This window comes from Sorangium sp. So ce1014 (assembly GCF_051521505.1).
GTDB lineage: Bacteria > Myxococcota_A > Polyangia > Polyangiales > Polyangiaceae > Sorangium.
This window is the reverse complement of the sequence record NZ_CP150356.1, coordinates 6,901,814-6,959,484: the sequence shown is the minus strand read 5'-3', so window position 1 is coordinate 6,959,484 and position 57,671 is coordinate 6,901,814. Positions and strand designations below refer to the sequence as shown.

Annotated in this window: 40 protein-coding genes and 1 pseudogene (2 of these 41 running past the window's edge); 19 read left to right on the top strand and 22 right to left on the bottom strand. The window is 70.6% G+C overall.

From position 1 onward, the window contains the following. Window positions 1-385, bottom strand: the 5' portion of a protein-coding gene (locus WME75_RS26170; protein ID WP_437476277.1) for a YciI family protein. 44 nt of this gene lie to the left of the window's left edge; the window shows 385 of its 429 coding nt (coding positions 1-385); its start codon is at window positions 383-385; the stop codon falls past the left edge of the window. A gap of 158 nt (window positions 386-543) precedes the next feature. Further along, window positions 544-1,512 (bottom strand): LysR family transcriptional regulator, encoded by a 969-nt coding sequence (locus tag WME75_RS26165; RefSeq protein ID WP_437476274.1) that lies wholly within the window; start codon window positions 1,510-1,512, stop codon window positions 544-546. 76 nt (window positions 1,513-1,588) lie between these two features. Between WME75_RS26165 and WME75_RS26160 the strand changes: the two genes are divergently transcribed. After that, the gene (locus WME75_RS26160) at window positions 1,589-2,254 is read left to right on the top strand and encodes a glutathione binding-like protein (RefSeq protein WP_437476271.1); all 666 of its coding nucleotides are present in this window, start codon (window positions 1,589-1,591) and stop codon (window positions 2,252-2,254) included. Window positions 2,255-2,485: 231 nt separating this feature from the next. Beyond that, a complete protein-coding gene (locus WME75_RS26155; protein ID WP_437476269.1) occupies window positions 2,486-4,153 on the top strand; it encodes a hypothetical protein in 1,668 nt (555 codons plus the stop codon). Between the two features lie 19 nt (window positions 4,154-4,172). On the opposite strand, the gene WME75_RS26150 is transcribed toward WME75_RS26155, so the two are convergent. From WME75_RS26150 to WME75_RS26140, 3 genes are all read right to left on the bottom strand, one after another. Beyond that, window positions 4,173-5,333: an STAS domain-containing protein gene (locus tag WME75_RS26150; RefSeq protein ID WP_437476266.1), complete on the bottom strand. Its 1,161-nt coding sequence runs from the start codon at window positions 5,331-5,333 to the stop codon at window positions 4,173-4,175. A 213-nt stretch (window positions 5,334-5,546) separates the two neighbouring features. Beyond that, window positions 5,547-6,350, bottom strand: a complete 804-nt coding sequence (locus WME75_RS26145) for a hypothetical protein (RefSeq protein WP_437476263.1) — start codon at window positions 6,348-6,350, stop codon at window positions 5,547-5,549. A gap of 164 nt (window positions 6,351-6,514) precedes the next feature. After that, entirely contained in the window at window positions 6,515-7,234 is a 720-nt protein-coding gene (locus WME75_RS26140; RefSeq protein WP_437476260.1) for a transcriptional regulator, read from the bottom strand. 306 nt (window positions 7,235-7,540) lie between these two features. Between WME75_RS26140 and WME75_RS26135 the strand changes: the two genes are divergently transcribed. Genes WME75_RS26135 through WME75_RS26125 form a run of 3 tightly spaced genes read left to right on the top strand, consistent with a single transcriptional unit; the run spans window position 7,541 to window position 10,046 of the window. Beyond that, the gene (locus WME75_RS26135) at window positions 7,541-7,993 is read left to right on the top strand and encodes a hypothetical protein (protein WP_437476257.1); all 453 of its coding nucleotides are present in this window, start codon (window positions 7,541-7,543) and stop codon (window positions 7,991-7,993) included. Continuing rightward, complete coding sequence (locus WME75_RS26130) at window positions 7,993-8,712, top strand: hypothetical protein (RefSeq protein WP_437476254.1); 720 nt, start codon at window positions 7,993-7,995, stop codon at window positions 8,710-8,712. Before WME75_RS26135 ends, WME75_RS26130 begins: the two co-directional genes overlap by 1 nt. Further along, complete coding sequence (locus WME75_RS26125; protein ID WP_437476252.1) at window positions 8,709-10,046, top strand: SLC13 family permease; 1,338 nt, start codon at window positions 8,709-8,711, stop codon at window positions 10,044-10,046. The genes WME75_RS26130 and WME75_RS26125 overlap by 4 nt, the downstream gene beginning before the upstream one ends. 13 nt (window positions 10,047-10,059) lie before the next feature. On the opposite strand, the gene WME75_RS26120 is transcribed toward WME75_RS26125, so the two are convergent. The 3 genes from WME75_RS26120 to WME75_RS26110 all read right to left on the bottom strand — a co-directional run bounded on the left by WME75_RS26120 (window position 10,060) and on the right by WME75_RS26110 (window position 14,518). Beyond that, window positions 10,060-12,441 carry a PAS domain S-box protein gene (locus tag WME75_RS26120; protein ID WP_437476249.1) on the bottom strand — a complete coding sequence of 794 codons (2,382 nt, stop codon included), beginning with the start codon at window positions 12,439-12,441 and terminating at the stop codon, window positions 10,060-10,062. After that, window positions 12,431-13,561 (bottom strand): hybrid sensor histidine kinase/response regulator, encoded by a 1,131-nt coding sequence (locus WME75_RS26115; protein ID WP_437476246.1) that lies wholly within the window; start codon window positions 13,559-13,561, stop codon window positions 12,431-12,433. Before WME75_RS26115 ends, WME75_RS26120 begins: the two co-directional genes overlap by 11 nt. A 171-nt stretch (window positions 13,562-13,732) precedes the next feature. Next, window positions 13,733-14,518 (bottom strand): phosphotransferase enzyme family protein, encoded by a 786-nt coding sequence (locus WME75_RS26110; protein WP_437476243.1) that lies wholly within the window; start codon window positions 14,516-14,518, stop codon window positions 13,733-13,735. A 116-nt stretch (window positions 14,519-14,634) separates the two neighbouring features. On the opposite strand from WME75_RS26110, the gene WME75_RS26105 reads away from it, so the two are divergent. Beyond that, on the top strand, window positions 14,635-14,829 hold the full coding sequence (locus WME75_RS26105; RefSeq protein WP_437476241.1) for a hypothetical protein: 195 nt from the start codon (window positions 14,635-14,637) through the stop codon (window positions 14,827-14,829). Here the strand turns inward: WME75_RS26105 and WME75_RS26100 are convergent. The 3 genes from WME75_RS26100 to WME75_RS26090 all read right to left on the bottom strand — a co-directional run bounded on the left by WME75_RS26100 (window position 14,826) and on the right by WME75_RS26090 (window position 21,314). After that, the gene (locus WME75_RS26100; protein ID WP_437476238.1) at window positions 14,826-20,342 is read right to left on the bottom strand and encodes a DUF4215 domain-containing protein; all 5,517 of its coding nucleotides are present in this window, start codon (window positions 20,340-20,342) and stop codon (window positions 14,826-14,828) included. The genes WME75_RS26105 and WME75_RS26100 overlap by 4 nt on opposite strands. 129 nt (window positions 20,343-20,471) lie before the next feature. After that, window positions 20,472-20,750: a hypothetical protein gene (locus WME75_RS26095; protein WP_437476235.1), complete on the bottom strand. Its 279-nt coding sequence runs from the start codon at window positions 20,748-20,750 to the stop codon at window positions 20,472-20,474. A gap of 45 nt (window positions 20,751-20,795) precedes the next feature. Then, window positions 20,796-21,314 (bottom strand): VOC family protein, encoded by a 519-nt coding sequence (locus WME75_RS26090; protein WP_437476232.1) that lies wholly within the window; start codon window positions 21,312-21,314, stop codon window positions 20,796-20,798. A gap of 468 nt (window positions 21,315-21,782) precedes the next feature. Between WME75_RS26090 and WME75_RS26085 the strand changes: the two genes are divergently transcribed. Beyond that, complete coding sequence (locus WME75_RS26085) at window positions 21,783-24,218, top strand: alpha-glucuronidase family glycosyl hydrolase (protein ID WP_437476229.1); 2,436 nt, start codon at window positions 21,783-21,785, stop codon at window positions 24,216-24,218. Between the two features lie 284 nt (window positions 24,219-24,502). Here WME75_RS26085 and WME75_RS26080 read toward each other — a convergent pair whose 3' ends face one another. The 4 genes from WME75_RS26080 to WME75_RS26065 form a co-directional block, all read right to left on the bottom strand. Then, entirely contained in the window at window positions 24,503-25,498 is a 996-nt protein-coding gene (locus tag WME75_RS26080) for a hypothetical protein (RefSeq protein ID WP_437476226.1), read from the bottom strand. Window positions 25,499-25,899: 401 nt separating this feature from the next. After that, the gene (locus WME75_RS26075; protein WP_437476224.1) at window positions 25,900-26,202 is read right to left on the bottom strand and encodes a hypothetical protein; all 303 of its coding nucleotides are present in this window, start codon (window positions 26,200-26,202) and stop codon (window positions 25,900-25,902) included. A 177-nt stretch (window positions 26,203-26,379) separates the two neighbouring features. Then, window positions 26,380-26,538 (bottom strand): hypothetical protein, encoded by a 159-nt coding sequence (locus WME75_RS26070; RefSeq protein ID WP_437311936.1) that lies wholly within the window; start codon window positions 26,536-26,538, stop codon window positions 26,380-26,382. Between the two features lie 209 nt (window positions 26,539-26,747). Continuing rightward, window positions 26,748-27,029, bottom strand: coding sequence for a hypothetical protein (locus tag WME75_RS26065; RefSeq protein WP_437476221.1), 282 nt, complete (start codon window positions 27,027-27,029; stop codon window positions 26,748-26,750). A 719-nt stretch (window positions 27,030-27,748) separates the two neighbouring features. Between WME75_RS26065 and WME75_RS26060 the strand changes: the two genes are divergently transcribed. After that, window positions 27,749-28,915 carry a fatty acid desaturase family protein gene (locus WME75_RS26060; protein WP_437476218.1) on the top strand — a complete coding sequence of 389 codons (1,167 nt, stop codon included), beginning with the start codon at window positions 27,749-27,751 and terminating at the stop codon, window positions 28,913-28,915. A 120-nt stretch (window positions 28,916-29,035) separates the two neighbouring features. Here the strand turns inward: WME75_RS26060 and WME75_RS26055 are convergent, their stop codons facing one another. Then, window positions 29,036-30,139 carry a sensor histidine kinase gene (locus WME75_RS26055; protein ID WP_437476216.1) on the bottom strand — a complete coding sequence of 368 codons (1,104 nt, stop codon included), beginning with the start codon at window positions 30,137-30,139 and terminating at the stop codon, window positions 29,036-29,038. A gap of 690 nt (window positions 30,140-30,829) precedes the next feature. Here WME75_RS26055 and WME75_RS26050 point away from each other — a divergent pair. The 6 genes from WME75_RS26050 (at window position 30,830) to WME75_RS26025 (ending at window position 37,626) form a co-directional block, all read left to right on the top strand. Further along, window positions 30,830-31,060 carry a hypothetical protein gene (locus WME75_RS26050; protein ID WP_437476214.1) on the top strand — a complete coding sequence of 77 codons (231 nt, stop codon included), beginning with the start codon at window positions 30,830-30,832 and terminating at the stop codon, window positions 31,058-31,060. A gap of 129 nt (window positions 31,061-31,189) precedes the next feature. Continuing rightward, entirely contained in the window at window positions 31,190-32,461 is a 1,272-nt protein-coding gene (locus tag WME75_RS26045; RefSeq protein WP_437476211.1) for a hypothetical protein, read from the top strand. Window positions 32,462-32,478: 17 nt separating this feature from the next. After that, entirely contained in the window at window positions 32,479-33,003 is a 525-nt protein-coding gene (locus WME75_RS26040; RefSeq protein ID WP_437494926.1) for a glycine-rich domain-containing protein, read from the top strand. Then, window positions 33,003-34,178 carry an MFS transporter gene (locus tag WME75_RS26035; protein ID WP_437476209.1) on the top strand — a complete coding sequence of 392 codons (1,176 nt, stop codon included), beginning with the start codon at window positions 33,003-33,005 and terminating at the stop codon, window positions 34,176-34,178. Before WME75_RS26040 ends, WME75_RS26035 begins: the two co-directional genes overlap by 1 nt. A 96-nt stretch (window positions 34,179-34,274) precedes the next feature. Next, window positions 34,275-35,918 (top strand): flavin-containing monooxygenase, encoded by a 1,644-nt coding sequence (locus WME75_RS26030; RefSeq protein WP_437476206.1) that lies wholly within the window; start codon window positions 34,275-34,277, stop codon window positions 35,916-35,918. Window positions 35,919-36,153: 235 nt separating this feature from the next. Then, window positions 36,154-37,626 (top strand): serine/threonine-protein kinase, encoded by a 1,473-nt coding sequence (locus tag WME75_RS26025; protein ID WP_437476203.1) that lies wholly within the window; start codon window positions 36,154-36,156, stop codon window positions 37,624-37,626. A gap of 124 nt (window positions 37,627-37,750) precedes the next feature. Here the strand turns inward: WME75_RS26025 and WME75_RS26020 are convergent, their stop codons facing one another. Further along, entirely contained in the window at window positions 37,751-39,196 is a 1,446-nt protein-coding gene (locus tag WME75_RS26020; RefSeq protein ID WP_437476200.1) for a sigma 54-interacting transcriptional regulator, read from the bottom strand. Between the two features lie 790 nt (window positions 39,197-39,986). Between WME75_RS26020 and WME75_RS26015 the strand changes: the two genes are divergently transcribed. Continuing rightward, entirely contained in the window at window positions 39,987-46,289 is a 6,303-nt protein-coding gene (locus WME75_RS26015; RefSeq protein ID WP_437476197.1) for a pentapeptide repeat-containing protein, read from the top strand. 143 nt (window positions 46,290-46,432) lie between these two features. Here WME75_RS26015 and WME75_RS26010 read toward each other — a convergent pair whose 3' ends face one another. Then, window positions 46,433-46,852, bottom strand: a complete 420-nt coding sequence (locus WME75_RS26010; protein WP_437476194.1) for a VOC family protein — start codon at window positions 46,850-46,852, stop codon at window positions 46,433-46,435. 565 nt (window positions 46,853-47,417) lie between these two features. Between WME75_RS26010 and WME75_RS26005 the strand changes: the two are divergent. Further along, window positions 47,418-47,927 (top strand): annotated as a pseudogene (locus WME75_RS26005) (pectate lyase); the annotation flags it as partial. 9 nt (window positions 47,928-47,936) lie between these two features. Then, window positions 47,937-48,602 carry a pectate lyase gene (locus WME75_RS26000; protein ID WP_437494924.1) on the top strand — a complete coding sequence of 222 codons (666 nt, stop codon included), beginning with the start codon at window positions 47,937-47,939 and terminating at the stop codon, window positions 48,600-48,602. A gap of 150 nt (window positions 48,603-48,752) precedes the next feature. On the opposite strand, the gene WME75_RS25995 is transcribed toward WME75_RS26000, so the two are convergent. From WME75_RS25995 to WME75_RS25980, 4 genes are all read right to left on the bottom strand, one after another. Further along, window positions 48,753-49,544: a YbhB/YbcL family Raf kinase inhibitor-like protein gene (locus tag WME75_RS25995; RefSeq protein ID WP_437476191.1), complete on the bottom strand. Its 792-nt coding sequence runs from the start codon at window positions 49,542-49,544 to the stop codon at window positions 48,753-48,755. Between the two features lie 250 nt (window positions 49,545-49,794). Then, a complete protein-coding gene (locus WME75_RS25990; protein WP_437476188.1) occupies window positions 49,795-51,066 on the bottom strand; it encodes a glycoside hydrolase family 30 protein in 1,272 nt (423 codons plus the stop codon). 370 nt (window positions 51,067-51,436) lie between these two features. Then, on the bottom strand, window positions 51,437-52,873 hold the full coding sequence (locus tag WME75_RS25985; protein ID WP_437476185.1) for an amidase: 1,437 nt from the start codon (window positions 52,871-52,873) through the stop codon (window positions 51,437-51,439). Between the two features lie 134 nt (window positions 52,874-53,007). Further along, window positions 53,008-54,153 (bottom strand): hypothetical protein, encoded by a 1,146-nt coding sequence (locus WME75_RS25980; RefSeq protein ID WP_437476182.1) that lies wholly within the window; start codon window positions 54,151-54,153, stop codon window positions 53,008-53,010. A gap of 89 nt (window positions 54,154-54,242) precedes the next feature. Between WME75_RS25980 and WME75_RS25975 the strand changes: the two genes are divergently transcribed. Beyond that, window positions 54,243-55,034: an N-formylglutamate amidohydrolase gene (locus WME75_RS25975; RefSeq protein ID WP_437476179.1), complete on the top strand. Its 792-nt coding sequence runs from the start codon at window positions 54,243-54,245 to the stop codon at window positions 55,032-55,034. Between the two features lie 309 nt (window positions 55,035-55,343). Beyond that, window positions 55,344-57,671, top strand: partial view of a type VI secretion system Vgr family protein gene (locus tag WME75_RS25970; RefSeq protein ID WP_437476176.1) — the 5' portion only. The gene runs 108 nt beyond the window's last position; only the first 2,328 of its 2,436 coding nucleotides appear in the window; its start codon is at window positions 55,344-55,346; its stop codon lies off the right edge, out of view.

The following is a 57,671-nucleotide window of genomic DNA, read 5'->3' as shown; positions in this document are numbered from 1 at the left end:
GCCCGACCGCGGCCTCCCGGACATCGGCGGGGAAGTCCGAGAGCTCCTGTACCTGGCGAACCTCGATGATCGCGTCGTCCGAACCGGGGCAGCGCGACGCCCACGCGATCGCCTCTTCCCTCGACTTCACCTGGATCAACCAGTAGCCGCCGAGCACCTCCTTCGCCTCGGCGAAGGGCCCGTCGATCACCTGGGGCTTCCCTCCGGGGAACGAGATGCGCGCGCCCATCGAGGGCGGGTGGAGGCCGTCGACGGCGAGCAGCACGCCGGCCTTCTGCAAGGATTCGTTGTACCTCATCATCGCAGCGACCGCCCTGGCGTCCGGCATCGTGCCCGGCGCCGCGCTCTCGTACCCCCTCGGGATCATCAGCATCATGAACCGCATCGTCGTGTCTCCTTCTCGGTAGAGGGCTCCGCACGGCCTCGACCGGGCGTGACCCCTCGCTCTGTCGTGACGACGAACGAGGGGCCGCGAGATCGACACGCCCCTTCGTTTTTCTTTCTGCGGCAGCCCGGGGGAGGGGGCGCCCGCGCCGTCCGCCCTCATCCGGCGCGCGGGGTGAGCCGCGGCGCCGAGCTCTGGAGGGCGGCGATCAGGCTGTCGGCGACGCACGCCGACGCGCGCCGGCAGGCGATCCGCCAGGGGCGGCGCAGCGGGCCGGACGACAGCCGCTTGACCCTCAGATCGCCGCCCCCGAGATAGCCGTCCGCGATCCATTCCGAGAGGACAGCGATCCCCATGCCGGCGCGCGCCGCGTCGATGATGGCCTCGGTCAGCGGAAAGGGCAGGGACTCGAGCCTGGGCTTCCGGCGCCCGAAGACGGCGCTCATGAACCAGCGCACCTCGGCGGGCGACGCGCTCGGCGTGAGCAGCGGGCTCCTCTGGAGGTGGTCGCGCGTGAGCGACCCCTGCGCGGCGAGCGAGTGCGCGGTCGAGACCAGGAAGACGACCTCGTCCGAGAAGAGCGGCCGCTCCACGAGGGCGCCGCCCCCCTCGCGGGCCCTCGGCAAAGAGGCGGTGGTGAGCAGCGCGACGTCGATGTCGCCCCGGACGAGCGCGCCGACCGGATCCTGGGTGTGCTCCACCGCGAGCTCCACCTCGAGGCGGGGCAGCGTGCGCCGGAGGCTCGCCATCGCCGAGGGCAGCCAGCGATACGCCGTGTAGCACTCGCACACGAGGCGGACGCGCGTCGTCGCGGCGGCCGGCGCCGCGACCTCCCGCTCGAGCTCCCGGAGCTGCGCGAGGACGAGCCCGGCGCCCGCGATGAGCCGCTCGCCCGCGGCGGTCGGCGTGACCCCGCGCGCGGCGCGATCGAAGAGGCGCGCGCCGACCCGCTCCTCCGCCTGGGCGAGCGCCCGGCTCACGGCCGACTGCGTGATGTGCATCGTCGACGCCGCGCCCGCCGTGCTGCCGGCGGCCGCCAGCGAGAGGACGAGCTCCAGGTCGCGGACCTCGAGCTGAGGCCGCGGGCCGAGCGCCGGGGGCGCGGGAGGAGAAGCTATGCGAGACACGCATAGCTCCTATCACGACGATGCGTTGGACGCACGGCCCCTCGCGGCGCACCTTCCTCGCCCTCAGGAGGTCTTCATGAAGCTCTATTTCTCCCCGCTCGCATGCTCTCTCGCCACGCGCATCGCGCTCTACGAGGCCGGCGCCGAGGCCTCGTATGTCGAGGTCGACCTGAAGACGAATCGGACCGAGGAGGGCGCCGATTTCCGCGCGATCCACCCGCTCGGGCTCGTGCCTGCGCTCGAGATCGAGGGCGGCGAGATCCTCGCCGAGAACGCGGCGGTCCTGCAGCTCGTCGCGGAGCGGTTCCCGGAAGCGGAGCTCGCGCCGCGGGATCCGCTCGGCCGGGCGCGCCTCCAGCAGTGGCTCTGCTTCATCGGCACCGAGCTCCACAAGGCGATCTACCTGCCGCTCCTGGACGAGGCGGCCCCGGCCGAGGTCAAGGCCTACGCGCTCGCCAGGGCGGACGCGCGCCTCGGCTGGGTGGCCCGGCGGCTCGAAGGGCGGGAGTTCCTGCTCGATCGCTTCTCGGTCGCCGACGCCTACCTCTTCACGGTGCTCAACTGGTCACAGGTCACGCCCGTCGACCTGAAGACCTGGCCGGCGCTCGCCGCGTACCATGCGCGCCTCCTGGCGCGTCCCAGCGTGGCGCGCGCCTTCGCCGAGGAGCGGGCGCGCTACGTCCGGGAGCTCGGGCGGCACGCGAAGGGCGCCCCGGCCGCCGCCGGGCACGCCACCGCGTGAGCGATGCCCGTTGACCGCATGCCCGATGCTTGATGATCGGGATCGGCTCCGGCGCGTGATGTGAAGATAACGCGCGAAAAAAACGCGCGAAAACGCGCACGTTGACTACATGCGCCGACACGAGCCGGTCCTTGCTGGTTGTCGAAGCCAGGCGAGGAACGGCCGCGCGCCGTCATCGGGCGTCCAAGGATCCCACTTTTCCTGCGCGAGCGTCTCTGATACGAAGTCATCATGAGACACTTGCGACAACTCTTCGTATGCTCGGTGTTGGCGGTCGCTACGATCCCGGTCGGCTGTGGAGCGGAGGCGCCGGACAGCGCCGAGCAGGCGTCCGATGTCGGCTCGATCAGCCTCTCCCTCGTCGGGACCAGCGCCACGGGCGCGACGTACCGCCTATCCAACACGTTGTTCGATATCTACGGCCCGACGCATCGGCTCTTCTATGGAGACGGCGACACGACGGTGCTCACGGCGGTGCTGCCGGTCGGCGCCTATGACGTGTATCTGGAGCCTGGCTGGGTCCTCGAGCGGTGGACCAGCTCCGGTTACCAGTACGTCCCGGCGGTCCTGACGTCGGCGAACCCGACGTCGGTCTTCATCAACGAAGGCGCGACGTCGACGGTCGCGTTCCAGTTCCGGGCGGACGGCGATGTCGTCTCCGTCGGCCAGGGGACGCTCGATATCGTCATCGGGGTCGACGACACAACGCCGCTGAGCGAGGACACCGATGTGGCCTGCAGCAACGGCTACGATGACGATCGGGACGGCTACGCGGATTGTAGCGATCCGGACTGCCAGTGGCAGCCCTTCTGCGTACCGTGGCGCGAGGACACCGATGTGGCCTGCAGCAACGGCTACGATGACGATGGGGACGGCTACGCGGATTGCAGCGACCCGGACTGCCAGTGGCAACCCTTCTGCGCACCGGGGGGCGAGTACACCGATGTGGCCTGCAGCAACGGCTACGATGACGATGGGGACGGCTACGCGGATTGCAGCGACCCGGAGTGCCAGTGGCAACCCTTCTGCGTACCGTGGCGCGAGGACACCGATGCGGCCTGCAGCAACGGCTACGATGACGATGGGGACGGCTACGCCGATTGCAGCGACCCGGAGTGCCAGTGGCAACCCTTCTGCGTACCGTGGCGCGAGGACACCGATGCGGCCTGCAGCAACGGCTACGATGACGATGGGGACGGGCTCGCGGATTGCAGCGATCCGGAGTGCCAGGGGCAGCCCTCCTGCGCGCCGTGGGGCGAGTACACCGATGTGGCCTGCAGCAACGGCTACGATGACGATGGGGACGGGCTCGCGGATTGCAGCGATCTGGACTGCGGGTGGCTGCCCTTCTGCGCGACGTCGGGCCTCCTCATCGAGGACTTCGAGGACGGCGATTTCTTCAGCTCCCCGCCGTACGCCAGCCGCTTGCCGCCGTACACCGGGCCGTGGGTGACGTACGGCGACGGGCCCATCCCGGTCGATTTGCTCCCCGTGCCGGGGCCTTTCGGGTCGACGGCGCTCGGAGCTCACTCCCCGGGGGGGCCGTCCGCGTCGGGCGCCGGCGTCATGCTCACCTTCGATATGTGGCCCGTCGACGTGTCGGGGTTCCAGGGCATCCGCTTCAACGTCCGTTCCCAGGGCGCCCCGGTTCGCTTCGAGATCGGCACGCTCCCCACCACGCCCGAGGGCGGGTTCTGCTCGGATTGCTTCGACAGCCACGGAATCGATCTCGGGGTCGGAACGGAGTGGGTCACCATCGAGCTGTACTGGTGGCAGCTGATGCAGCAGGGGTGGGGCACGCCGACGCCGTTCGAGCCGTGGGCGGTCATGAACCTGAACTGGCGCACCCTCCCGGGGCAGCCGCTCGGCATCGAGCTCGACGACGTCCAGCTGTTCTGAGCTCAGCCGCCCGGGGCGCTCACGGGCTCGTGCGCGGCGTCGGCGCGCGCGCGTTCAATCGCCGCATGCAGTACGTGAGGCCGGCCCGCAGGTTGGCCTTGGTCACGATGGCGCTGAGGTCGAGCCCCAGCGCCACCATCGTTTGCGCCACGTTCGGGCGAATGCCGCAGATGATCCCCTCGGCGCCGAGCAGCTGGATGGCTCGCACGAGCTTGATCAGGTGATCCGCGACCTTCGTGTCCACCACCTGCACGCCGGTGAGATCCAGGACCGCGTAGCGCGCCGAGCGGGTGGAGATCGCCTCGAGCAGGCTCTCCATCGCCTCGGCCGTCCTCGCGCTGTCGACGACGCCGATCATGGGCAGCGCCAGGACGCCGTCCCACACCTCGATGATCGGCGCCGCGAGCTCCCGGATGACCCGCTGCTGCGCCTCGATCACGTCGAGCTTCGTCTGGAGGGCCAGCTGCGCGCGCTGGCCCTCCGTCACGTCGAGCGAGAACCCGAAGACGGAGCGGACGCGCCCCGCGGCCTCCGAGAGCGGGACGATCCAGTTCTCCCATACGCAGCCGTGGACCTCGGCCAGCCCGTGCACCGCCTCGCCGGCCAGCGCGCGCTCGATGCCGCCCGCGAGGTCGCCGTAGAGCTCGAAGATGTTCTTTCCGACGTGCTGCCCAGGCTGATGACCGGCGGCCGCGAGCCCCTTGCCTTCGTGGCAGGTGTACGTTCCCTCCGAGTCGATGGCCCAGACCACCATCGGGAGGGCGTTGATCAGCGCGCCGAGGATCCGGTCCCGATCCCTCAGCCGGACCAGCTCGTCGAGGACGCCGTCGCCGGGAGGCGCGTCGCGGAACGAGCCGTAAACGAGCCCATCCGCGCGCGAACCGCGCACGAAGCACGAGAACGGCCGGTAGCTGCGCTCCGCGCTCATGATCCGGCCGTGGACCTGGACGGGGGCGGCGCTCCCGCGGACCTGCTCCCACCGCGCCGTGAGCGTGCAGCGGTCCTCCGGGTGGAAGAGCTCGGTCAACGTGGTCCCTTGTGCGAGCGCAGGTCCGATGGCCCGGCCCAGCGCGTCACTCCATCGCAGCAGCGCGCCGTCGCCCCTCGCGACGAACAGCATCTCTGTAGAGTGTGCGATGAAATCGTCCAGCGAACCAAGCGATCCATTCGCTTCGGTCATCGTACTCCCCTCCGCAACCCGACAGCCAGCGCGCGGTTGCGCATCCCACGTTACATCGATGAACGCACGTGGATAGTAGGGGGCAATCCGGAACGCGGACCAGGGCTTGGCCTTAACCCGATCTCCGGATCGTACGACAGCGACGCGGCGCCCGCCGGCAAACGCCGGCAGTCGTACGACCCGTACATACCGGTTCGTCCGCGTCGGAGCGGCTCAGTCGCCGGAGCCGGCGGGCCGGGTGGGAATGCCGAGCAGATAGATCTTCTTCATCCTGCCGCCGATCACCCCCTTTTCCCACCGGTAACCTTCATCTCCGAGCCCTCGCAGCAGCTCGTCCAGGTCGCCGAGCGTGTAGGTCCTCGCGTTCGAGACCGCCCCATCCCAGGCGAAGCACAGCGGGATGATCGGGAGGAGGTAGGTGAAGACGAGCTGCCGCGCCGTCACGGGCCTCGCCAGGGGCGTGATGAGGAGGCACATCAGGAAATTGACCGGCAGGGCCGTCCACCAGAGAAACGCCGGAAAGCTGTTGTCGCTGATCTCGAAGATGCAGATCGGCTGTCTGCTCTTCTGGGCCGACTCGAGGATCTTTCTCGCGCCCTCCGGCCTCATGTGATGGAAGCTGCTGACCAGGGTCCTGAGCCCCGCCGTCTCGCCGCTCAGCTCCGTGGCGTCGACCGGGCTCGTCCGATACGATACGTTGCTCCCCTCCCGGGCGTTGATGCTCCTCGCCGCCTCCGCGTTGGGATAAAGATCGGTCAGCGTCAGCGTGACGCCCTCGAGCCCGGGCTTCTCGTTCAGGCGCTCCAGGACATCGAGCATCGGGCCCCCGCTCCCGGAGCAGAGGTCGACGATGCGGGCCGAGCTCGACTCCTTCAGCGCTCTGGCGAGGAGCTCCGCCAGCTCGTCGCTCGATCCCAGCGTCCTGTGCACGGTCACGATCAGGCGGGTCATGCAGGACCGTAGCCACCCTGGAAACCAGCTGAAGTCTTCGAGCTCGAACAGATGGATGCGCTTCATTCGTTCCTCGGGGTCGTGCGGCGCGGCCACGCGCGGAAGCGCGGGTCGAGCGGCGGGACCCGCGGGGCTGCTGCTCGTCCCCGCGCGGGTTGCGTGGTGCTCGTGAGGCTATTCGACTCTGCGCCGGAAGGTCGAGACGTCGCGTCGAGCGACCGCTGTCCGCGTTACCGGGCTGCGCAGGTCTTGCGGAGGGCGCGCGCCTTGTCGATGCACAAGGTGAGGGCGTCCTCTGCCGGCTCGTCCGGGCACGAGGCCTCGAAGTCGCGGATGGCGTCGCGGAGCCCGCGCATGCCAGGGCCGCCGGCGCCGAGGTCGAGCTTGCCCTTGCGCCCGTCGTCGTCGTCGTCGCCTCCGGCGAGCAGGAGCGCGCCGACCACCGCCCCCACGACGACGACGCCGGTGAGGACGCCCGCCACGAGGACGCCGGTCTTGCCTTCGATGTCCGGGGGCTCGGCGTCCGGGAGCGACGGCGTGCCCGCCGGTATAGGCGGCGCCTCCAGGCCCGCGGCGAGCGCCGTGGTGACGATGCCGCCCGTGAGCCCCAGGCCGCCGATGACGAGGCTCGACAGCGTGAGCGCGCTCGGCCCGGCGCCGGCGCTCGCGTTCACGTTCACGCTGGCGGAGAGGCGCACCTGCGCCGCGTTGCACACCGCGTAGGCGTCGAGGCGGTGGATCTCGAGCGACGCGCGCGGCGCGGTCTCGGGCGGCAGCTTCGCCGCGAGGAGGATGTCGTCCGCCGAGCGCCTGAGCGTGAGCGGCTCGGCCGCCGCCGCGGCCTCCGGCGCCGCCGCAGGTCGCGTGGAGGCCTTGCCGCAGCCGGCCAGTCCACACGCGATGAGCAGGAGCGTTGTGCAGGAGAGGACATGATCGCGTCGCAGGGTCATACAGCCACGCTACGCCGAAAGGCCGCGGCATCGTCGAGCGAAATCGGCCTCGCCGCAGATCCTGTATTGGCCGGCGAGCGGGCTCTGCGTGGGATAACAACGTGTCATGTCCTGCTGGCAGGGCTGATGGGCTGGGCGCTGCAGGCGTTGCTGGCGCCGAGCGCCAGCCGCCGGCCTCGCGCGGGACGCGCGAGATCATGCCTGGATCCGGGCCGTTCCGAGCAGCTACGCTCGGACGCTCCCATGCCTCCGTCCCGACCGCCTCGCGACCACCGCCCGCGCCACGCTCCGTTGCCCTCGTCCGCGGTGTCCGCCTTCATCCGCCCCGCCAGGCTCGATGCGCTCCTCGCCCCCTGGATGCCCGACGCGGAGGAGCGCGCCTTCGTGGTCCGGTGCATCGTCGGGGAGGGCCCCATCCATCACCGCGGCGCGAGCTACGCGCTGCTCTGCCTGCTCGGCCTCCTGCTCGAGGAGCTCGGTCCGGACGAGGGCGGCGCCCCGCGCGGCGAGTCGCTGCCCGTCCCGATCCGCCTGCCGCCGCACCTCGCGCGCGGCAGCGATCACGACTACCCGCTGGCCATCCCGCTCGCGCCGCTGACGCGCCTCGCCCCGGAGGGCTCGCCGAAGCTCGCCGCGCTCGTCGACTGCCTCACCGACGGCCCGCCGCACCACGCGCTCGCCAACGCCGCCATGGTTTGCCTGCTCGACGCCCTCTTCGCGCGCGCCGCGCGCGCCCGCGCCGGGGTGGAGCCGGCCTGATGGCGCTGCCGCCGGCGCTCGGACAGGCGTTCCGGATGGTGGCCGCCGAGCTGGGCATGCGCTCGGCGGCGCGGCTGTTCCTGCGCGAGCTGATGGGCGAAGGCGGCGCCCCGCTCGTCCGCGAGGCCCGCGACAAGCTCGGGCGCGAGTTCCCCGTCCTCGATTTCGTCGCCGAGCAGTGGCTCTCCGGCCGCGCCGAGGCGCCGCTCGACCCCGCGGGCGTCCTCGACGCGCTCCGCGGCGTGACCCGGCTGCTCGTCGTGGGGCTGGAGGCCGACGGCCTCGACGCGCTCGTGCCGCGGCTCTCCGGCGTCGAGGCGGGCCTCGTCACCGACGCGGGCGGGCTCGACCCGGACTTCCGCCGGGTGCTCGCGAACTACGACGGGCTCATGGAGCCGGTGGGGCTGTCCGAGCTCCACCGCTGGGCCGGGCGGCGGAGCGCGCTGCTCACCTTCGTCTACGGCACCGACGGGCACGCGGCGCACGTGAGCCCCTCGTGGCTGCGCGTCTCGGGCCCCGACGTGCGGACCCAGTTCCGCTCGCTGATCGGCTGGGACATCCTCGGCCAGCCCATGACGGTGTACCCGCGCTGGATGGTCGAGACGAGCGCGGGCGATTTCTCGTGCCTCGTGGGGCCGGCCCCGCCCGCGCCCGAGGCCGCCGCCGGCGCGGGCCAGCCTCGCGCGCGCGCGCCCGCGCCCGCGCGCGAGGCGACGTGACGGCGCCCCAGGCCGCGCTCTTCACCCTCCTGCTCGGCGCGCTCCTGCTCCAGGCGCTCCTGCCGTCGCGCCGCGTGCTCGTCGTGACGGGCGGCGCGGCCCTCGCCTGCCTCGCGTCGACGCTGCTCGGGGTCGCGACCACGCAGCGCCTGCTCGCCGAGGTGCCGTGGGACGTGCTCGTCATCCTCGTGACGCTGGGGCTCCTGTCCCAGCTCCTCGCCGCCTCGCGGCTCTTCGATCGCCTCGCCGTCGCGGCGACGCGGCTGAGCGGCGCCGAGCCCTTCCGCGTCCTGCTCGTGTTCTCGATCGCGATGTACCTCGTGAGCGGCGTCGTCAACAACCTCACGGCGCTCGTGCTCGTCCTGCCGGTGCTGCACGTGCTGCTCCGGCTCATGGGCACGCGGCAGCGGTACGTCTCCTGGCTGCTCGGCCTCTTGCTCGTCGCCTGCAACCTCGGCGGGGCCGCCACGCCGATCGGCGACTTCCCGGCCATCCTGCTGCTCGGCCGGGGCAGCATGACGTTCGGGGGCTACCTCTCGCGCGCCGCCCCGGCGACGTTCTTCGCGCTCGCCGTCCTGCTCCTCGTCGTGCGCGTCGTGGTGCGCCCGGCCGCGGGCGTGCCGCGCGATCCGGTCTCGGCGCGGCTCACGCGCGCGGCGGTCGAGGCGCTGCACCGGCGGGTGCGCGTCGATCGGCGCCTCCTCGTGCCGGCGGCGGCGTCGCTCGCCGCGATGGTGGTCGCCTGGCTGTTCCTGCCCGCCGAGCTCGGCGTCGGCCCGGAGCTCGTGTGCTGGCTCGGCGCCGGCGCGGCGCTGCTCATGGCGCGCAGGCACGGCGAGCGGCTCGCGAGGACGGGGCTCGACATCGAGGCGGTGCTCTTCCTGCTCTCGCTCTTCGTGATGGTCGCGGCGGTGCGGGGCACCGGCCTCTTCGAGGAGATCTCGCGCTCGCTGGAGCGGCTGCCGGTCGCGCCGTCGCTCCAGCTCGTCGCGTTCCTCGTCCTCGCCGGCGTGCTCACGGGGCTGTTCTCGGCGGGCCCCAGCATGGCGGCGCTGCTCGACGTGGCCGAGTCGCTCGCCCAGCGGCTGCCCGGGCCCGCCGTCTATGTCGGCCTCGCCCTGTCGGTCTGCGCGGGCAGCTCGCTCTTCCTGACCGCCGCGACGTCGGGCCCGCTCGCGCAGGCGCTCACCGAGCGGGCCGATCTGCGGGACGTCGACGGCCGGCCCATCCGGTTCGGCTTCTTCGACTTCCTGCCGGCCGGCCTCCTGAGCTTCGCGGTCATCCAGGCCGTGGCGATCGCGTACGCCCTCCTCGCCGTCTGGGCGGCGCGGTAGGCGCCGGCCGCCGTCAGCGCGCCGCCTGGACGAGGATCTCCTCGAGGACGGAGGTCAGCTCGTCGACCCTCACCGGCTTGGTCAGGTAGCGGTAGAACCCGGCCTGCTCGGCGCGGCGGGTGTCCCGGGCCATCGCCGCCGCGCTGAGCGCGATCACGGGGATGTCGCGCGTCTCCGGCCACTCCTCGAGCCTGCGCATGGCCTCGTAGCCGCTCATCCCGGGGAGGTTGATGTCCATGATGACGACCTCGGGCCGCCGCGACCGCGCGAGCTCGATGCCGATCTCGGCGTTCGGCGCGGTGATCAGGTGGACGCGCTCGAGCTCGGAGATGAGCTCCTCCATGAACGCGATGTTCGACGGGTTGTCCTCGACGTAGAGGACCGAATGCCGGACGCCGCCGGGCCCGGCGAGCGGCGACCCCTCCGCGCGCGCGTCGGCCTGCTCCGGGGCGGCGACCTGCGGCAGCTCCTCGTGCGCCGGGAGCTCGATCCAGAACTCGGACCCTTCGCCCGGCACGCTGTTGAAGCCGACGCCGCCGCCCATGAGCTCCGCGAGACGCTTGCTGATGGCGAGGCCGATCCCGGTCCCCTCGATCGGCCCTGTCTCCTGGCCGGCGCGCTGGAAGGGCTGGAAGAGCTTCGCGTGCTGCTCTCGCGGGATGCCGACGCCGTTGTCCGCCACGCAGATCCTCACGACGCCGTCCTCCGGCATCGACACGGCGATGGTGGCGCGCCCCCCCCTCCGGCCGTACTTGATCGCGTTCGACCCGTAGTTCATGAGGATCTGCGCGAAGCGCGTGCGATCCGCGGTGATCTTCGGGAGCTCCGCGGGCAGGGGCGCGAGGGCGATCTGGATCCCGGCGCGCTGGGCCATCGGGTCGAGCGTGGTCTTCACCTCGTCCAGCACCTCGGGGACGTTCACCGGCTCGATCGACACGGTCACGCGGCCGGCCTCGATGCGCGAGAGGTCCAGGATGTCGTCGATGAGCTTGAGCAGGTGCTCGCCGCCCTTCAGGACGTGCTCTATCCGCTCCTTCTGGCGGTCGGTGAGCGGCGTCTTCCGGTCGCGCTGGAGCAGCTGCGCGAAGCCGAGGATCGCGTTGAGCGGCGTGCGGAGCTCGTGGCTCATCGAGGCGAGGAACTCGCTCTTGGCGGAGCTGGCGGCCTCGGCGAGGGCCCGCGCCTTGCGGAGCTCCTCGGCGCGCTGCACGTCGCCGGTCATGTCCCAGAGGGTGCACACGGTCCCGCCCTCGGCCGTGCGGCGCTCGGTCGCGCGCAGGCTGCGCCCGTCGTTCGTGCAGAGATCGAGCGTGCCGTTCGGCTCGGCGTGGTAGGCGAGCAGCCTCCCGCGGAAGTCGGCCTGGGGCTCGCCGCCGAGGGCGAACAGCCCCGCGGCGATGCCCTCGTCGATGAGCTCATCATAGCTCCGCCCGACGATGGGGCCGCTCACCCGCGCGCCGAGCCAGTGCCGGTACACGCTGTTGCAGAGCGCGAGCCGATCCTGCGCGTCGAACACGGCGAACGCGCCCTGGATGCTCTCCACCGCGCTCCGCAGGAGGTCGGTCGTGCGCTTCGCCTCGGCCTCCAGGCGCCTTCGCTCGCTGATGTCGCGGGCCACCTTCGAGGTGCCGACGACCTTGCCCATCGCGTCGTAGATCGGAGAGAGGGTGATCGAGACGTCGATGTCCCTGTCGTCCTTGCGCCTGCGCACCGTCTCGAAGTGATCCATGTGCTCGCCGCGCCTGAGCCGATCGAGCATCCGCGGCACCTCGTCCTCCCGCCCCGGCGGGGAGAGCGCGGTGAGGGGCTTGCCGATCATCTCCTCGGCGGTGTAGCCGAAGATCGCCTGTGCGCCCCGGTTCCAGCTGGCGATGCGCCCGTCGAGCGCCTCGCCGATGACGGCGTCCTCGGAGGAGTCGACGATCGCGGCCAGCCGCCGCATCGTGAGGTCGACCCGCTTGCGGTCGCTGATGTCGCGGATGGCGCTCGAGACGAGCGTGCCCCGCTCGGTCGTCAGCGGGCTGAGGCTGATCTCGACCGGGAACTCGCCGCCGTCCTTCCGGCGGCCGAACAGCTCCACCCCCGACCCCATCGGGCGCGCCTTGGGCGCGGCGATGAACGCCGACCGGTTCGCGACGTGCGCCCGCTGGAAGCGCTCCGGCAGGAGGATCTCGATGGCCTGCCCGAGGAGCTCGCCGCGCGCGTAGCCGAACATCCGCTCGGTCTGGACGTTGACGAACACGATGCGTCCCTGCTCGTCGACGACCACCATGGCGTCGGGCGCCGCGTCGATGAGCAGGCGGAACGTGCCGTCGTCGAGCGGCGGAGCTCCGGGCCCGTGGGGCGCCTGGCCGGAGGGAGACAGGCGGTCGATGGAGGAGCGTTCAAGGGTCATCGGGGAGCCTCACGCAGAAGATGGCGCCGGGCGCGTTGTCCTCGATCCGGAGGGTGCCGCCGTGCGCCTCGACGGCCATCCTGCAGAACGCGAGCCCGAGGCCGCGGCCGGCGCGGTGGACCACCGGATCCTCGCCGCCGAGCTGAACGAAGCGATCGAACACCCTCGCGCGCATCTCGGCGGGGATGCCCGACCCCGCGTCCGCCACGCGGATCTCCACCGCGGCGCCGTCCTTCACGGCGCTCACGGTCACCGCGGTCCCGGCCGGGGCGTGGTGGACGGCGTTCTCGACGAGGTTCTCGAGCGTGCGGCGCAGCAGGTCCGGGTCGGCCTGGACGGCGGGCACCTCGACGGCCTCGCGCAGCGCGAGCGACCGGAAGCTCGCGCGCAGGTCGAGCGCGGCGAACGTCTCGAGGACGAGCGCGCGGAGATCGACGCGCGCGCGCTCGGGGGCGAGCCTCCCTTCCTCGCTCTTGCTGATGTCGAGCAGGTTGTAGATGAGCCGCAGCAGGGAGCGCGCCTGATCGCGGACGTGCCGCACGGAGTCGCGCGCCTGCTCCGGGAGCGAGCGGTCCCGGAGCAGGAACTGCGCGTGCAGGTCCATGCTGCTCACAGGGTTCTTCAGATCGTGCACGACGAAGGCCGTGAGCTGCTCCTTCTGGAGCTGGAGGCGCATGAGCGCGTCCCGCTGCTGCCGGACGAGCTCGACGTGCTCGCGCAGCTCCGCGCCGAGCCGGCGCAGCCGTAGCGCGGCCTGCACCCGCGCGAGGAGCTCCGACGGGCGGACCGGCTTCGTCAGGAAGTCGTCGCCGCCGGCGCGCAGCGCGCTGTCGAACGTCTCGACGTCGCGGAGCGCCGTCAGGAACACGATCGGCGTGCTCTCGCCCCCGGGCAGGCCGCGGATCCGGGCGCACACGGTGAAGCCGTCCATCCCCGGCATCCGCACGTCGAGCAGCACGCAATCCGGCTTGTGGCGCTCGAACTGCTGGAGCCCCTCCTCGCCCGTGACGGCGAGCACGACCTCGTAGCCGTCGTCCTCGAGCGTGGCCTGGGCCAGGGCGCGGTTCTGCTCGTTGTCATCGACGACGAGCACCCTGGATCTCGGCTCTTGCTGCTCCATGCGCCCTCGGCTTCGGGCGCGAGGTTACACCAGGCTCCACGGCCCCCACCATAGCGCCCGGCCTCCGGCCGAGCGGCTGCCTCGCCGTGCGACCGGCGTCGCGCGGCGCGGTTCATGGCCAGCGGAGCTGAGAGCGATCGCCGCGGAGCTCGACTGCGCTGAGGAGAGCTGTCACCTCGGGCGGTCCGGTGCGGCGGCGAAGGCGCGCAGGAGCCGGTCGCGCTGCGCCCGCACGTAGCGGATATCCTCTTCGTACAGCGCGGGGTGGCCGGCGGTGATGTGCGCCTGGGATGCGGCGTCGCCTGCCTCGGCCCGCCCGCGCAGGGTGGCGAGGAGCGCCGTCAGCCGGTCGACCACCGTGTCGAGCAGCTCGGCCCTGGGCGCGACGCCGTAGGCGCGGCAGAAGGCGGCGGCGCGCTGTGCCTGCTCCTCCGGGGTGCCAGCGCTGTCCGGGTTGGTCGGCGCGTGCAGCGGCGCGAACCGGTAGACCGCATAGGCCAGGTCCCACACGCGCGGCGCCGGGTGGGCGTTGTCGAAATCGATGAAGCCGACCACCCGGCCGGCGCGGACGACGCAGTTGTAGGGCGCGAGGTCGCCGTGACAGACCACCTCGACCGGCGACCGGGGCGGCAGCTGCCACCGATCGTCCGGCTCCGGCACGAACGTCGCGCTCGCGTCGTGGCAGCGGCGCAGCAAGGTGGCGGCGGACGCCAGGAGCTCGGGTGTGCGCAGCTCGGCCGGGAGCGCGTTGTGCACGTCGCCGTCGAGGTACGACAGCACCTCGTTGCCCTCGTCGTCGTACCCGAGCGGCTCCGGCGCCGCGTCGAACCCCGCCGCCCGCAGGTGCCGCAGCAGCCGATGGATGGCCGGCGCCGCCGCCGTCGCGGGCCGGTGGACCCGGTCCCCGCGCCGGCGCACGATGTTCACCCCGCCCTGGAATACCGTCTCATCGACCATGTTCTGCGGTTCTTCACCAGCCTCGGCCAGCGTCCCCGGCGGCCCTGATCCCCTCGATCCCGGCGTCCGTCCGCGGGTCATGGAGCACGGTTCTCGCACGAGTCTGCTGATGCCAGGTGACATCGCGGTCGCCGGGGCGGTCGCTCGATCGAGACGCTCCGGTGCGGCTCGTCGAGCTCGATCTGGTGGTTCAGGAAGGCGGTGAGCAGCGGTTCTTGCTTGCCGCGCCCCTCGGGGCGGGGCCGGCCGGGTTCGCGGGGGCAGGCCTCGTTCGACGCCTGCGCCCCGCGAGCCCGCTCGCGACGGGCTAGTTCGGGATGCCGTCGTACTGGCAGGTCAGGCTGCAGCCGTCGCCGCTCGTGCGGTTGCCGTCGTCGCATGCCTCGTAGAGGCTCTGCAGCTTGCCGTCTCCGCAGTACGGACCGTAGACGCAGCCCGGCGCGCACTTGCCGTAGCCGCCGGTGTTTTTGCCGTCGCCGTCGTCGCACTGCTCGGTGCCGTTGCGGATGCCGTCGCCGCAGCGCGGGCCGAGCTGGCAGCGCGGGCCGCACTCGCCGTAACCGCCGTCGTTCTCGCCGTCGTCGCACTGCTCGCCGGCCTGGACGACCTTGTCGCCGCACTGGGCGCCGAGGCGGCAGTTGTTGCTGCAGCCCGTGGCCTCGTTCGGCGGATCGCACTGCTCGCCCCACTCCTCGTCGACACGGTCGTCACCGCACTTGGCCGCCGGCGTGCAGGCAGGGAGGCAGCTGCCGTAGAAGCCGTCGTTCACGCCGTCGTCGCAGGTCTCCGTGCCGTTGACGAGGCCGTCGCCGCAGTACGGCCCGTACTGGCAGATCCCGGTGCACCCGCCGTACTCGCCGCCGTTCTCGTCATCGCCGAGATCGCAGTCCTCCTCCGACGCCTGGACGATGCCGTCGCCGCAGCGCGGCCCGTAGACGCACGCGGGGCCGCACTCGCCATACCCACCGTCGTTGAAGCCGTCGTCGCACTCCTCGCCATACTCCGGCTGCGTCACCCCGTCGCCGCAGTGCGCGCCGAGCCGGCAGCTCGCGCAGCCCGTGTCGCTGTCGCTGTCGCACTCCTCGCCCCACTCCGTGTCGACGCGGTTGTCGCCGCACCTCGGCGCCGGCGTGCAGCCCGGGGCGCAGGTCCCGTAGGTGCCGTCGTTCACGCCGTCGTCGCACGCCTCGGCGCCGTTGCGCACGCCGTCGCCGCAGTACGGCGCGTAGTTGCAGGAGGCATCGCACCCGCCGTAAGCGCCGTTGTTCAGCCCATCGCCGAGATCGCAGGCCTCCTGCGACGGCTGGACGATGCCGTCGCCGCAGCGCGGGCCGTACAGGCACGCAGGGCCGCACTGCTCGTACCCGCCGTCGTTCACGCCGTCGTCACACTGCTCGCCGAGCTGCGGCTGCGTGACCCCGTTGCCGCATTGCGAGGCGAGCCGGCAGTTCACGCAGCTCGTGTCGCCCGTCCTGTCGCACTCCTCGCCCCAGTCCGCGTCGACGCGGTTGTCACCGCACCTCGGCGCCGGCGTGCAGCCCGTGGCGCAGGTGCCGTAGGCGCCGTCGTTCACGCCGTCGTCGCACACCTCGGCGCCGTTGCGCACGCCGTCGCCGCAGTACGGCCCGTAGTTGCAGGAGGCATTGCACCCGCCGTACGCGCCGGTGTTCATCCCCTCGCCGAGATCGCAGCGCTCGTCCTCGGGCTGGACGATGCCGTCGCCGCAGCGCGGCCCGTACAGGCACGAGGGCGCGCACCGGCCGTACCCGCCGTCGTTGATGCCGTCGTCGCACTCCTCGCCGAACTCCGGCTGCAGAACGCCGTCGCCGCAGTGCTCCCCGAGCTGGCAGCTCACGCAGCTCGTGTCGCTGGCGCTGTCGCACTCCTCGCCCCAGTCCGCGTCGACGCGGTTGTCACCGCACTGCGGGGCCGGCGTGCAGTTCGGGTTGCAGGTGCCGTAGAAGCCGTCGTTCACGCCGTCGTCGCACCTCTCGGTGCCGTTGACGACGCCGTCGCCGCAGGACGGCCCGATCTCGCACGCCGTCGTGCAGCCGCCATAGCCGTTCGCGGTGTTGCCGGAGCCGAGATCGCACGCCTCGTACGGCGCGTTGACCGCGCCGTCGCCGCAGCGGGGCGGGGCCACGCACCCCGGCGCGCAGGCGCCGGACGCGTTGGCGTACGTGCTGTTGTTGGCGCCGTTGTCGCAGGCCTCGGGGCCGTTGCGCACGCCGTCGCCGCAGTAGGCGCCGAGCTGGCAGTTGTTGCACTGGCCATAGCCCGTCCCGTTCTCGCTGCCGTCGTCGCACTCCTCGCCCGGCGTCACCACCGGCTCATCGACGCCGCATTGCGGCGTGCACACCGACGTGCCGGCGCTGAAGCCCGAAAGCGTGAGCTGGTAGTTCGACCCGGTGACGTGGCGCTCGGCCTGGAACACCGCGATCTCGTAGACCTTGCCCGGCTCGAGGTTGAGGTCGACGGTGTAGGCGGCGCGGTTCGGGCAGCCGGCGTTGGTGCAGGGGGTCACGCGGGCATCGCCGTTGTCGAGGATGGTCACGCTCTCCTGGGCCTGCGCGTGGATGCCGCCGATGTCCGCGGTCAGCGTGTTCTTGATGAACACCCAGACGTCGTCGTCACCGAAGAAGGTGAGCACCGGATCGGCCGCGGCGCCGTTCGGCGTGAACTGGAACCAGTACCGGACCTCGCTCGTGAAGTAGAAGTTGTGCCCGTCGGTGCGCGTCCTCTCCCGCCCGTCGGCCACGAAGCTGTCGAGCGCGAGATCGGCGCCGGGCGGGTCGAGGTCCACCGGCCAGAACGGGTTGCGCTGGTACAGGAACCTGCCGTCGGGCTGCGCGAGCAGCTCGATGGTGGTGACGAGCGTCCGGTTGAAGTTCGGGTTGTCCCGGTACCACCACCGGAAGTTGTTCTGCCCCGTGGTCCAGCCGTTCGCGTCGCTCGGCGTGACGAAGCCGGGGCCGAATCGGTTCACGGGCTTGCCGTCAGCATCGAGCGTCGCCTGGACCGTGCCGTCGATCTGATTGCCGCTGGGGTTGATCTCGAAGTCGAAGTGCCCGTTGATCCCATCCGTCAGGTTGGCGTCGCACTCGGCGTTGCTCGTGGCGGTGTTGTAGGTTTCCGGGCACCAGCCGATGAAGTCGCGGAGGACCATCGGCAGCCGCATCTCGGTCGGGGACACGGTGCAGACGTAGCCGGCCTCGACCGTGCACTCGGCGGAGCATCCGTCGCCGCTCTCGGTATTGCCGTCGTCGCACTGCTCGGTGGTGTCGCCGGGCAGGAGGATGCCGTCGCCGCAGGCCGAGATGCACGCGCCGCCGCTGCAGTCCGGCTCGCCCTTGCAGTCCGGCGTGCAGCCGTCGCGCCAGTCGCCGTTGCCGTCGTCGCACGCCTCGGTGCCCTCGCGGACGCCGTCGCCGCAGACGGAGAAGCCCGTGCAGTCCTGGGGCTCGCCGTCGTCGCACACGCTGCCGGCCTCGATGCGGCAGGTGTCGTCGCAGCCGTCGCCCGGGAAGAGATCCCCGTCGTCGCACTGCTCGGCGCCGGCCTTGAGCCCGTCGCCGCAGACGGTCTTGCACGGGAACCCGACGCGCGAGCAATCCCAGCCATCCTCGATGAGCTGGCAGTCGGCGCTGCAGCCGTCGCCGCCGGCCGGGGGCTCCCCGCCGTCGTCGCACTGCTCGCTGCCGTTCACGCGGCCGTCGCCGCACACGGGCGGCGGGGGCGGGTTGCAGAAGCCGCCGGCCGGCGGGCACGTCCAGCCCACCTCGATCTTGCACTGCGAGGTGCAGCCGTCGCCGCCGACAGGGCTCGCCTCGCCGCCGTCGTCGCACTGCTCGCCGAGCTGCACCACGCCGTCGCCGCAATAGGTCCTCTCGGTGCACGGCTGGCCCGGCCGGCAGTTCCAGCCCTCCTCGAGCCGGCAATCCGCCGTGCAGCCGTCGCCGGACGCGGGCGGGTTGGCGCCGTCGTCGCACTGCTCGCCGCCGTTCACGCGGCCGTCGCCGCACCGGTAGACGAGGATGCACGGCTCACCCGGCTCGGGGCACACGTACGCCGGGTTCACCGCCTTGCAGTCGGCGCTGCAGCCGTCGCCGCTCGCGGTGTTGCCGTCGTCGCAGATCTCGCCGGGATCCACCGCGCCGTCGCCGCACCGGATCAGCAGCTCGCACGGCCGCCCCGGGGTCGGGCAGTTGTAGAAGGACTCCTGCCGGCACAGGCTCGAGCAGCCGTCGCCGCCCGCCGTGTTGCCGTCGTCGCACACCTCGCCGGCCTCCCTGCGGCCATTGCCGCAGACGGGCAGCTGCGTGCACGGCTGGCCGGGCCGGCTGCACTGATACCCCTCCTCGCGCATGCAGTCAGCGCTGCAGCCGTCGCCGGACGCGGGCGGACTGTCGCCGTCCTCGCACTGCTCGGAGCCGTTCACGCGGCCGTCGCCGCACCAGTAGAGGAGCGTGCAGGGCACGCCCGGCGTGGGGCACGAGTAGATCGGCTCCACCGCGCTGCAGTCGGCGGCGCAGCCGTCGCCGCTCACGTTGTTGCCGTCGTCGCAGATCTCGCCCGGATTGATGTCGCCGTCGCCGCACCAGATCAGCAGCTCGCAGGGCTGCCCCGGGCTCGGACAGGCATAGAACGCCTCCTGCCGGCACAGGGTGGAGCAGCCGTCGCCGCCCGTCGTGTTGCCGTCGTCGCACTGCTCGCCGCTCTCGAGGCGGCCGTTGCCGCAGACGGGCAGGAGCTCGCAGGCTTGCCCGGGCCGCGGGCACACATAGCCCGGCTCGCGCATGCACGTGGCGCTGCAGCCGTCGCCGGACGCGGGCGGGTCGTCGCCGTCCTCGCACTGCTCGCCGTTGTTCACGCGGCCGTCGCCGCAGCGGTAGAGGAGGAGGCAGGGCTCACCCGGCTTGGCGCACACGTAAAGCGGGTCGAGCACCTTGCAGTCGGCGCTGCAGCCGTCGCCGCCCGTCGTGTTGCCGTCGTCGCAGAGCTCGCCGGGATCCACCGCGCCGTCGCCGCACCGGATCAGCAGCTCGCACGGCTGCCCCGGCGTCGGACAGTTGTAGAAGGACTCCTGCCGGCAGAGGCCCGAGCAGCCGTCGCCGCTCGCCGTGTTGCCGTCGTCGCAGGTCTCGCCGGTCTCCCTGGCCCCGTTGCCGCAGACCGGCAGGCGCTCGCAGCGCTGTCCGGGCCGCGAGCACGTGAAGCCCGGCTCGCGCTTGCAGTCCGCGCTGCAGCCGTCGCCGGACACCTTGTTGAGGTCGTCGCACGTCTCCGAGCCGTTCACGCGGCCGTCGCCGCAGTCGTAGAGGAGCGTGCAGGGCTTGCCCGGCATCGGACAGACGTACGAGGGGTCGACCGAGTAGCAATCGGCGCTGCAGCCGTCGCCATCCACGGTGTTGCCGTCGTCGCAGAACTCGCCCGGATCGACCACGCCATCGCCGCACGCGATGGTCAGCACGCACGGCTCGCCGGGCGCGGGACACTCGCAGTAGGGCTCGATCTCGCACAGGCCGGAGCAGCAGTCGCCCGGCAGGCTGTTGCCGTCGTCGCACGTCTCGCTGGCCTGGTTGATCTCGCCGTCGCCGCAGGCGGGCTCCTGGGGCAGGTTGCACTCGGGCGGCGGGTCGTCGACGGCGCAGGGATCCGGCTTCTCTCCGCCGCTGCCGCTCGAGCCGACGCTCCCGGCGAAGTCGATGCCGCCGCTCCCGGTCTCGCCGCCGGAACCACCCGAGTTCGTGCCGCTCCCCGCGCCGCCTGCGCCGGGGCCGCCCGTGGAGGGCGCGTCCCCTCCGCAGGCGGCAGCTACTTGCATTAATCCCACCGCCAAAGCCAGATAAGACGTTCTCAAACTCACGACACACCTCGACGAACAGGAGCGGAAGCGCTCGGGCAGGAAGTCGGACGACCCTGTTCCAGGGTAGCCCGGGCGCCCTTCGCACCTCTAGACGAAAATTACGTCATCCTCCTCCACTCGGGCACATCGCCACGACCACCCGTTCTCGGCGGACGCCAAGGGAGCTCCGCTGACGAATGACGCGCATTGCGCGATGCAGCGCCGGGTGGAGTCGGTGCTTCCTTTCTGCTGCTGTGGCACGAGCGAGCGCCTGGCGTCGCAATCCGGTTCCCGCTTGACATTTGCGCTCTGACTGGAGATCGCAAAATAGTTTGTGCTCAAAATAAATGCGAGCGCCGCGAGCAGGGCGTCGAGCGCCGCGGTCACGCCCTGCATCTCGGCCGATCCCGCGCTCCGGGAGGGGGGCGCGGTTCAGACCGCCTTCAGACCCTCGGCCTTCCGGAAGAGGATCGCGGCGCCGAGCGCCGCCGCGGCGGGGACGAGAACCGCGCTGACGCCTCCGTGGCGGATGCCCTCGGAGCTCAGCCTGCCGGCCACGGCGTCGGCGTCGGGGGTCTTGAACACGAGGATGTGCAGGCCCTCGAAGCGCGCGAGACAGGAGGCGATCTTGGCGACGGTCCTGCGGATGGCCTCGGTGAGCCGCGGCAGGTGCTCGGGTGGCGCCTGGATGGGAACGAGCCTGGCATCGCTCGGGATCCGGTCGGGGTCGTCGTCCCGGACGCAGCTCACGAGCTCGACGAAGTTGCGTGGGAAGCTGGCGTGGGTGTTCGCCGCGCCGAACGGCCGTGGAGGCTCGCCCTCCCTGGGCGACAGCATGGGATAGGCGGGCGGCGACAGGCGAAAGCCGAGCCGGCGGTAGAGATCGAGCCCTTCCTTCATGTCGTTCACGACGTGGCCGACGTGGTGCAGGTGATCGATATCACGACCCATTCAGGTCACCTCCGCCTCCTGGGCTCAGGGTGTCGGGACCGCCGCAGGAGGCACCGGCGGTACGCCGCCGGAGCCTATCCGACGGCGCGGCGTGGATCGAGCCGCGATCACCGAGCGCGATCCTGTGCCCTGCGCGCGTCACGGAAGATCCGTAGTCCGGGTGCTGCGGTGCTGCTGCCCCCGGCCACGAGAGGCTGGGAGTTGCTCCTGTTGTTTTCCAGGGGTGGCGGATCGTGCAAGGAATCTTCTGTCATATCGAGATCTGGGTTGGAGGGCGGCGAAGGTGACGCCGATCTCCGAATGTCAGCCCGAGACGAGCGTCGTGGTTCACGCTTGACTTCCGCGATCGGTATGCCTTTCCTTCGCCCTGGGCCACCTCCACTGGAAAGGCTGATGCAGATGACGCCTCCTTCGGAAAATCAGATTTCAAGTTCCTCACGCCGACCGCCCCCAAGGCGATCGCATTCGATGACGATCCTGAGGGTGCCGCTCCTGCTGGTCGGGCTCCTGGGCGTCGCGCTCACGAGCGCCTGCTCCTCGAGCGGCGCCAATGGGTCGAACGGGACGACCGGTGGTGGTGGAGGGGCCGGCCTGGGCGGCGCTGGCGGCGACGATGGTGTCGGGGGCTCGGGCGGCGTCATCCCTGGAAGCGGAGGCGGCACGGGCACGGGCACGGGCACGGGCACGGGAGGCTCGACCGGGACCACGGGTGGAGAGTCGGGCTCCGACGAGGTGTATCCCGTGCCGGACTCCCTGCCGGACGAGACCGGTGCGGACCTCTGGCTCAGGTACCCGCAAGTTCCGATTCCGGGGCGCCTCGGGGAGTATCAGGCGGCTTTCAAGCGCGTGGTCAAATCGGGGAGCGGAGCGAGCCTCGACATCGCCGAGGCCGAGCTCGTCAAAGGCCTGAGCGGCCTGACCGGCGCGACGGTCGATACCGGCGCGGCCGTCGACGGTCCGGGCGCCGTGGTGATCGGGACGGCCACCGCCGACATCATCAAAGACCTGCCGCTCGCCGCGCGCCTCGCAGCCCTGGGCCCCGAGGGCTACCTCATCGAGACCGCCGACGTGGGAGGCCAATCGGTGATCGCCGTGGCCGGCAACACGGAGGTGGGCGTGCTCTATGGCACCTTCGCGCTGCTCCGGCACGCCCAGAGCCACAGCTCTCTCACGAAGCTGTCGCTCTCCGGCTCTCCCAAGGTCGAGAACCGCATCCTGAACCACTGGGATAACCTCGATCGCACCGTCGAGCGCGGCTACGCGGGCCGCTCCATCTGGGACTGGAATGCGCTGCCGGGCACGCTCTCTCCCCGTTACAAGGACTATGCGAGGGCCAACGCCTCCATCGGCATCAATGGAACCGTTCTCACGAACGTGAACGCCAACGCACAGGTCCTGACGGCCTCGTACCTCACGAAGGTCAAGGCGCTCGCCGATGTCTTCCGTCCTTATGGCATCAAGGTCTACCTCACGGCCCGCTTCAGCGCCCCGATCGAGATCGGCAATCTGAGCACGGCCGATCCGACCAACGCCAGCGTCAAGCAATGGTGGGTGAACAAGGTGGACGAGATCTACCGGCAGATCCCCGACTTCGGGGGCTTCCTGGTGAAGGCGAACTCCGAGGGGCAGCCGGGGCCGCAGGATTACGGGCGGAACCACGCCGACGGCGCCAACATGCTCGCCGACGCCCTCGCGCCTCACAAGGGCATCGTGATGTGGCGCGCCTTCGTCTATTCGGACGATAGCCCCCCGGACCGTATCAAGGAGGCGTACGAGGAGTTCAAGCCCCTGGACGGTAAGTTCAAGGGCAACGTCCTCGTGCAAGCCAAGAACGGCCCCCTCGATTTCCAGCCTCGAGAGCCGTTTCATCCGCTGTTTGGAGCCATGCCCAAGACGCCCTTGGTCCTCGAGCTCCAGATCACGAAGGAGTACCTCGGCGAGGATACGCACCTGGCCTATCTCGGGCCGATGTTCGAGGAGGTCCTCAAGGCGGACACCCACGCGGACGGCGCGGGCTCGACCGTGGCGCGGGTCATCGACGGCACCCTCCATGACTATGCGACCACCGCGATCGCCGGCGTCGCCAACGTCGGTGACGACGCGAACTGGACCGGGTCCCACATGAACCAGGCGAACTGGTACGTGTTCGGACGGCTGGCATGGAATCCAGACCTCTCCTCGGAGTCCATCGCCGAGGAGTGGGTCCGCCAGACCTTCTCGAGCGACCCCGTCGTCCGCGAGCCGGTCGTCGAGATGATGATGAAATCCCGCGATGCGCTCGCCGACTACATGACGCCTCTCGGCCTGGTCCACATCATGGGCAACGACCATCACTACGGGCCGGCCCCCTGGGCGAACACCCTGAGTCGCGCCGAGTGGAACCCGGTCTACTATCACAAGGCGAACGAGAGCGGCATCGGCTTCGACAGGTCGCCTTCGGGCAGCAACGCTGTCGCCCAGTACTTCGGGCCGGTGGGACAGCAGTTCGGGAGCCGGGAGACGGTGCCCGAGGATCTCCTGCTCTTCTTCCACCGCGTCGGCTGGAAGGACGAGCTGAGCTCGGGGAGGACGGTCTGGGAGGAGCTCGTCCACCAGTACAGCAGCGGCGTCGATGAGGTGGGGCTCATGCGAGAAGCATGGGAGTCGGTCAAGGGGCGTATCGACGAAAAGCGCTTCGGCAATGTGACCGAGTTCCTGGAGATCCAGCACTACGAGGCGCGCTGGTGGCGCGACGCGTGCCTCGCCTACTTCGGCCAGGTGTCGAAGCTCCAGATCCCGAGCGGCTACGCCGCCCCGGCGAACTCGCTGAGCTTCTACCAGGGGCTCCGCTGCCCAGGCGACGTGAAGAAGCCCCGCTGCTCGCAGGTCTACACGGGCGACCCGTCACCGGCCATTCTCCCGTGAGCGTAGCCGGCCGGCTCGGCCTGGCCCGAGCGGCTCGCGCGAGCCCGCTAGAACGCCGAACAGGTTAAAATTCAGCTAAATTCAACAGATTGTGGCACCCGTCGGAGCCGCCGAGGAGCACGCTGGAAGGGTACGGCACCCAGTCAGACGAGAGACCGCAAGGGCGCGAGAGGCGCAAGGGAACAGAGATAGAATTATATTCTTCTCCCCCCTTGCGCCCCTTGCGCCCTTGCGGTCCTCTTCCCATGAGTCGATTTTAGCGGAATTTCAATGTGATCGGCATTCTAGGGGCTCAGATCGCCGTTGAATGTGAAGCCGGTGCCCAGCGGGGCCATGAGGCGCTGGATCAGCGGCTGGTTGACGTGCGCGCGCAGCGCGCCATTGTCCAGTCCGCGTCCTGTGCAGCCGGAGAACGCTACATGGACGGTGCCCTTGCCGGCGGCGTCCTCCACGAGCAACACCGCATCTGCCGGGGGCGGTGCCGGCGGGTGCAGGCACTCCCTGGGGTCGACGTCGGGGTTCGGTCCAGGCGCCGCCGAGATCAGGGCGGCGGCCAGGGCGGCGGCCTCTGGCCCGGACAGGCGCGCGGAGGTCAGCAGCACATCGCCCGGCGCCCCGTAGTAGCAGATGGAGATCGATGTCGGGTGGCCGGGGGCCATCGCCGAACGCGCGCCGGGGTGTGTTGCCTCGGGACGTGCCTTGGGAAGGCGCCTGTCAGGGCACCCGTTGTGATCGATGCTGACGAGCTGCGCGCTGTCGAGGATCCGGCGTGTGATCTCGGGATCGTGGCTCCGGACCGAGATCAGGATCTGCCTTGACGGGATCCGCAGCCATCCGAAATGGCGGCCGTCCGCGCCCCGCCCCTCCGTGCGCTCGGCGCTCACGCCGCCGAGCGACGCGACGCGGCGCGTGAATTCCGGGCCCTTCTCGACAGCTTCCGGTGAATCGGGGCCGATCTGCGCCACCTGCTTCGTCGGCGTCTCCGGCGTCAGGCACTGGCGCTGGGGTCCCTGGGCCCGGACGACCGTGGGCCTGTCGCTCATGTTGCAGCCGTAGTCGTTGACGGCCCAGTCGGCCGGGACCTCGATCTGCACGCCGAGGGAGCTCTCGAGCCGCCACCCCGCGGCGGCCCCAGGCCGCGGCGTCGCGGCGGGCGTGGCGCTGGCGACGGGCGCGGCGGTGGCGATCGGCCTGGCCTCGACAGGGCTCGTCCCTGACCGGTCCGGCGCGGCGCGCGAGCAGGCTGCGGTCCCCAGCCCGAGCGCGCCGGCCGCGAGCACACCCGTCAGGGCGCATGCAGCTGGGCGCCACCGCCGGACCGGACGACGCGCGCGCTGCCACCATTGCGCATCGAGAGCGCCCCCGCCGGCTCTGGTCCCCGCGCGCGCTGCCGTTTCGTCCTCTCGATCGGTCTCTGCCATCGCTGTCTCCCACCGGTTCGCGCGGCGGAGCGGAGCCGCCGCGTCACGCACGGACGCACGCGTCGATGGATCGATCTACAGCAAAAGCGGGGTCCGTGCCGCTCGCCCGGCAGCCTGGCCAGGTTGGACCGGGCTGGTCGGATCTGGAGAACGCTGGCTGGACGGAAGTCCTCACGCCCTGCGTGCCGCATCGGTCCAGGGGATGAGGCCGGAGCTCGGTGGTACAGCGCGAAGGAAGACAGAAATCGCCGCGATCTGGGCTACAAAGAGGGGCTGAGCCTCGTCCAGCAGTAGCCGCACAATGTTGCCTGAGCGCGGATGGACGTTCCGCACGCCGGGCAGTCGCGCCCCGACGGCACAACCTCGGCGCTGGCTTCGATGTGCTGCTGTACCTGGTCATTGCACACGCGTGCTTCTCTCAGCCTCTCGGATATTTCCTTCATCGCCTCGGCATGCGGCCAGCTTCCATCGTTTGTCAGGATCGCCGCGTCGAGCCGCTCTTGTGCGACACGGAGTCGCTCGTTCGCGGCCAGGACCTTCTTCTCGATCGATGATTCCTTCATGATTCATTCACCTCGCGTGTAGCAGCCAGCACAGGCGATCGAGCAACGTACACCCGGTCCGCGTCGGACGATGAAGTTCAAAGCTGGGCGGGTCGCGACTCCCAGAGCTTCGCTGGTGCCATTCCTCGCAGCGAGCCGGGATGATCCCGCCCTCGCCGAGGCGGCCAGGGTGTCCGGTCACGTGCTCACGGCGGGCATGTCCGGACAGCTCGCCCAGCAAGACTCGGCCTCCTTGCATGTCCTGTCGTCCGTGCACTCCGTACAGGCGGCGGCGCTCTCTTGATAGCTCGAGTCCGCGTCCGCCTTGTCCTCACACTCGCTGGTGCACGAAGACACGTCGACCTCCTCGATACATTCGGAGTATTTTGAACAGATGTTGGCGCAGTCGACGGTGCGCCCGGCCTCGCTGTCCCTCGCGCATCCAGGCGCGAGGAGAAAGACCGCAGAAGCGAGGACTCCAGATGCTATCAATGTCTTCAAGATTGCCTCACGTGGTTCAATAGAGGGTCGTTTCACAGGGGCGCCTCACCCGCGCAGATCGCGCGTCAGTCCGTGGGAGGAGGAGGCGGCGGATCCCCCGGCCTCGTCTGGCGAGGGATCGGCTTGCCCTCATCCATCGCCTTCTTCACGGCCCTGGCGTGCGCCTCTTCGGCCCTCCGCTGCTCGTCGCTCGCCACACCGTACTGCCCCTGATGCGCCGCCTCATCCGCATTGTGCTGATGGGTCACCGCGCGCCGCTGCTCCTCGGCCGAGGTCGCGGCGCAGCCAATCGCCGACGCGATCAGGACGCCGGTGATGCATGTCATGTTGATGAGTTTATTCATCATATCTCACTTTTCTGTTCGAAACGCTACCAACGCGAGCTCAGCGACGGGATCCACAGTGACCGTTTTGAACGTTCACGGTTCGACCCGCGCCTCTTGGCGCCGCTCCTGAGCCCACCCGTTACCGATCGTGCACCGAACTCGGCCCACCCGCGCTGCTGCAGCGCGGACGATCGATCCTCATCATAGTATAGCAAGATGCGGCCCAACCCACGCCGGAAGCGGCGGCGCCCGCTCTCGATGGGTGAATTCAGCCGAATCGCCATCACGCCCCGAGAGCAACGCGGATCGGGCGAGGCGCGCGCTTCACGGCCACCGAGACACATTGTCCCATTGCGCAGGGCAGAACGGGGCTCGCCGGTGCCTGGCTCCGCCGCGTCCACGAGGAAACGCGGCGACCACGCCACCTCGCCGGAAGTTGACAGAATGTCCCAGCGCATCGATTTGCCACGCTGGTAACGCCGTGTCACGACCGCACCGACGGAAGCACGTTCAACCGGCGCGCCCTGTGATCGAGCGCGCCCGGCTCTGAAGCGCGCCGATCCAGTTGCTACGCCCGCCTGCCCTGGAGCCGCCATGTGACCCGTCGGTGACACAGGGCGTCTTGACGCTCCACGATGTCAACGGTATACGCACAATACGCAGTAGTTTCACACGAGGAGAGGCGGGTGCAGCTATTGCGTGTCACAGCCCCGCGCCTCGTGCCCAGGGAGGAGGAGATCATGCGCATCGATTCATTCAGTGAGGACGTATCCGTGTGCCCACCGATCGACCCGAAATCGCTCCCTGATGCCGAACGCTATCGCCTCTTCGGCGAGGAGCTCGACGCGCTCAAGCAGCGCGCCTTCGCGCGGCTGGGCGGTGACGACGTCGCCTACATTCGACGGATCGATCGTCTTGCGCGCAGGATGGAGCTCGCCGGGCGCGTGCTCATCCAGTTCAGTCTGGAGCCGGTCACGTTCTTCCTCGGCGTCGGAGCGCTTTGGGTCAACAAGCAGCTTCAGGCAACCGAGATCGGTCACAGCGCGCTCCACGGAGCGTGGGATACGCTTCCCGGCGCCGAAAGGTTCGCGTCCAAGACGTTTCGGTGGGACACGCCCGTCGACGAAGAGTCGTGGCGACGCGGCCACAACGTGCGCCATCACGGCAATACCAACGTCGCTGCCAGGGATCCGGACATCCACTTCGGCCCGGTGCGTCTCACCGAACAGACGCCGTATTCTCCATGGAACTGCTGGGCCGTCCCATTCACGGTGGCGTGGGTTTTTCCAAATTTTCTTTTTGTTATCGGCTCGCACGTCGCCGGATTGAATGATGTATTTTTCGACAACGGCCGGCCCGAGAAGCTCGACTTTCTGCCCGACCGATCGAAGGAGAGCGTGCGTGATGCATGGAGGCGGGCGCTTCGCAAGTACGTTCCGTATTACGTCAAGAACTATTTCTTCTTTCCCGCGCTCGCAGGACCGTTCTTCGGAAAAGTGCTATTCGGCAACTGGCTCGCCGAGACGATGCGCGACGTCTACTCGGCGGCCACGATCTTCTGCGGCCATGTCGGGGACGACGTGAAGAGCTGGCCGGCAGGAACACGCGCGCACGGGCGCGGCGAGTGGTACGCCATGCAGGTCGAAGCGACAAACGACTTCGAAGTGAGCCTGCCGGTGTCGATTCTATGCGGCGGCCTCGACCGACAGATCGAGCATCATCTTTTCCCGACGCTGCCCCCGCCGCGTCTGCGCGAGATCGCCCCCGAGGTGCGGACCCTCTGTGAGCGATATGGCGTCAATTACAAGACCGACACGTGGGGAAAGACGCTGTACAAGGTGTTCTCGCACATCGCGCGCCTCTCGCGCAAGGGAGGTGTTCGCGAGGTGGTGCGCGCGATGACGTGAGCCAGGTACATCGAATCACGCCGCGCCTTGGACCCACCGTCTGACGGCCAGGCCGCCCCGCAGGCTGTGGGGCGAAGGCGCTCCCTCAGCGCGAGCGAGAGCGAGGCGCTGGGGACGTGCTCATCGAGCTTCACGAGCCGACGATCCGGGTGTGGAGGTCGTCGCCGGCGGCAGCCTCGGCAGATCGATGGAGAAGACGCATCCCTTGTCCGGCAGGTCACGCACGCCGAGCTTTCCGCCCATGGCCTCGACCCCCTTGCGGCAGATGGAGAGCCCGAGCCCGAGACCGGTTCGATTGGCGCTCCGCTGAGCGAAGGGGCGAAACAGCTCCTCGCTCCTGCCAGGTGGCAAGCCGCCGCACTCGTCCTGGACCTCGATCAGGACGCGCTCGGCGGTCGCGCTCGTTCGAAGCGATATGTGGCCGCCGGGGCGGCTGAACTTGAACGCGTTCTGGAGCAGATTGCCGAGCGCGGCCAGGAGGATCTGCGGATCGGCACGCACGTCGATGCCCTCCGTGACGGGGGGGGCGGTCAGCGAGAAGCCGCCGACGCCCGCTCCCAGGGCCGCCTCGACCACCGCCTGTCCGACGATCTCGGACACCGACACGCGGCGGTGCTGCGCGAGCCCGGACTCGAGGCGCACGCCGGCAAGCGAGTTGTTGATGAGGTCGCGGAGCGCCCGCAGGCTGCGGCCGAGCATGGCGCCGGTGCTCCCGCCGATGCCGACCGTCCCCGCCTGGAGCATGGTGAAGGCGAGCATCGCGACGGCGAGCCGGTTGCGCAATTCGTGCGCGAGGACGCCGAGGCGCTCCGTCCCCTCGTAGGCGACCGACGCGTCGCGCTGGCGCTCGTACTCGGTGACCGCGCCGGCGATCGCGTCGTCGATGCAGGCGTTGAATGTGTTGAACTCGTCGGCGGTGATCAGCGCATCCGTCTCGTCGGCCAGCTGCGTGACGACCTGGCAGACGTCTCCGTAGCCGTGGATGACCTGGCTCACGGTGAAGCCCATCGCGAGCAGCTCGCCGCCGTGCACGGCGGCGCTCTCCCCGATCACTCCGGTGTCGAGCGTGGCGAGGCGCAGCCGGTCAACGATCTGGTCCAGGAAGAGCGGAACACCGTTCTTCAGCTCGTCGTCGGTCGGCACCGGGGTCGTCCGCACGGCGACCTTCGACCGGGCGCGGGCGATGATCGTCTGGGTGTTCGCGGTAAGGAATTCGTGCAGCATCGCGCCACTCTACAACAATACAATGCGGTCGGCGAACCACAACCGGACCGAAGAACCCAGCGCCGCAGCTCGCGCCGACGCCGTTTTCCCGAAGACGTCCGGGGCGTTTCGGCACGCCCGCACCGCGCGTGGGCGATCTCAGCAGAGCCAGCGGGCGCCGGCGAGCTGGAAGGCTCCGGCGGCGGCTCGAGGCGAGCAGCGGGCTCGACTATCGGCCCCAGGGCTCGCCCCTCCACCGCGGCCACGTGCGGGTGCCGCGCTGCGCCATCGAATCGGGCCCACGTGTCAAGCCCCGCGATCCAGGGCCGATCCCGCGCCGGCGGTATTCGTTGAGGTGGAACACGTTGCCCGGTCGATGCGGGACAATTTGCTACGCCGTCATCACGTTGTGCTCGCAGGTGTTGGCGCCGAGATCCTATCGTATCGATCGGAGGGTGTGCTCGCGGGGGCGCGCGCCGAGATAGTTACGCTGCGCCTGGAGCAACCCTGTTGCAGATGGCCGAGCGGCGCGATCCACCCCCGAGCTGCGCTCCTTGACCCTCCTTGGTGGACCCATATAGTCAGCGGGACGGTTGGGCTGCACACACTGCGTGTCTGCCAGGCCGTCGAGCACACGACCGCAGCGGCGCGCGGGTTGTGGACGTGTGCGCCGTTCACGCATCATCCACCATCATGAGCTCGGAGGTTCGAATGGATCACCTGATTCGGCAGATCGCCCAGGACCGTCTCTGGAACCAGTGGGTCGCGGCCAACTCGGCCGATGAGTCGACGCTCGACGCCGGCTGCATCTCGAGGAAGGAGGGCTGCATCTCGAAGAAGGCCGGCTGCATCTCGAAGAAGGCCGGCTGCATCTCGAAGAAGGCCGGCTGCATCTCGAAGAAGGCCGGCTGCATCTCGAAGAAGGCCGGCTGCATCAGCTGACAGGGCCACCCGGTCGGCGGGCGAGGCGGAAGGTCATCGCTTCTGTGATCTTCTGCCTCGCTCGCGACCCCCCGACCGTGAGTGCAACGCTTCTCGATGGCCCGCCCGGCCGTCTTCCGGAGTCGACCGATGGACGCCCAACGACAGACGCTCGCCGAGATGATCGAAGAGGTCAGGGACATCCCCATCTACCGCACGTCGATCGAGGAGGGCTCCTTCCCGATCCTCGAGAAGCCGGAGATCGCCAGAGGCTTCCCCGACAACTGGATGACCCCGGAGCTGGCCCGAGCGCTTTCGGCCGGCGAGGCGGAGCTCGTGCTCTCGACCGGGACCCATCACGCGCGGATGCAGATCATCCGCCCGCCCTTCTTCCTGCTCAAGTCCTACTACCGGCTGTGGAGCGAGCACCCCGACGTGGCCGTCACCTGGCAGCAGGGCTGCCAGCGCGTCTCGATCACCACGCTCCTGGCGACCGAGCACGTGGCGCGGGTCAACGCGAGGAGGCGCGGCGCCGAGGCGCCCGCGCTGCCGAGCCTTGAAGAGCGCCGGCTCGACGAGCGCACGCTCTACCTCAACCTGCGGCTCGACCCGGCGCTCTGGGATCGCAGCGACGTGGAGCGCATGCTCGATGAGATGACCGCCGTCCAGGTGGCGCATCCGCGAGGCTTGTACCACCTCGACTGCGACAGCTACCACCTCGCTCATCTGGTGCAAAAGGCCCTGTCGTGGGGCGCCTGGCAGCGCTTTCCGCGGCCGGCCAGCCTCATCCACGCTTACGAGTACACACCGACGAACGTGCGGCGGTTCCTCCAGCGACACATCGACTGCCCGATCATCGACCTCTTCGGCAGCACCGAGCTGGGATACCTGTATTACAGCGATCGTCACGGGCGCTACTGGCCCTACCTCGACAGGATGCACCTGGAGCTGATCCCGGTCGAGGAAGGCAGCACGATTTACAGCCTCATCGTGTCGAGCGTCCGCAACCCGTGGATGCCGCTGATCCGCTATCGCTCGGGCGATTGCGCCGAGACGGTCGACGGCTCCCCTGACCCGCTCCGCATCCGCCGGTTCTGCGGGCGCGAGCGAGAGCTGCTGCGGCTCGAGCGCGGCGGCCTCCTCTCCCAGGCGCACCTCGACGACTGGATCGCCGCCGCCGCGCCGTCCGTCTTCGTCTACCAGCTCCACCCGAGGGGGCCGGAGCAGGCGCGGCTCTTGTACACGACCTTCGACGGCGCGCCCGTCGAGCCGGCCGCGGCGCGCGAGCTGCGACAGAGGGTCCTGGAGGGCGCCGGGCTCGACTGCGCCCTCGAGCACCGAGAGCACATCGCGATCGGCAAGTCCGGGAAATACGCCTGGCTGGTGCAGGAAGTCGAGACCACGGAACGAGGTGGCCTGTGAAGATCGAACAACCCAGGATGACGACCGCCGCGCTGAAGGCGATGCTCGATGACGCGTTCTTCTCCGGCGTCGCGCGGCACTTCGCCCGGACCACCGGCGAGGAGCCCGCGTACGTCGAGCGTCAGATCATCGAATGCCTGAGATATCTCTACCTGGTCTCGCGCTACCCGGAGCGGCTGGCCGGGCTGTTCCTGCCCGTGGAGCAGGCGATCGACGAGGTCTGGCACTACCTGATCTTGCAGACGCGGGAGTACCGCGAGCTGTGTGAAGAGCGCCTGCCGGGGCGCTTCTTCATCCATCACCGCAGCCTTCCTTACGAGGACTACCAGGAGACGCAGCCCGGCCGGGAGCAGGCGCTCGAGGAGGCGCTGCGCTGGCTGCCGCTCTACCGCGAGGAGTTCGGCCCCTTCGACGCGGGCGCGCTGCCCCACTGGACGATGGTGCGGTTCCTCAACGAGCGTCTGGGCCTCTCCCTGGACGCCATCGCCGCGCTCGAGGCGGAGGACCAGGCCGCGCGGCCCGGCGCGGAGCGCGTCCATTGATGCATCGGGCGCTCGCGGCGCTCGGGGCCGCGCCGGCCACGGCCGTCAACACGGTGGTCCTGCTGCTGTGTCAGGTCCTGGGGATCGCCGGCGTGGTCTCGATCCAGTTCGTCGGCAGCGTGGTGGGCGAGCGGCTCGCGATGGACATGCGGCTCGCGACCCTGCCGGTCGCCGTGCTTGTGCTGTCCTCGGCCCTGGGCACCTGGCCGGCGAGCCAGCTGATGCGGCGCTTCGGGCGCCGGCCCTGCTTCATCGCCGCCGCGCTGCTGTCCGCCGGCTGCCTCTCGCTCGCCGCGCGCGCGGTGGAGCGCTCGGATCTCGCGCTGTTCTGCGCGGCGGTCGTCGGTGTCGGCCTGCAAGGCGCCTTCGTGCAGCAGGTTCGATTCGCGATCCTCGAAGGGCAGCCGAGCAGCAGCGCGCCGCGCCTGCTGACCCTGATCCAGCTCGCCAGCGCGGCGGGCATCGTCCCCGGCATCTCGCTCTTCGGCCTGCTGGAGGGGCGGACGTCCAGCCCCATGCCGTGTGTCCTGCGGATCCTGGCGGCGCTCCAGGCGCTGGCGGCGCTCTCGCTCGTGGCGTACAGGCCGCAGGAGGCGCTCGTCGCCGGGGCCTCCACCGCGCCCGACGCGCGCGCTCGTGCGCTGTACTGGCCGATGGTCGCCATGGGCGCCGGCGCCTTCCTGGTGATGAGCCTGATCATGGTGCCGACGCCCTTGCAGATGTGCGGTGTCGAGCGGCGCTCGGTCCAGGAGGCGAGCTGGGTGATCCAGGTGCACCTGCTGAGCATGTACCTGCCGGCGCTCTCGGTCGGCGCTCTGCTCAAGTGGGCGTCGATCGCGGCGCTGCAGGGCCTCGGGCTCGTGTTCCTGCTCGTGGGGTTCCTGCTCAGCTGGGTCCCCGGCCTCGAAGGGCACCTGGTCGGCCTGGCGCTTGTCGGGGTCGGGTGGTGCTATGTGTTCGTGACCGCGACGACCCTTGTCGCGCGCAGCCGCTCGGGCTCCGAGCGTTTTCGCGCCCAGGGCGTCAACGACCTGTGCGTGTTCGCCGCCAGCGGCGCCGCGTCGCTGACGTCCGGAGCGCTCCTGTCGGCGCTGGGGTGGGGCGGCTTGCTGCACCTCGGCTTCTTGCTTGTCGTGGGCTTGATGGCGCTCGCCTGGAACGTCCACCGCGGCTGAAGCGGGGCGACGCCGCGCATCGCGCATCATCGCAAGTGCCGCGCGGGGGCGTGAAGGGCCCGCGCGTACATCCGTGCTCGAAGGGAGGCGAACATCATGTCTGAGGTGGAGTCGAATCGTTCAGGAGACGGCGCGGCGCCTGCGGCCCGCTTCGACGCGGTCGTCGTCGGCGCCGGGTTCGCGGGGCTGTACATGCTCTACCGCCTGCGTCAGCTCGGCCTCTCGGCGCGGGTTTACGAGGCGGGCAGCGGCGTGGGCGGCACGTGGTTCTGGAACCGCTACCCGGGCGCGCGCTGCGATATCCCCAGCATGGATTACTCCTATTCGTTCTCGCCCGAGCTCCAGCAGGAATGGCAGTGGACCGAGCGATACGCCACCCAGCCGGAGATCCTGCGCTATCTCGACCACGTCGCGGACAGGTTCGCGCTCCGCCGGGACATCCAGCTGAGGACGCGCGTGACCGCGGCTGCCTTCGACGAGGTCGCGGATCGGTGGGCGATCCGGACCGACGACGGCGCGAGCGTGTCCGCCAGGTTCCTGATCATGGCGACAGGCTGCCTGTCCGTCGCGAAGACGCCCGATCTCAAGGGGATCGAGCGCTTCCAGGGCGAGCGGCACCACACGAGCCGCTGGCCGCAGGAGGGCGTCGACTTCACCGGCAAGCGCGTCGGCGTCATCGGCACGGGCTCGACCGGCGTCCAGGTCATCCCCGGGATCGCCGAGCAGGCGGCCCGCCTCGTCGTCTTCCAGCGGACCCCGTGCTTCAGCGTGCCCGCGCGCAACGCGCCCCTCGACCCGGCCTACGCGTCGTCGATGAAGGCGAGCTATGCCGAGTACCGGCGCAAGGCCCGCGAGACCCGCGCCGGGATCGTCATGGAGGTCAACCCGAAGTCCGCGCTGGAGGTGTCGCCCGAGGAGCGGGAGCGCGCGTACGAGGCGCGGTGGGCGCAGGGCGGCACCGCCTTTCTCGCCACGTTCTCGGACGTGATGCGCTCCCGGGAGGCCAACGAGACCGCCGCCGAGTTCGTCCGATCCCGGATCCGCGCGACGGTCCGCGACCCGGCCGTCGCCGAGGCGCTGTGCCCGAGGGAGTATCCGCTCGGCACCCGGCGCCTCTGCGTCGACACCCGCTATTACGAGACGTTCAACCGGGACAACGTCACCCTGGTCGACGTGAAGGCGTCGCCGATCGAGGAGATCACGCCCACGGGGCTCCGGACGCGGAGCGGGGAGCACGCGCTGGACAGCCTCGTGTTCGCGACGGGCTTCGACGCCATGACGGGCGCGCTGACAAGCATCGATCTCCGGGGGAGGGGCGGCGCGTCGCTGAAGCGGAAGTGGGCCGGCGGCCCGCGCACGTACCTCGGCATCGCCGTCGCTGGATTCCCGAACCTGTTCACCGTCACCGGCCCCGGCAGCCCGTCCGTGTTCAGCAACGCGGTCGTCTCCATCGAGCAGCACGTGGAGTGGGTCGCGGACTGCATCGCGTACCTGCGGGAGCGCGGCTTCGAGCGCATCGAGGCCACCCCCGAGGCGGAGGACAGGTGGGTTGCGCACGTCAAGGAGGTGGCCGACGGCACGCTCTATCCCCTGGCCAACTCCTGGTACATCGGGGCCAACATCCCCGGCAAGCCGCGCGTCCTCATGCCGTATGCCGGCGGCGTAGGGGCCTACCGGAAGAGGTGCGAGGAGATCGCCGCCCAGCATTACGAGGGGTTCGCGCTGTCGAGGGCGGGGTGAAGGACAGCGGCGGGCGGGCGCCCTGCCCGGCTCCCCGTCTGCGGGCGAGCAGGAATCCAACGCACGAAAGCACCCCTCCCGCAGAGCCCCCGCACTATGGATGATGAATGCCGCTCGAGCGCCGCGCACCGAAGCGTCACGACCTGGCGCTCGGCCCGCATCCACCCGGCATCGGAGATGCACGCGTCTTCCCCCAGAGCCGGGTTGTGTCAAGGCCTCAGCTATCGTAGGGTAAATGCCGCTCGTGGACGGGACGACGTTGAACGGCAGGTACACGCTTGGCCGATTGATCGGCAAGGGTGGAATGGGGGCCGTTTACGAGGCCGACGATGTCGCGCTCGAGCGCCGCGTCGCCGTGAAGATCCTCTCCCCGGAGCTTGCCCATGGCCGGTCCGCCCTGGGCCGGTTCGAGCGCGAGGCGAGGGCGGCGAGCGCCATCCGGACCGAGCACATCGTCCGCGTGCTCGACGCCGGCGTGGACCAGGAGACGGGCTCGCCGTTCCTGGTGATGGAGCTGCTCCGCGGCGAGGATCTCGCGCAGCTCCTCGACCGCCTCGGCCCGCTGCCTCCCAGGCTCGCGCTCCGGATCGTGGCCCAGGCGTGCGTCGGCCTGCAGAAGGCGCACGAAGCCGGGGTCCTGCACCGGGACATCAAGCCGGCGAACCTGTTCCTCGCGCGGGGCGAGGAGGGCGGCGGGCTCGTCGTCAAGCTGCTCGACTTCGGCGTCGCCAAGATCCGGCCAAGCCACGATCCTCGCCGAGAGACCACGGGATTGACGCGGTCCGGGTACACGCTCGGGACGCCGCGCTACATGTCCCCCGAGCAAGCGCGGGCCATCAAGGACATCGATCATCGGACCGACGTCTGGTCGATCGGGGTCGTGCTTTACCGCGCGCTGGCCGGGCGAACACCGACCGAGGACGTGAAGGCCGTCGGCGATCTCATCGCCGCCCTGGTCGTCGACCTGCCCGCGCCGGTCCAGGACTTCGCGCCGTGGGTCTCGCCCGAGATCGCCGCTGTCATCGACGGCGCGCTCCAGTACCAGCCGGCCGACCGGTATCCGAGCGCCTCGGCGATGCTCGACGCGATCCTGCCGCTGCTCGGCGACGACCCGCTCTCGCTGGACGAGAGCATGCTTGTCCCCCTGGAGCCGTCCGCGCGCCTCACCCTCGCCCCGCGGTTCGAGCCCCGGGTGAGGGCGCCCGTGCCCCGGCGGTCCAGGATCCATGCGGTCGGCGCGGAGCGGTGGAAGGGCCTCCCCGAGGGCAGCATGACGGCGCTCGCGCACGAGACGACGCTCAGTGAAGACTACCGCGTCCACGAGCGACCGCCGAGCGAGCCCGCGCCGCCGCCGCGCCGGGGCCTGAGGAGATTGCCGCTCTCGGCCCTCGCGTTGCTCGCCGCGAGCCTCGGCTGGGCTGCGATGCTCCGGCCGGCCGACGCGCCCAGGACGGCGTTCTCCGGTGTGCAGCGTGCGATCCGCGGCGCGCTGGAGGTGCCCTCCGTCCAGCGCCCCGCGCTGACGCCCGAGCCATCCGCCTTCGCGCGCCGGCGAGGGCTGGCGGACGTCCTCGAGGAGCCCTCGGTCGAGATCGACGGGGTGCCTGCGGCCCTGAAGGGCGGGGGACCTCGGCCCGCAGCGGCGGCGAGCGCGGCGCCTGCCTCCGGGGACACGAGCGACCCGCTCATGCCTCAACGCTTCGAGTAGCCGCGCTCGAGGGGGGTGCAGTCATCGGAACATGAAGGCGGGAAGGCGGGAAAAACATGAATGATTTTCCAGGCTTACCGACCTCATGGGAAACCTCCGGGCAAATGACAGCACCCCCGCGCGGTCAGCGGAACTCGTCGACGTTCATGTGGTACCGCCGGATCCACCGGTGCACCTGCGCGCGATCTCTTCCGAGCTCGCGCGCCACCGCGGCGACGTTTCCCCGCTGCTGCACCAGGAGCTCCCGCAGCGCCTTCTCGTCCGGGGAGGTCCGCGGCGGCAGCATCCCCTTCGGTGCGTACGCTCCCTCGACCGCCGACAGCGCCGCCCCGTCCTCCGGGATCAGCGTGGTGCGGGCATCGTCCGCGGGCGGGAGCGGAGGCGCCGAGCTCCGGGCTCCGTAGGTCCTCATCCGGTCCCGGATCTCGTCGCTGACGTCCTGGAGATCGAGCTCGGGGCCGCGAGCCGTGGCGGCCCAGCGCTTGATGAGCGCCTCGAGCTCTCGCACGTTGTAGGGAAAATCGTGGTGGAGCAGGCTCGCCATGAAGGCCATGCTGGGGCGCACCTCGGGCCGGCCGTGGCGTCTCGCGAGCGCGACGCAGAGCGAGAACATGTCTTCCTTGCGCTCGCGCAGGGGGGGCAGGGTGATGCTGAATTCGTTCAGGCGAGCGAACAGGTCGGCGCGGAAGGCGCCGGTCTGCTGGAGCGCGTCGAGATCGCGGTGGGTGGCGGCGACGATCCGCACGTCGACCTGCTCGGGTTGCGCCGCGCCGAGCGGCGTGATCTCCTTCGCCTGGATCACGCGGAGGAGCTTCGCCTGGGCCTCCACCGGCATATCCCCGATCTCGTCGAGGAGGAGCGTGCCCTGGTGGGCCGCGCGGAGGATGCCCACCCGGTCGCGGTCGGCGCCCGAGAACGCGCCGCGCCGGTGTCCGAAGAGCTCCCCCTCGACGAGCGTGGCGGGGATGGCCGCGCAGTTGACGGCCTGGAGCGGCCCGTGCCTGCCGCTCCAGTCGTGGAGCTGCTCGGCGAAGATCTCCTTTCCCGTCCCGCTCTCGCCGAGGATCAGCACCGACAGCTCGCTGCGCGCGATCTCGCGCACGCGCCCGGCGAGGCGCTGGCTCTGGTAGCCGCCGACGATCCGGCTCGTCGAGAAGCGCGGCCGGGCCTCCTCCGGCGCGTCCGGATCGTCGAAATACGCGCCGTCGATGCGGTAGTGCGCGTAGGCCTCGGCGTCGCTCTCGACGAACTTGAAGATGGCGTCGCCGATCCGGATCTCGTCGAGGTGCGCGAGGACGGCCTCGGTCACGAACTCGCCGTTATGGATCGTGCCGTTGCGACCGCCGAGATCAGAGAGCTGCCAGACGCCCCCGCGCAGCTCGATGCGAGCGTGTTGACGCGACGCGGTGCGTGTCGGTATGCAGATGTCCGCGCTCGGGTCGCGGCCGAGGACCGAGCCTGACTCGGACAGGGGGTACGCCGGGCGAAACTGCTCGTAGTTGGGGGCATAGAGCAGCACGATCCCGGCCCCCGAGCTCGCGTGCCGGAAGGTCGGCACGTAAATCTGCATCGATGCGGTGGTGCCGAGGCTCTTCGTCGATGAACTTCTGTCGCCGAGCATTGAGTGGTCGACACTACCAAACCTCCGACGGCATCGGTAGGCCGATGCGTTGTGAGGAGGCCGCGGAGCACGATCGCGGCCGCGGCGCCCGACGAGGCCGCCGCGTGGAGCCCCCGGCCGCCGCTGTAAGAGCGTTCCCGTCTACCGTGCCCGTATTCCGTATACCGTTGCCGTCTGCCGTCTCCCCTCTGCCGTGGAGAGCGGGTTCTCCGTGAACAACGCAGCAAGCGTCTACGCAATCGCCCGGGAGAGGGAAGATGGGAGAGGGGAGAGGGGAGAGGCAAGAGGGTCTTGTCCGCGGTTCTCGGATCCCCGTTGTCGCTGTCCACTCAGTGGAAGTAGACGGTGTCGTCGCAGGTCGCTGCCTTCCCTGGCGCGCAGTACCCCGCATGCGGGGGTGGTGGGGTCCCTCTCCGCGCCGCCGCCGCACCGCGCCGGCGCCCTCGACAGCCTATTGCAGGGCCCCGCACTTTGGCCGCACCATGCGGGGTGTGGCCTGGGCAGAGGCACGGCGCGGCGCGGCGCAGCCCTGCCAGGCATCGCGGGGGGAAGGCATCTTGTTGATCCAGTCGACGAAGACGAACTCTTCGAGGAGCTCCGCGATCACGCCGTCCCTGGACGGCCCACCCCTCGACCTCCCCCCGCGCGACGGCTCGCCCCGGCGCGCCCTCCGCCCGCTCCTGCGTCCTCGCGCGCCCGGCCGCGCGCCCGACCTGGTTGAGCGCCTCGGCGCGGGATCATGAGCACCTCGAGCCCCCCGCTGCCGGCCTCGATGTCCCCGTTCCTCGGGAGCTTCCGCGAGGTCCTCCGGGTCCTCGAGCGCACCCCCGGCTTCGTCCTGCTCCCCGTCGAGATCCCCGGCCCCGACGTGGGCCGCGCGCTCGGCGACTTCCTCACGCGCGAGGGACGCCGCGCGATGGTCATCGAGCCGCGCGACGACGAGGCCACCTGGAAGGACCTCGTCACCGCCCTCTACAAGGCAGAGCCCGAGCCGAGGGGGGTCGTGATCCTCGTCGGCTCCGACCCCCCTCCGGCGGCCGTGCGCGAGGGCCTCCGGCTCCTCAACCAGCACCAGCGGCACGACACCCTCTCGAGCCGCCTCGGCTGCCCCCTGCTCTGGTGCGGCCCGCCGAGCTTCCTCGGCCTGTGCCGGGAAGAGGCGCCCGACTTCTGGGCCATCCGCACCCCCGAGATCCGCCTCCTCGACGAGCCCTCGCCGGGCGCCCACGAACCGGGCGCACCTGTGGAGATCGCTGCGCACCGCCCGGGCGCCGCCGCGTGCTCGCAGCGCACCCCGCCGCAGGGCGCGGCGGAGCCCCCGGCGGAGCTGCTCCTGTGCCAGGCCACCGTCGAGCGGCGCCGCGGCCACGTCGTCGCGGCGGCGGCGACCCTGGGCGCCCTGCTCGCGCGGCCGGGCGCCGCGCCCCAGGCGCGCCTCCGCGCCCAGCTCGAGATGGCCGGGCTGCTCGAGGACGGCGGCGACCTCGCGCGCGCCGAGTCGAGCTACCGCGAGGCGCTCGCGCTGGCGCGCCAGGTCGTGGACCCCGAGCCCGAGGCCCGGGCGCTGATCGGCGCCTTCCGGATCGCCGCGCGCACAGGCCGCGCCGCCGAGGCCGAGGCGCCGCTCGCCGAGGCGCGCGCCATCGCCGAGCGGCTCGGCGACCGCGCCCTCGAGGCCTCCGCCGTGGCCGCCCAGGCGCTCGCGGCGATCGGCCGGCACGACGCCCAGAAAGGCCGGGAGCGCATCGCGGAGGCCAAGGCGCTCCACGCCGCGGACGCGCAGAAGGACGCGGCCTCGGGCGCAGGCCAGGGCGCCGAGCGCGACGCCGGGCCCGTCGACGTGCTCGTCGTCACGGCGCAGAAGGACGAGCTCGACGCGATCCTCGCCGAGGGCGCGGCGGGCGAAGGCGAGGCGGGCGACAAGGGGTGGCGCGAGCTCCGGGATCTCGGCGGCCTCCGCTACCACCGGCGCACGCTCGCGAGCGCCCGCGGAGGCCTCCTCGTCGTGGCCGCCGCGTGGATCGGCGAGGCGGGGCAGCGCACCGCGACAATCCGGGGGCAGCACCTCCTCGCCGAGCTCGACCCGGCCTGCCTCGCGATGTGCGGCGTCTGCGCCGGCGACCCCAGGAAGGTCTCGCCGGGCGACGTGATCGTCGCCGATCAGCTCTACAGCTTCGACCACGGCAAGCGGGCCGCGCAGGCAGGCGACGAGGCGGAGCTCTTTCACGACCTGCGCACCTTCAACCTGCAGGCCGCGTGGAAGATGGACGCCGCCTACCTCGCGCGCGAGCTCGACCTCTCGGCGCTCTCCCGCGCGCGCCCGCCCTCCAGGACGGCCGCGCTGCAGTGGCTCCTGCACGCGCTCCACGCGCACGAGACCGAGGGCGGGCCGACCCCCGTGGCGCACCCGGACCGGCGGCGCGCCTGCCCGGGGTGGACCGCGCGGCTCAAGGAGGCGCTCGAGGAGGGCCTCGTCTCGATGAAGGGCGGCGCCCTCGGCCTCACCGCGCCCGGCCGCGAGAAGGTGCTGGAGGAGCGGCTCCTCTACCCCGACGCCCTGCCGGCCGACCCTCCGCTCCGCGTGCACGTCGGCGCGATCGCCAGCTTCTCGGCGGCCCTGCAGGACGCGGGCATCTGGGACCGGCTCCAGCGGGTCGTGCCGGGCACGCTCGGCCTGGCGGCCGGGGGCGCGGCCATCGGCGACCTCGCGGCGCGCTTCCAGAGGCGCTCGATCCTGATGCGCGCCGTGGGCGACCCCGGAGGGCGCGACGGCGACGACGGCCTGCGCGCGTTCGCCTGCCGCGCCTCGGCGGCCGCGCTGCTCGCGTTTTTGCAGCAGCACCTCGCGCCCGAGCCGAGGATCGAGCGCGCCTCGGCGCCGGATCTGCGCGAGCCGGCCGAGGACGGCGAGCGCCCTCACGGCGAGCGGGAGCGCGTGTTCGACGACCGGCGGGACAGCTTCCTCGACCGCGTCGAGCGCGTGGCGCTCCTGCGCGATCCCGGGGCGACCGTGACAAAGCACCGGGCGCCCCCGCCGTTCGCGGGCGTGCTCGAGGTGGCGGTGCCGGACGGCCGGCGCCTCGACGTCCGCGTGGTCGGCGTGCTGGACCGGTCGATCACCGAGGAGCTCGTCACGCGGTACGTCACCGAGGTGGAGCACCGCTTCCGGCAGCAGGACCCGTACCTGCGCTCCACGCTGATCCACACCGACCCGCAGGCGCCGCCCGATCTCGCCCGGAGCGCGGCGCGCCGCGGCGTCGTGCTGAAGAGCTTCTCCGAGGTCCAGGGGCTCATCGACTTCGGCCGGTACCTCGCGTGGCAGACCGAGCGCATCGAGGCCGACCCGTCGTATCCGCCGTGGCTCTACGTCGAGCAGCCGGCGGTGGTGAGCCTCGGCGATCGCGAGAAGAGCGCGACCGACAGCGCGCTCGGGGCGCTCTGGCGGCTGCTCGACGCGCCCCACCGGCGCTTCGCGCTGGTGCTCGGCGACTTCGGCGCCGGCAAGACGTTCCTCCTGCGCGAGCTCGCCCGGCGGATGGCGCGGGACAGGCACCCGCTCGTGCCGGTGCTCATCGAGCTCGGGCGCATCGAGAAGCAGCGCTCGCTCGACTCGCTCCTGGCGCAGCACTTCGCGCTCGCGAACGAGCCCGTCGACCTGCGGGCCTTCCGGTACATGCTGGCCGAGGGGAGGGTCGCGCTCCTCTTCGACGGCTTCGACGAGCTCGCCCTGCGGCTCACCTACGACCGCGCGCTCGAGCACTTCGACACCGTGGTCCAGGCGGCGGAGGGGATCGCGAAGGTCGTTGTGACAAGCCGGACGCAGCATTTCCTCACCGATCCGCCGATCAAGCGCGAGCTCGCCCGGCGGGCCGAGCAGCTGCAGGGCTACCGCCTCGTGCAGCTCCAGGGGTTCGGGGAGCCGCAGATCCGGCGGTTTCTGGGCAACCTGAGCCCGGAGCCCGCGGAGGCGGAGGCGCGCTACCGGCTGCTCCACGAGGTCAAGGACCTGCTCGGCCTGTCCGAGAACCCGCGCATGCTCGGGTTCATCGCGAAGATCGATCCGGACAAGCTGCGGCAGGCGAAGGCGCGGACGGGGAAGATCACGTCGGCGAAGCTGTACGAGGTGCTCGTCGAGCAGTGGCTCGATCACGAGCACGCGCGCGCGAACCCGCGGGGCGCGCCGCGCGGGATCCCGCGGGACGCGCTGCGGGCCGCGATGACCCGGCTGGCGCGGCTGCTCTGGGATCGGAACACGCCGGCGGTCGTGCTCGGCGAGCTGCCGGACAGCCTGATCCGGGGCGTGCAGCCGCCGGACGCGCCGCCGATCGAGCGGGGGATCGTCGAGCACCTGATCGGCTCGGGCTCGCTGCTCGTGCGGGACGCGGAGGGGTCGTTCTCGTTCGTGCACCGGTCGGCGCTGGAGTGGCTCGTGGCCGAGGCGGCGGCGCGCGAGGTGAAGGAGACGGGCGACAGCGCCGCGCTCGGCGCCGACGAGATGAGCGAGCTCATGGTCGACTTCTTCGTGTCGCTCGCGGGGCGCGGGGTGGCGGCGTCGTGGGCGCAGCGGATCCTGCACGGGGCGGCCGAGGGGAACGCCAAGGACAACGCCCTGCGCGTCGCGCGCTTCCTGGCCAAGGACGACGAGGCGAGGGACGACGGGGGCGGGGTCGTCCGCGACGAGCTCGACGTGGTGGCCGGCGTCAACCTGGCGGGGCAGGACCTGAGCGGGTGCAACCTCGCCTGCGCCGACCTGCGGAAGGCCGATCTGACGCAGGCGAACCTCTGGAGCGCCACGCTCGTCGAGGCTCGGCTCGCCGGCGCGTCGCTGGGCGCGGCGCAGCTCGCGCGGGCGGATCTCACCGGCGCCGACCTCGCGGGCGCGGATCTCCGGGGCGCGGATCTCTCGTTCGCGCGGCTCGTCGGCGCGGATCTGACGCGCGCCGATCTCACCGACGCGCAGCTGCGCGGCGCGAAGCTCGTCGGCGCGCGGGGGGTGTCGCTCGGGTCGCTCTCGGCGGACGGCGCGGCGCCGCCCCGGCCGCGGGAGGCCGATCCGATGTGGGTCCCGGTCTCGCCGTGCAACGCGGTGGCGTGGAGCCGGCTGGGCGATCTCCTGGCGGCGAGCCACGAGGACGGCTCGGTCCGGCTCTGGGATGCGGTCACCGGGCAGGCGATCCGGGCGATGCACGGGCACCTCGGCGCGGCGATGAGCGTGGCGTTCAGCCCGGACGGGCTGCTGCTCGCGTCGGGCTCGTCGGACAACACGGTGCGCGTGTGGGAGGTGACGACCGGCCGCGCGCTGCGCACGTTCGAGGGGCACACGCACGGGGTGCGCAGCGTCGCGTGGAGCCCGGACGGGCTGCTGCTCGCGTCGGGGTCGTCGGACAAGACGGTGCGCCTGTGGGAGGGCGGGACGGGCCGCCTGGTGCGCGCGTTCAAGGGGCACACGCTCGGGGTGCGCAGCGTGGCGTTCAGCCCGGATGGCCAGACGCTCGCGTCGGGCTCGTCGGACAAGACGGTGCGTCTGTGGCGGGTCCGGAGCGGCCATGCGCTGCGCAGCTTCGAGGGTCACACCGACTGGGTCCTCGCCGTGGCGTGGAGCCCGGACGGTCAGGCGCTCGCGTCGGGGTCGTCGGACCGGACGGCGCGCCTGTGGGACGCGGGGGGTGGCCGCGCGCTGCGCACGTTCGTGGGCCACACCGACTGGGTCTTCGGGGTCTCCTGGAGCTCCGACGGTCTCACGCTGGCGTCGGGGTCGCTGGACAGGACGGTGCGTCTCTGGGAGGTCGCGAGCGGCCGGGCGCTGCGCGTGTTCGAGGGGCACACGCACGGGGTGTGCGGCGTGGCGTTCAGCCCGAGCGGCCAGACGCTGGCGTCGGGGTCGCGCGACAAGACGGTGCGTCTCTGGGAGGTCGCGCGGGGTCACGCGCTGCGCAGCTTCGAGGGCCATACCGACTGGGTGCTCGGGGTGGCGTGCAGCCCGGATGGTCAGGCGCTCGCGTCGGGCTCGGACGACAAGACGGTGCGTCTCTGGGAGATCAAGAGCGGCCGCGCGATTCGCACGTTCAAGGGGCACACGCACGGGATCCGCAGCGTGGCGTTCAGCCCGGATGGTCAGGCGCTGGCGTCGGGCTCGGACGACAAGACGGTGCGTCTCTGGGAGGTCGCCCGGGGCCGGCTCCTGCGCTCGTTCGAGGGTCACGCGCAGGCGATCCGCGGCGTCTCGTTCAGCCCGGAGGGGCAGACGCTGGCGTCGGTATCGGACGACAGGACGGTGCGTCTCTGGGACGTGGGGAGCGGCCGCGCGATTCGCACGTTCGAGGGCCACACGCACCGGGTGTGCAGCGTGGCGTGGAGCCCGGTCGGGCTGACGCTGGCGACGGGCTCGGACGACAGGACGCTGCGTCTCTGGGAGGTCGCGAGCGGCCGGGCGCTGCGCGCGTTCGAGGGGCACACCGACGGGATCCGCGGCGTTTCGTTCAGCCCCGATGGGGTCCTGCTCGTGTCTGGGTCGGACGATCGGACGGTGCGACTCTGGGAGGTCGGGAGCGGTCGTGCCTTGTTCTCCTTCGAGGGGCACACCCGCGGGGTGCGGGGGGTGGCGTTCAACCCGGCCAGCCAGATGCTCGCGTCGGGGTCGTCGGACAAGACGGTGCGTCTGTGGGACGTGAAGCGGGGTCGTGTCCTCCGCACCCTGGAGGGTCACAAGGCGTCGGTCCAGGGGATCGCCTTCAGCCCCGACGGCGCGCTCCTCGCCTCCGCGTCCGCCGACGGCACCCTGCGTCTCTGGGACGTGGCGACGGGCGGCTGTCTCGCGATCTTGCTGCCCTGTCCCGAGGGCTGGGTCGCCTTCAGCCCTGACGGCCGTTACAAGCTCGGCGGCGACATCGCCGGCTCGTTCTGGCACGTGATCGGCCTCTGTCGCTTCGATCCCGGCGAGCTGGATCCGTACTTGCCGAGCCCCCTGCGCATCCCGGGCGAGGAGCCGCTCGTGGCGCGCCCGCGCGCGGCGGCGCTGCCCGCGAACGGTGCGGGCCGGTAGGCTGGGCTGCTGCGGGGGATCGGCCGATGGGCCGTGAGAGCGGTTGGCCGTGACACCGGAGGCGCAAGCTCTCCTGCGCCGCCGCGCTCGTGTCTTCGTATCCGAGGGTAGAGTCGGCCCTACCCCGCGGGACGCGCCCGTGCCTACTGCGGCGGGACGGCGTTCGGGTCCATGTGCAGCACCTCCCAGTGGTGACCGTCGAGATCGTAGAAGCGCCGGTAGTACATGAAGCCCATATCGGCCGGGTCGCCCGCCTCCGTCCCGCCGGACGCGATCGCGGTGTTGACCATCTCGTCGACCTCGGCCCGGCTGCTGGCCGAGAGCGCGAAGATGCCCTCGGTCGACGTGGCGGTGTCGCAGATCTGCTTCCTGGTGAAGTCCTTGAAGCGCTCCTCGACGAGGAGCATCACGTACGCCTCCTCGCTGAGGATCATACAGGTCGCCTTCTCGTCGGTGAACTGCGGGTTGAACGAGAAGCCGAGCCTGGTGAAGAACTCGACCGACCGCTTCAGGTCACGGACGGAGAGGTTGACGAAGAGCTTGCGGGAACTGTTCGCTGACATGATCGCCTCCACAGTGGCGTAGGTTCGACGCTACTGACCCCCGCAGGGGGTCGGGTTCATCGGTCGGGCGAAAAAATCGACCCGCCCCGTCTCTACCAGGTCCGCTACCCCTGGAAAAGTGCCGGAGCGACCGCCCCCGCAGCCCGGCGGCGCGAAGTACGGCGCGCCCGGGGACCCGCGTGGACAGCTCAGGTCAGGCGCCGCCCCAGGAGCGCTCTGGGCCACGCGCTCCCACCGTGTGGCCCTGTGTCGGGCGTGAGGTGCCGAGTCGACGGCGGGCTTCCCCTGTCAACCTCGCGTTGACGTGGTTGACAACCCCGCGCGACAGCGGCGAGCATGCCTTGAAGCCGGAACGCTCGAACTGCGGTTTTCGGGCGGAATAATGCAGCAATAGCGTGCATTTGGACGATCTCGGGCAAAGTCGCTTCGTGGCCCGAGCGTTGCTTTGGAGACCTGTCGAGACGCGCGGCGGGGCGCTGCATCGAGGCGAGGGGCGCAGGGCTCTGGACCGTCGAGCAGGTTGAGATCTTCTGACATAGCTTGGCTACGAGCTCGGTCGCGCGGAATGCAACCAGCGAGGGATGATACCATGAGCTTGAAATGGGTCGGTGCTTTGGGTTCGCTGCTGTCGCTCGCTCTTGTCGGCTGCATCGCGGCCGACGAGGGCGAGGTGGACATGGATGCGACGAGCGATGCGCTCAGCGTCGTCAAGATCCAGGCGGAGGATCAGTCCTGGTCCATCTCCTCCGGCGACAGGATCGAGGACAACGCGGACAACGTGAAGCTCCGCGCCAACCAGAGCGGCGATACCTTCAAGTTCTCCAGGTCGGTCGCGTCCGGCAAGTACGAGATCGTCCTCCGGTATGCCAAGCGGAACGCGTACGGCAAGTACGAGCTGAGCGCGAACGGCTCCTCGGTGAAGTCGTTCGACGCCTATACCTCCGCCACGGGCGACAGCTGGACGACGGCGAAGCTCGCGGAGAAGTCGCTCTCCGGGAACGTCGAGTTCACCTTCAAGGTCACGGGCAAGAACTCCTCCGCGTCCGGCTACGACCTCAAGATCGACTACATCGAGCTCGTCCCGGTGGGCGGCGGCGGCTCGGGCGGCGGCTCGGGTGGCGGCGACTCGGGCGGCGGCACTACGACGCCGGGGAGCGGCGGCGTCGTCAACGCGACGATCCTCGTGAAGGCCGGCGAGACGTTCGACGGCGGTGGCAAGCGGTTCATCGCCAACAAGGACACGCTCGGCGACGGCAGCCAGGGAGAGGGGCAGAAGCCGGTGTTCAAGCTCGAGGACGGCGCGAAGCTGAGGAACGTCGTCCTCGGCGCTCCGGCCGCCGACGGCATTCACACGTACGGCAACGTCACGCTCGAGAACATCGTCTGGGAGGACATCGGCGAAGATGCCCTGACGATCAAGAAGTCCGGCACCGTGGTCCTGAACGGCGGCTCCGCGAAGAACGGCGACGACAAGGTCTTCCAGATCAACGCGGCCAGCACGTTCAGGGTCTCGAACTTCAAGGCGGAGAACGCCGGCAAGTTCATCCGGCAGAACGGCGGCACCGACTTCAAGGTGGATGTCTTCATCGACCGCTGCGACATCTCGAAGATGAAGGAGTCCATCTTCAGGACGGACAGCAGCAGCAGCAGCGTGACGATGACGAACACCCGCTACAGAGACATCGGCAAGGAGCTCTTCATGGGCGTGAGCTCCTCGAAGATCACCACGTCCAACAACACCCAGTACTGATCCGCGCGCGGTCGCGGACGCCCGGCGACGCGGCGCGCCGCAGCGCCGGGCGACGGCGACACGCGTGAGCGCCCTGAAGCGGGCGTGCAGCTCGCCGCCCGCTCCGCCATCACGGTCACCCCACCGACGAGCGTCGACGCCCGCTACCGCTCAGCGAGGCTGGGAAGCATCGGACGTGCCGGTGAGCTTCGCCTTCGCCAGATGGTTCGCCTCGAGCTTCGTCTCCGCGTCCTTCGCCGCGGCCGTGCCGGTGCCCGCGATCGTCACCGACGCCTCGGCGAGCGCATAGATCGTGAACTCGTAGGTGTCGGTGTTGGCGTTCCCGCCGGCGAAATTGGGGCAAGGCCCGAGGTAGTTGTTGTTCTGCTTGGCGCCTATCGACGCTGCGTCCTTGAACTCCTCGGGCAGCGAGGTGACGTCGGCTGGAATGTTGTAGATGACCCAGTGATAGCCGTTCATGTTGGGCGGCTCCTTGGTCGTCAGGGTGACATCGATGAAGGTGATGGCGTAGCTCTTCGTGCCCGGAGGCCCTGCGGTCCAGTTGAGCTCCGGCAGGAGGCTGCTGTTGAAGTTGATGGCCGCGCAGGTGTACTTGTCGGCGAACTCGGCGCCTTCCGCGTGATTGGGGCTCGTGAGCGTGAATGCACCGGAGGGCTCGCCGCCACCGCCGGCCTCTCCACCCACTCCGCTGCCGCCGCCGTCTCCCGCGCCGCCCGCTCCGCCGCTCCCGGACGTCGCCGACGAGGTGGAGCTGCTGGACGAGCTCGTGCTGCCGGTGCCAGTGCTGGTGGTGGTTCCGCTGCTCGTCGCTGCGGCGCCACCGCCGCCGCCGTCCCCCGACGGATCGGGGTCACTGCTGGAGCAGTTCAGCACGGCGAGCGGCAGGCCCACGAGGACGAGGCATCGAATACTACGAATGAATCTGTACGTGAGGGTATGCATTGACGGATGATGCCACATCCGCGCTCCGGCCGGAATATGGCAGTCGTTTACTTCACGACAAAGATCCGCAACTTGGCGGTACATTTCCCGGAGCGGCGCGTGACCTGTTGTCGATGACCTTCCGGAGACGTGCTCAGCAGGTACGAGCTCTCCTGTGTAGCAAGACTGGAAACACCCCGGAGAATGCTGTCTGGCGGCGTACAGGAGGAATCCCGCAAGACGTGCGCGGCGCCCGTGGCTCAGGCGGGGATCACCTCCAGTTGAGGGTGGCCCATCCCATGGCAGGCAGCTCGAACTGCAGCTTCTTGCCGCCCACCGCGACGACCGCCTGCTTGGCGGCTCCAGGGTTGTACATGACCGCGACGAGGGTGCCGTCAGGGTTCTTGAAGGCCAGCGCATCACCGCCGCTCGTCGCGACGACCTTGGCGCCTGGATCGACGTACTGGGAGACGTGGCGGAGGACGTAATAGGCCGGGGTGATGTTCAGCTTCTTCCCCGAAACGTCCACCACCAGAAGCGCGTTCTGCGCCCAGGGCCGCACCGTATCCAGGCTCCTGCCCACGGTGTCCAGCACCATGTTCCAGGCGGAGTAGGCGTTCACGCCTCTCTTGATCCAGTCCCTGATGAGGCCCCAGCTCTCCACGGCATACGCATGGTCGTTCGGGGCCTTGGTCTGGTTGGTCCCGCTCTGCCAGGGGTAGTTGCCGCACTTGTGCTCGGTCTGCCAGATGGCCAAGCTCTTGTTCAAGCCCAGGCCGGTGAAGGTGTCCAGCATGCCCCACTGGAAGCCGTAGCCTTTGACGTAGGACCTGGCGGTGGCGTTGTTCATGACGGTTGTCACGATGTCGCCGTCCGTCTGGGTGTTGGACATGGTGCCGACGAAGATGTCGGCGCGGATGCCCCGCTCCTCGAACGTCGGCCCCAGATGGCTCCCGATGAACTTGGCCATCAGCGCCCCCGTCCAGAGACAGGATGGATAGTCCTGAGGGAAGCCTGGCTCGTTCTGCGGGTGGACGGCCTCGATCTCGATGCCTTCCTTGCCGTACTCTTCCACGAACCTGGCGAAATAGAGGGCATACGCGTCCAGGTTCGCGGCGTTGTCCTCCATGTTCCCGCGATCGTACGCGTTGTTGTCCTTCATCCACGGGGGAGGTGTCCAGGGGCTGCCCCAGAAGTGGATGTCAGGATTGACGGCCATCGCCGCCTTGATGAAGGGGATCAGCTTCTCCTTGTCCCGCGCGATGGAGAAGCTTTCCATCGACGTGTCGTCGGCCGTGTCGTTGAGCGTGTAGCGGCTCGTGGCATAGTCGCTCGCCCCGATCGGGATCCTTCCGTAGATGAGCTTCGCGCCGTCCGCCGCGTCGAACAGGAGCTTGATCGCTCTGTCTCTGTCTTCCGGGCTGAGCGCGGAGAGGGCTTCCCAGCCCTTCTCATTGAAGGTTCCGCCGAAGCCGGCCCAGTCCTGCGCCGGGGAGCCGTCGTTGACGGTCACATCCGCAGCCTCGGTCGTGACCTCGGTCACCGTCCCCTCTTTCCAGTAGGCGTCTGGACTGGAGGTGATCAACACAGGCTCAGGCGTCGGCGGTCCCTCCGCGGGGGGCGAGCCGCCTGCCCCTGCCTCGGCGACTCGCGCAGCTCGGTCTCGTCGCACTCGCGAATCGCTTCTCTTCGGGGGCATCGTCCTGGGGCAGAGAACGGCGCGCACTTTGCGCGTAGTCACATTCCCGAAGGGGTCGGTTCTGATCATCGATCATCACCCCGCGCGGCGACCCGGCCGCTTCCTGCCTGTGCGGTGTCACCGACGCTGTAAATTTCGATGTGTGCGCCGTCGTCAGCCCGGCGGAGGGCGAGCCGCTCCCGGGGTCTGAGCCCGGCGGCGGCTCACGGGCCGCTCACTCCGCGCAGATCCCCGGCCGGCGCCTGTCCCACGGCGCCGCCTGCTCGAGCTGACCCGCGAGGCGCAGCAAGGTGGCGTCGTCCGCGTACCGGCCCGCGAACTGCACGCCGACCGGCAGGCCGTCGGCGGTCACGTGGAGCGGCACCGACATGGCCGGGCTCCCATTCACGTTGAACAGGGGCGTGAACGCCGCGAACTCGAAGAGCCGGTCCAGCCAGGCCTCGGCCCCCACGGCCGGATCGCTCGCGTCGAACGTGCCGGGCGGGATCGGGAGCGTGGCCAGCGTCGGCGTGAGCAGGACGTCGAATTGCGTGAAGAACTGCCCGAGCTCCCGCGAGAGCTGATCGCGCGCGACGAGCACGTCGTGCACATCCACGGCGCTCATCCTCCGGCCGGCCTCGGCCATGATCAGCGTGGCCGCCTCGAGCGTGTCGGGCCCCGGCGCCAGCCCGAACAGCGGGCAGACGCGATCGAGCAGGTGAGCCTGGTACGACAGCAGCATCCGGAAGGCGATCCGCACCCGCTCCCAGTCGATCTCCGGCCGCGCGGGCACGACCTCGTGCCCCAGCTGCTCGCACAGCGCCGCGGCCCGGCGCACCGCCAGCTTGCATTCGTCGTGCACCGGCACCCCGCTCCAGGCGGCGTCGCTGAACGCGATCCGCAGCCGCCCGGGCGGCGTGCGCGCCTCCTCCAGGAACGACCGCGGCCCCGGCGGCGCGAAGTACGGCGCGCCCGGATCAGGCCCGGCGATCGCGTCGAGCAGCGCCGCGCTGTCCCGCACCGAGCGCGTCAGCACGTGGTCGGTGGCGAAGCCCATCAGGACCTCGCCCTCGATCGGGCCGGTCGGGACGCGGCCGCGCGTGGGCTTCAGCCCGAAGAGATTGCAGCACGACGCCGGGATGCGGATCGACCCGGCGACGTCGTTGCCGTGGGCCATGGGCACCATCCGCGCCGCCACCGCGGCCGCCGCGCCGCCGCTCGAGCCGCCGGGCGTGCGATCCGGGCGCCACGGGTTGCGCGTCGGCCCGTGCGCGGCCGGCTCGGTGACCACGTTGAGGCCGAGCTCCGGGGTGTTCGTCTTGCCCAGCGACACGAGCCCCGCGCGCCGGAAGCGCGTCATGAGCTCGTCGTCCGCGGGCGACACGAGGCCCTGGAAGAGGCGAGAGCCCATGCCGGTCGGCGTGCCCGCGACGAGGAGGCCGAGGTCCTTCACGAGGTACGGCACGCCGGTGAACGGCCCCTCCGGGAGCCCCGCGCGGATCGCCCGCTCGGCGTCGTCGCGCAGCGAGGAGATCACCGCGTTGAGCGCGGGGTTCACCTGCTCGACGGCGGCCGACGCCACGTCCATGAGCTCGGCAGGGGTGACCTCGCGCCGGCGGACCAGCTCCGCGAGGCCCAGGGCATCGAAGGCGGTGTACTCGGAGATCTTCATGGTGCAGGTCCCTTATACGAGCCCGCCGCGCGCGGCGGGGTGAAGAAAGGAGCGACGCGCGGCAATGCGCTCGGGGGCATCGCAATGCGCTCCGGTCGTCTCATCGGCTCACGAGGCGCCGCGACGAGGCGCGCCTATCCTGAGGAGGTCTCCCGGCGGCGACCTTCCGGGCGCTTCGAGGGCTTCTGCGCGGCAAGCTCGCTGTCGGGCAGCTTGCCGCTCCCCTGCTCGACAAGCTTCTTGTCGTACCAGGGCCGCGACGAGTGCGCGCGGAGGACGTACGCGAGCGCGAGGGCGCCGAGGAGCGGCACGGCGATGAAGGCGGCGGAATGGACCGTCACGTCGGGGCCGAGCGTGCTGGCGGAGGGCCACGACGGGACGTGGCGCGCCTTGATCCGCTGCACCCCGCGGAGCCGGACGAAGTCGGTGTGGGACGCCTCGTCCGAGAGGGCGACGCCGTCGGCGGTCCGCATCGAAACATCGAAATGGGTCTCGTCACCGGCCTCGCGTCTCTTGAGGTCCGTCACGCCGACGTCGACCGTCTCCCCCAGCCAGAGGCGCGCGTGGAAGGGCGCGAACGCGGCGTTGAACGCGAGCGCCGCGACGGCGGCCACGACGGCCCACCGCCGGTGGAACGCGGCCCTGCGCGCGAACCGCTGTCCGAGCGGCTCGGACGAGAGGAGCATGGGCCGCCAGGGCGGGGGCACGAGCAGGTATCCCTGCGCCACGCCGCGGTACCCCTGGGTCGGCGCCTCGGGATCCGGCGCGCGCCGGAGCTCGCCGACCGCGAAGACCTGTTCGCCGGGCACGAGCTCGGCCACGCGAACGCGCTTCTTGCGATCGACGAGGATCATGCCGTCGAGCGCGTCGACGAGCTGCACGTCCTCGCCCGGCTCGACGCGGATGCGAGCGCCGGAGGCGTGGCGAAGGTAGAAGGGGTGGACCCGGACCTTGCGGTCGGTCTCGGACCACTCGTGGCTCCAGACCCCGGAGCTCTCGGTCTCGGACCCCTCCTGCTCGACCTCGACGCGCACGGCCACGTCCGCGCCTTGCTCCCGCTCGACGGTGCCCTTGACGACGGCCTCGCCGGGCGCGAGCGCGACGCCGGGGTTGAACGAGGCATCGGCCTGCGCGGCGGCGCGGCGCTCCCGGAGCGACGCCCGGAGCGCCCTGGCGGCGAGGGCGAGCAGGCCGGCCGTCGCGACGGCGTACACAAGGAGCAACGACAGCCAGGTGTCGAGGTGGTAGCGGCTCGCGAGCAGCCACGTCGGGTGGTCCATGGCCCGCCATGAGAGCGCAAACGGGGGCGCCCGTGCGAAAAACCCGGCGTTGCCAGGGGCCCGCGCCGCGCCCACCCTCCGGAGGAACGATGTCCGCGCCGCCGTCTCCCTTCCGCGTCCACGAGCCCGTCACGCCGGGGCCGGTCGTCGTCGAGGTCCCGCACGCGGGCCTCGTCGTGGACGAGCTCGCGGCGCGCTTCACCCGCGTGCCCGAGCGCGCCCTCGTGGCCGACGCGGACATCGCGGCGGACGCGCTCTTCGGCGACGTCGCGCTCGAGGGCGCCGCGCTCGTCGTCGCGACGCTGAGCCGCTTCGTCATCGACCTCAACACGGCCCCGCGCGTGCCCACGCCCTACGAGGACAAGCTCCCCTACGGGCTGCGGGAGGTGCGGCGGCGGTCCGCGAGCGGCGAGCAGTGGCTCGAGAGCCCGCCGCCCCGCGCCGAGGTCGAGCGCCGCGTGCGCGAGGTGCTCGAGCCGTACCACGCGGAGATCGCCGCGCGCCTCGCCGGCGCGCGCGCGCGTCACGGGGTCGCGATCCTTGTCTCGGCGCACAGCTATCCCGACGTCATGTTCCCGGGCGCGGCCGACGTCGTGCTCGGGACCCGGGGCGGCGCCAGCGCGGCCGCGTGGGCGCGCGACGCGGTCGCCGCCGTCGCGCGCGTACACGGCCTCTCGCTCGCGCTGGACGACCCGTTCCCCGGCGGCCACGCGGTCGAGCGGCACGCGCGCCGCGACGAGGGGGTGCACGCGCTCCAGATCGAGATCGCCCGCCGGCTCTACTGCGACGCGCGCTCGCTGGCCCCTCGCCCCGAGGACGTCGCGCGCCTCCGGGACTTCACGCGCAGCGCCGTGGCCGCGCTCACGGCCGCCGCGCGCTGACACGGCGCGAGGCTGCTGCACAAGGCCGAGTTCGTGCGATGACGCTGCACGAATCCACCGTCGCGCGACGACGCAGCGCGATGACGCTGCACGAATCCTCCATCGCGCGAAGACACGGCACGAACTCGCGGTGCGCGCGCGCCCGCGAAGCTGCGCGGCCCGGCGCCGGACGCGTACAGGTGCGCGCTCATCCCACCGCTGGATCCGCTGTTCTGTTGCGCCGCCCGGGAGCAGGCGAGCGTTGACGCCGCGGCGCGACGCGCCGAGATTCCGCCCTCAACACCCAGGCTTGGGATGGGGAGGCTCTTGATGCGCCACGACGGTCTCACGCTCTCGTGCTCGGCGCTCGCCAGCGTCACTTTCATCGGTTTCCGGGGCACCGAGCACGTCTCGCAGCCGTACGAGTTCGAGCTCTTCTTCTCCGTCCCCGCGAACACCGACGTGCGCAAGGCGGTGGGCGAGCGCGCGACCGTGCGCGCGGGCCGCGGCGAGGAGAAGGAACCGTTCGTCCTGCACGGGGTCATCGCGAGCGTGCGCCTCCTGCACCAGAACGCGGACCGGGCGCTCTACCAGGCGCTGCTCGTGCCGAAGCTCTGGCTCCTGCGCCACTTCTGGCGCAGCCACGTCTTCACGAGCCAGCCGGTGAAGGAGTTCCTCTCGTCGACGCTCCAGAGCGGCGGGCTCGCGACGAGCGAGTTCCGCTTCTCGATCGACGAGGGCGACTACCCGAACGAGGAGTTCGTCGCGCAGTACCGCGAGACGCACCTCGCGTTCTTCCACCGGTGGCTCGAGCGCGAGGGGCTCTACTACTTCTTCGAGCACCCCGAGGACGGCTCGAGCGAGGTGCTCGTCATCGTGGATGACCGCGGGCTGCACGACGATTTCCCGGGCGGCGGCGCGGTGCGCTACATCCCCCTCTTCGGCGACGACGTGACCGCGCCGTCGGGCCTGCACGACCTCGAGCAGGACGTGCAGTGGCTCCCGAAGAGCGTCACCATCGCCGACTACAACTACGCGAACCCGTCCGCGTCGGTGAAGGGCGAGAGCAGCATCACCGCGAAGGGGCTGGGCGCGATCCGCGAGTACGGCTACCGCGTCTTCCTGCAGAGCGACGCCGAGCGCCTCGCGCAGGTGCGCGCGCAGTCCATCGGCTGCCGCGAGGTGACCCTGCGCGGCAGCGGCGACGTGCTCGGCCCGCGCGCCGGGTACCGGTTCTCGCTGGAGGACCAGCCGGCCGACGTCGGCGACCAGTGGCTCGCGCTGGAGGTGCACCACGCCGCGTCGATCGCCGGGATCACGCCCGAGATCGCGCGGCTGACGCGGCTCTCGGACAAGGACACCTACGGCATGAAGCTGCTCGCGATCCCGGCCGACGCGCAGTTCCGCGCGCCGCAGACGACGCCGTGGCCGCGCATCTACGGGTTCGAGAACGCCATCGTCTGCGGCCCCGCCGACAGCCAGTACGCCCAGATCGACGCCGACGGCCGCTACCTCGTGCGCTTCGAGTTCGACACGAGCGGGCTGCCCGACGCGCGCGTCTCGACGCGGGTGCGCATGATGCAGCCCCACGGCGGGACCACGGAGGGCTTCCACTTCCCGCTGCGCAAGGGCACCGAGGTGATGATCTCCTTCCTCGGCGGCGACCCGGACCGGCCGTTCATCGCCGGGGTCGTGCCCAACGCGCACCGGCCGGCCGTCGTCGCGGAGCGCAACCACAGCCAGAACATCATCCGGACCGGGAGCGGCAACCAGCTCGTGCTCGAGGACGAGCAGGGCAAGGAGTTCATCTTCCTGTTCACGCCGAACAACCGCACCGGCATCTACATGGGGACCCCGAGCAGCGGCCACTCCGCCGTCTACACGGGCGACGGCGAGGCGCAGGTCGGCAACTTCCTGTCCCCCGAGAACGCCGACCCGGCGATCGCGGGCAGCAGCGTCGTCAGCGTCACGTTCAGCTACCTCGAGACGACGGGGGGCGACGGCGGGTCCTGGATCGGCGGCGACTCCTGGGAGAACGTCGGCGGCAACAAGTCCAGCATGGTGGTGTGCGACCTCTGGGCGGGCATCGGGGGGACCTACACGCTCCAGGTCACCGCCGCGGCGACGGAGACGTACTACGCGACGCGCACGACCACGATCAAGACGGGCCGCGTGGACACGGTCGAAGCCGGGGGCATGAAGCAGACGATCACCGACGGGATGGAGCTGACCATCACGAGCGGCGGGATGAAGCACGACGTCCACGGCGAGCTCACGCAGACGATCGAGCCGGGGGGCTCGTCGACGGTCACCGGACCGTGGAAGCACAAGGTCACGGCCGAGAGCTTCGACGACTACAAGAGCTGGAAGACGGAGGTCGCCACCACCTGGAAGGGCCACTTCGGCGCGAACGTCGACCTGGAGAGCGACACGAGCTTCGTGATCAAGGCGCCCAAGGCGAAGATCACGGCCACCGACCTGAAGTGGGAGGTGCTCGGGATGACGTTCGACATCACGCCGAACAAGCACGAGCTCTACGTCTACAAGGGCGCGAGCGGCGTCCTCAAGACCGACCACGCCGCGCTCTACCAGACGCTGTACGGGCTCAAGCTCGAGTTCGTGGGGATCAAGCTCGACTATGTCGGGATGGACAAGAAG

What these genes read in the sequence shown, in the direction of transcription:
- WME75_RS26160 (WP_437476271.1), top strand. Translation starts at nt 1,589, where the DNA reads ATGAAGCTCTATTTCTCCCCGCTCGCATGCTCTCTCGCCACGCGCATC.
- WME75_RS26155 (WP_437476269.1), top strand. Translation starts at nt 2,486, where the DNA reads ATGAGACACTTGCGACAACTCTTCGTATGCTCGGTGTTGGCGGTCGCT.
- WME75_RS26150 (WP_437476266.1), bottom strand. Translation starts at nt 5,333, where the DNA reads ATGACCGAAGCGAATGGATCGCTTGGTTCGCTGGACGATTTCATCGCA.
- WME75_RS26145 (WP_437476263.1), bottom strand. Translation starts at nt 6,350, where the DNA reads ATGAAGCGCATCCATCTGTTCGAGCTCGAAGACTTCAGCTGGTTTCCA.
- WME75_RS26140 (WP_437476260.1), bottom strand. Translation starts at nt 7,234, where the DNA reads ATGACCCTGCGACGCGATCATGTCCTCTCCTGCACAACGCTCCTGCTC.
- WME75_RS26130 (WP_437476254.1), top strand. Translation starts at nt 7,993, where the DNA reads ATGGCGCTGCCGCCGGCGCTCGGACAGGCGTTCCGGATGGTGGCCGCC.
- WME75_RS26120 (WP_437476249.1), bottom strand. Translation starts at nt 12,441, where the DNA reads ATGACCCTTGAACGCTCCTCCATCGACCGCCTGTCTCCCTCCGGCCAG.
- WME75_RS26115 (WP_437476246.1), bottom strand. Translation starts at nt 13,561, where the DNA reads ATGGAGCAGCAAGAGCCGAGATCCAGGGTGCTCGTCGTCGATGACAAC.
- WME75_RS26110 (WP_437476243.1), bottom strand. Translation starts at nt 14,518, where the DNA reads ATGGTCGATGAGACGGTATTCCAGGGCGGGGTGAACATCGTGCGCCGG.
- WME75_RS26100 (WP_437476238.1), bottom strand. Translation starts at nt 20,342, where the DNA reads ATGCAAGTAGCTGCCGCCTGCGGAGGGGACGCGCCCTCCACGGGCGGC.
- WME75_RS26090 (WP_437476232.1), bottom strand. Translation starts at nt 21,314, where the DNA reads ATGGGTCGTGATATCGATCACCTGCACCACGTCGGCCACGTCGTGAAC.
- WME75_RS26085 (WP_437476229.1), top strand. Translation starts at nt 21,783, where the DNA reads ATGACGATCCTGAGGGTGCCGCTCCTGCTGGTCGGGCTCCTGGGCGTC.
- WME75_RS26075 (WP_437476224.1), bottom strand. Translation starts at nt 26,202, where the DNA reads ATGAAGGAATCATCGATCGAGAAGAAGGTCCTGGCCGCGAACGAGCGA.
- WME75_RS26065 (WP_437476221.1), bottom strand. Translation starts at nt 27,029, where the DNA reads ATGATGAATAAACTCATCAACATGACATGCATCACCGGCGTCCTGATC.
- WME75_RS26060 (WP_437476218.1), top strand. Translation starts at nt 27,749, where the DNA reads ATGCGCATCGATTCATTCAGTGAGGACGTATCCGTGTGCCCACCGATC.
- WME75_RS26055 (WP_437476216.1), bottom strand. Translation starts at nt 30,139, where the DNA reads ATGCTGCACGAATTCCTTACCGCGAACACCCAGACGATCATCGCCCGC.
- WME75_RS26050 (WP_437476214.1), top strand. Translation starts at nt 30,830, where the DNA reads ATGGATCACCTGATTCGGCAGATCGCCCAGGACCGTCTCTGGAACCAG.
- WME75_RS26045 (WP_437476211.1), top strand. Translation starts at nt 31,190, where the DNA reads ATGGACGCCCAACGACAGACGCTCGCCGAGATGATCGAAGAGGTCAGG.
- WME75_RS26040 (WP_437494926.1), top strand. Translation starts at nt 32,479, where the DNA reads ATGACGACCGCCGCGCTGAAGGCGATGCTCGATGACGCGTTCTTCTCC.
- WME75_RS26035 (WP_437476209.1), top strand. Translation starts at nt 33,003, where the DNA reads ATGCATCGGGCGCTCGCGGCGCTCGGGGCCGCGCCGGCCACGGCCGTC.
- WME75_RS26030 (WP_437476206.1), top strand. Translation starts at nt 34,275, where the DNA reads ATGTCTGAGGTGGAGTCGAATCGTTCAGGAGACGGCGCGGCGCCTGCG.
- WME75_RS26025 (WP_437476203.1), top strand. Translation starts at nt 36,154, where the DNA reads ATGCCGCTCGTGGACGGGACGACGTTGAACGGCAGGTACACGCTTGGC.
- WME75_RS26020 (WP_437476200.1), bottom strand. Translation starts at nt 39,196, where the DNA reads ATGCAGATTTACGTGCCGACCTTCCGGCACGCGAGCTCGGGGGCCGGG.
- WME75_RS26015 (WP_437476197.1), top strand. Translation starts at nt 39,987, where the DNA reads ATGAGCACCTCGAGCCCCCCGCTGCCGGCCTCGATGTCCCCGTTCCTC.
- WME75_RS26010 (WP_437476194.1), bottom strand. Translation starts at nt 46,852, where the DNA reads ATGTCAGCGAACAGTTCCCGCAAGCTCTTCGTCAACCTCTCCGTCCGT.
- WME75_RS25995 (WP_437476191.1), bottom strand. Translation starts at nt 49,544, where the DNA reads ATGCATACCCTCACGTACAGATTCATTCGTAGTATTCGATGCCTCGTC.
- WME75_RS25985 (WP_437476185.1), bottom strand. Translation starts at nt 52,873, where the DNA reads ATGAAGATCTCCGAGTACACCGCCTTCGATGCCCTGGGCCTCGCGGAG.
- WME75_RS25980 (WP_437476182.1), bottom strand. Translation starts at nt 54,153, where the DNA reads ATGGACCACCCGACGTGGCTGCTCGCGAGCCGCTACCACCTCGACACC.
- WME75_RS25975 (WP_437476179.1), top strand. Translation starts at nt 54,243, where the DNA reads ATGTCCGCGCCGCCGTCTCCCTTCCGCGTCCACGAGCCCGTCACGCCG.